Here is a 46510-nt window from a genome sequence, read left to right as displayed (position 1 = left end):
CCCTCCGGCGTCAAAGGAGCGTTAGCGTGAGTCACGAAGACCTCCGTGGATGACGTGAGTGTGGTAACCCACATCGTCGCGGAGGTCTTCGCTAACTCAACCGTTCACAACGTCCCGAGGAACTACACCTAGCGGCTCGGGCTACTCGACCACCCAGGGGGCGGCTCGGGCTACTCGACCGGCCAGGGGCGCTCAGTCGAAGATGGGGTCGCGGGTACGGCTGCGCTTCAGCTCGAAGAACCCGTCCGTCCCGGCGACGAGGAGGCACCCGTCCCACAGGCGCCCAGCGGCCTCGCCCTTGGGCGCCGGCGAGACGACGGGCCCGAAGAAGGCGACACCGTTGACCGCGACGACCGGCGTGCCGACGTCGGTGCCGACGAGCGTGATCGCGCGCTCGTGCGACGCCCGCAGCGCCTCGTCGTACGCGTCGGTGTCGGCAGCCTCGATCAGCTCGGGCTCCAGCCCCACCTCGGCCAGCGCCTCGGCGAGCACGGTCTTGTCGAGCGTGCGCCCACCGGGGTGCACGCGCGTGCCGATGGCGGTGTAGAGGTCGCGCAGGACCTGCTCGCCGTGCTTCTGCGCGGCGGCCGTCGCCACCCGGACGGGGCCCCATCCGCGCTCGAGCATCTCTCGGTACCGCTCCGGAAGGTCCTCGGCGTCTTCGTTGAGGACCGACAGGCTCATGACGTGGAATCGGACCTCAACGTCCCGGACCTGCTCCACCTCCAGCAGCCAGCGCGACGTCATCCAGGCCCAGGGGCACAGCGGATCGAACCACATGTCAACAGCGTCGGACATGCTCACCTCTCGTCAGGCGCCGGCGGAGCCGACGGACCGGCAGTTGTTCAGGTCACAACAACGGACGACCCGCGTGCATTTCCTCCACCAACGAGAACGCCACCGGCTGGAGATCTCCACCGTTGCGTCGCGCCACCTCGCGCTGCCGCTGGTACGAGGCGCCGTCGCGCAGGATGGTCTCGATGCCGGCGAGCTCCTCCGTGCAGCCGAGCCGAGCCGCCACCGGCTCCAGCAGCCGCAGCAGCCGGCGTACGTCGGTCGTCACGAGGTCCTCGCCGCCCTTCGCGTCGAGGATGAGGATGGCCTCCATGCCGTAGCGCGCCGAGCGCCACTTGTTCTCCTGGAGGAACCACTGTGGCAGGTCGGGCAGGTCGCGCCCGGCGTCCAGCTCCGACGAGAAGTGCTCGACGAGGCACTGCGTGAGCGCCGCGATCGCCAGGAGCTCGCTGAGCGTGGGCGTCCCGTCGCAGATCCGCACCTCGAGCGTGCCGAAGCGCGGGGAGGGCCGGATGTCCCACCGCACCTCCGAGAAGTCGTCGATGACGCCGGTGTGGAGCATGTCGTCGGTGTAGCGCTCGAGGTCGGCCCACTCCTCCAGCCGGAACGGCAGCCCGGCGGTCGGCAGCTGCTGGAACATCAGCGCACGGTTCGACGCGTACCCGGTGTCCTTGCCACCCCAGAACGGCGACGACGCGGACAGCGCCTGCAGATGCCCGAAGTACGCCAGGACCGCCCGCATGATCGGCAGCACCTTCGCACGGTCCTCGATGCCGACGTGGACGTGGACGCCGTAGATGAGCATCTGGCGGCCCCACCACTGCGTACGGTCGATGAGCGTGTTGTAGCGCTCCTTGTCGGTGACCTTCTGGTGGTCCCACTGCGCGAAGGGGTGGGTCCCTGCGCACATCAGCTCGACGCGCAGCGGACCGGTGACGTCGCGCACCTCGTCGAGGCTGCGCCTCAGGTCGCGTCCTGCGGCACCGACCTGCTCGTGGACACCGGTGACGATCTCCACGGTGTTGAGGAGCAGCTCTTGGTGGACGTGGGGGTGGGGGGCGCCGTCGGGTCCCGCGAGCGCGTCGAGCACCGTACGGGCGACCTGTCGGAGGTCTCCCGTGTCGGCGTCGACGAGTGCGAGCTCCCACTCGATGCCGACGGTGGAGCGCCGAGACTGCGCGAAGGGCAGGGCCATGACTCCATGGTGCCCGAGCCGAAGCCCGGGTAACCGGGGTCACGCCCGCTGTGACGGCTCCCACGGCGCGGGCCGTACGACGGCGACCCACGCCGCGAACGCCAGCAGCGAGATCCCCACGGCGATGTCGACCACCACGTGGGTCTGTCGCCACCACACCATGTCGGTGGCGCCTTCGACGGTGTAGTGGCCGATGCCGATCAGCCCGCTGAAGGAGTAGAACACCAGGCCGACGACGCAGGCCGCGCGACGGTGGCGGAAGAACGCGATCACGCCGAGGACGCCGCAGAGGGTGAAGACGAACCACGACGCCGCGATCAGTCCCGCGGAAGGGGCCGGAAGCTCGCCCGGCCCGGGCTGCGGGTAGGCGTCGTAGTTGGCGACGTTGTCGACGTAGTGGATCACCGACACCACGAACGCCACACCCACGAGCCAGAGGAGGACCGTCGTGCCGCGCGGGCGATTGCGCGTAGTGGTGTCGACGGTCATGCCGTCGACGCTAGTGCGCGGCGGGGTCACTCACACGCTGTAGTCGAGGACGAACCCGTACCCGGAGTCGCTGTGCCCCCCGAGCTCGATCCGCGCCTCGCCTCGCAGCGTCTCGAGCGCGCCGGTCCCCATCCCCTCCACGACCTCGACAGTGTCGCTGACGTCCATCTCGTCGTGCGCCCCGCGGTGCAGGAAGACGCAGGTCCCCTCGGCGCCGCCGATCGACCCTGTGAAGCGCTCCAACGCGACGACCGGCGCCTCGCCCGCCTTGTACGTCATCAGGTAGTGGACGACGCCCTCGCCCTCGATGTCTCCGGTGTAGTGGTAGCGAACCGTGGCACGCGTGATGCCGCGGTCGGGGTAGTACGTCCCGTTCCGCTCGTTGCCGGTCCCGTCGATGTCCTCGACGACCGACTCGTCCCATGCCGCCACGGTGAACGTGGTCTCTGCCTTCTTGTCATAGCTCATGTCCCCGACGCTAAGGGCGTCACGCGGAGCGGGTCTTGGAGGAACGCGACAGGCCTAGGGTGGAGGGGTGAGTGCGAGGGCCACGCCGGAGCCGCGGGGGTATCCCGAGGCGATCGTCGGGCGCGCCGAGCCGTTCGGGGTCCGCCGGATCGAGACCGAGTCGCCCGGCGTCGACTACCTCTGGCGGGTGCGGTGGGCGGTCGAGGAGCCGTACGAGCAGCACGTCGTCCCGCAGCCCCGCCTGCACCTCGCCGCCGAAGAGGGACGCCTGCTCGTGCACGGCGTCACGCGGCGTCCGTTCTCGCGCCGCCTCGTCGGCCGCGGGCACGTGCTCGGAGCGTCGTTCGTGCCCGGCGGTTTCCACGGCTACCTCCGGGCGCCCGTCGGTGGGTTGTCGGACGCCGTGCGCCCGGCTGCGGAGGTGCTGGGCGTCGACGACCGCCCGTACGCCGCGCGCGTCCTCGCGCCCGACGCGAGCGACGACGCGATGGTGGCGGCGCTGACGGAGTTCCTCGGGGTGGTCGGGTACAAGGCCGATCCGCGCGCGGACGAGATCACCGCGCTGGTCACCGAGGCCGAGCGCGACCGCTCGATGGTCCGCGCCGACGCGCTGGCCGAGCGGGCGGGTGTCAGCCTGCGGACGCTGCAGCGGGAGTTCGCCACGTACGTCGGCATCGGCCCGAAGTGGGTGCTGCAGCGGTTCCGTCTGCTCGACGCGGCCGCGGCCGCGCGGTCGGGCGACGCCGTCGACTGGGCCGAGCTCGCAACCGCGCTGGGGTTCAGCGACCAGGCGCACCTCGTACGACGGTTCACCGAGGTCGTCGGCACTCCTCCGGCCACGTACGCCCGCGAGGTGGGCGCGCCAGCAGGACCCCGCCGACGATCATCGTGAGCGCGCGGCCTGGTCCACCAGCGCGTCGACCTCGGCCAGGGCGTCCGCGCGCGAGGCGTGGTGGGCGTCGAGGAGATCCGCCAGCAAGGGGTCGACCCGCGCGTTGGTCAGCTCGGTGTGGACGAAGCGCGTGTCGGCCACACCGAAGTGCCCGGCGAAGAAGTCACGCAGGTAGCGCTCGTGGTGGTCGTACGGCGCACGAGGCGCCCCTTCGAGTACGAGCCGCCGCGCGCGCCGACCACCACGAACGTCGTGCCGGCGAGCGACATCCGCGGGAAGGTCACCTGGTCGATCCACGCCTTGAGGGACGCGGAAACCCCGAAGTTGTACATCGGCGCCCCGACGAGCACGACGTCGGCCGCCAGCAGCTCCGACAGCAGCGGCTCGACGACGGCCCACGCCTCGCGTTCAGCGGCCGTCCGCACAGCCTTGCGGTAGTCGGCCGGCTCGGTGATCTGCTCCGCGAGGAGCGTGTCGCAGATCGTCGTCCACGCTTCACCGACGGGTGGTACCGGCTGGCGGGCGAGGTCGCGGTGGACGTAGAGACCGCGAGGATGGGCCTCCCGCCACCGTGCGGCGAAGCGGGCCCCGAGCTCGCGTGAGAACGAGCGGGTGCGCGCGCTGGAGTCGAGGTGGAGCAAGGTTGACATGACGCCTCCTCTGGAACCGGACGCGGTGTCCGGTTGATCGCGTGACCGCTCTAACTGGACACGTCGTCCAGATATTCCGTACGGTCGAGCCGTGGACCTGCCCCGTGCCGACGCGCCGCCCGCCGAGCGTGCCGACGCCGCGCGCAACCGCCAGCGGATCCTGCGTGCCGCCGCCCGCCTGTACGCCGAGCGCGGCGCCGCGAACGTGAGCATGAACGACATCGCGCGCGAGGCGGGCGTCGGGCGCGGCACGCTGTACCGTCGCTACCCCGACCGCGCGTCCATCGCCGTCGCCCTGCTCGACGAGCACGAGCGCGACCTCCAGGAACGCCTGCTCCACGGGCCCCCTCCCCTGGGCCCGGGTGCCCCGCCGGCCGAGCGGCTCGCGGCGTTCTACGACGCGATGACCGACCTGCTCGAGGCGCACGCTCACCTCGCGCTCGGCGCCGAGGTCGGGCAGTCACGCTTCGCCACCGGCGCGTACGGGTTCTGGCGCGCGCACGTCCGGATGCTCGCGGTGGAGGCGGGGGCGGACGACCCGGACGCGCTCGTCGACCTCCTCCTCGCGCCGGTCGCTCCGGAGGTCTTCGTCCGCCAGCGCGAGCTCGGCGTGTCCGTCGCGCGGATCGCCACCGCGCTCGGCCACCTGGCACGCGGGGCGCTGAACGGGGATCACCTCGCGTGACAGGATGGGACGCATGCCAGGAACCAACCTCACGCGCAACGAAGCGCAGGAGCGGGCTGCGCTCCTCGACGTCCACCACTACGCCGTCGACCTCGACCTGACGCTCTCCGACACCGAGTTCGGGTCGACCACGGTCGTCAGGTTCACGAGCAAGCAGGCCGGAGCGTCGACCTTCGCCGACCTGGTCGACGCGCGGGAGCCCAAGATCTGGCTCAACGGCACCGAGCTGGCCGCGTCCGCGTACGAGGACAACCGCATCGCGCTCACCGACCTGCTCGAGGGCGAGAACGAGCTCCGGGTCGAGACCCGTCTCCCCTACTCGCGCACGGGCGAGGGCCTGCACCGCTTCGTCGACCCCGCGGACGACCGCGTGTACCTCTACACGCAGTTCGAGGTGCCCGACGCCCGCCGCGTCTACGCGACGTTCGAGCAGCCCGACCTGAAGGCGACCTTCACCTTCACGGTCGACGCCCCGACCGGCTGGACCGTCGTGTCGAACTCCCCGACGCCCGAGCCGACCTCCGTCCGCCACGGCGTCGACCGCTGGGCGTTCGCGGAGACCAAGCGGATGTCGACCTACATCACGGCCCTGATCGCCGGCGAGTACGACACCATCACCGACACCTACAAGGGCGAGTACGGCCGGATCCCGCTCGGCATCCAGGTGCGCAAGAGCCTGCGCGAGCACGTCGACGCCGACGAGATCTTCGAGATCACCAAGCAGGGCTTCGCGTTCTTCGAGGGCGCCTTCGAGATGGGCTACCCGTTCGGCAAGTACGACCAGGCTTTCGTGCCGGAGTACAACATGGGCGCGATGGAGAACGCCGGCGCGGTGACGTTCCGCGACGAGTACATCTTCCGCAGCCGCCAGACCCACGCCGCGTACGAGTCGCGTGCCAACACGATCCTCCACGAGATGGCGCACATGTGGTTCGGCGACCTCGTGACGATGAAGTGGTGGGACGACCTGTGGCTCAACGAGTCGTTCGCCGAGTTCGCCTCCCACCACGCCGAGGTCAACGCCACGAAGTACACCGGCGCCTGGACCGGCTTCACCAACCAGCGCAAGAACTGGGCGTACCGCCAGGACCAGCTGCCCTCCACGCACCCGATCGCCGCCGACAACTACGACCTCCACGCGGTCGAGGCCAACTTCGACGGCATCACGTACGCCAAGGGCGCCTCGACCCTCAAGCAGCTCGTCGCCTGGGTGGGTGAGAAGGACTTCTTCGCCGGCCTGCGGTCGTACTTCTCGAAGTACGCCTACGGCAACACCGAGCTGAAGGACCTGCTGGCCGAGCTGGAGTCCGCCTCCGGACGCGAGCTGACGACGTGGGCGCAGGAGTGGCTCCAGACGTCGGGCGTGAACACGCTGCGCCCGCGGTTCGTCGTCGACGCCAGCGGCGGCTTCACCTCCTTCGCGGTCGAGCAGACGGCGATCGAGGAGTACCCGACGCTGCGCCGCCACCGCATCGCCATCGGCCTGTACGACCGGACCGACGCCGGCCTCGTGCGTCGTGGCCGGGTGGAGACCGACATCGAGGGCGCGCTCACCGAGATCGACGCGCTCATCGGTCAGAAGCAGCCCGACCTGGTGCTGCTCAACGACGACGACCTGACGTACGCCAAGATCCGGCTCGACGAGCGCTCGCTCGAGACGCTCACGACCTCGATCGCCGACATCGACGACTCCCTGGCACGCGCGCTGTGCTGGGGTGCGGCGTGGGACATGCTGCGCGACGCGGAGCTCCCGGCGCGCCAGTTCGTGCCGATCGTGCTCGCGGGCGTCGGCACCGAGTCCGACCTGACCGCGGTGCAGACCCTGCTGCGGCAGGGCGGTTCGGCGATCGCGCTGTTCTCGGCGCCCGACAACCGTGACGCCCTCGCCGCGCAGTGGGAGCAGGGCGTGCGCGCGCTGCTGGAGGCGGCCGCGCCGGGATCGGACCACCAGCTCGCGTTCGTCCGCGCGTACGCGGGCGCCGCGGAGTCCGACGACGCGATCGCCTACTTGCGCGGCCTGCTCGACGGCTCGGTGACGCTCGAGGGCCTGACGGTCGACACCGACCTGCGGTGGACGCTCGTCGCGGGGCTCGCCCGCGCCGGCGCGTTCGGCGATGCGGAGATCGACGCCGAGCTTGCGCGGGACAACACGATCTCGGGCCAGGAGAAGGCTGCCGGCGCGCGCGCCGCTCGCCCGGACGCCGCCGCGAAGGAGAACGCGTGGGAGTCCGTCGTCGTCCGCGACGACCTCCCGAACGAGACCCAGCGCAGCATCGCCCGCGCCTTCCAGCAGCCGGGCCAGGCCGAGCTGCTCCAGCCGTACGTCGAGCGCTACCTCGACACGGCACGCACCGTCATCGAGAAGGGGGTGTGGCGCGCGTCGGAGATCCTGGAGAGCTTCTTCCCGCGGGCGAACCCCAGCGCTGAGAACCTCGCGACGATCGACGCGTGGCTGTCCGATCAGAAGGACCTCGACGCGACGACGCGCCGGTACGTGAGCGAGGGTCGCTCGGACCTCGCCCGGGCGCTGGCCGCGCAGGAGCGCGACGCCTCCGCCTGACGCCCGTACGACCCCGTCCGCGACCCGTGCCCGAGGCACCGGGTCGCGGACGGGGTCGTGTCGTCAGGCCTCGATGTCGACGTCCTTGGTCTCGCGTCCCACGAGGAGCGCAGTCAGGGTGAGGCCGCCCATCACGGTGAGGTAGACGCCGACCCAGAACGGGCTGCCGTCGCCGAGGCCCCAGAGCCAGACCGCGATGAACGGGGCGACGGCCGCGCCGAGGATCGAGCTCACGTTGTACGAGACGCCCGAGCCGGTGTAGCGGACGCTCGTCGGGAAGAGCTCCGGCAGCAGCGCCCCCATCGGGCCGAACGTGAAGCCCATCAGGGTGAATCCGAGGATGAGCCAGGCGACGACCCCGATCGTGCCGGCGTCGAGCAGCGGCACCCACACCAGTCCGAAGGCCATGATCGCCGCGGTCACCACGATCAAGGTGCGCCGGCGTCCGTACCGGTCGGCGAGCGGTCCCGACACGAGCGTGAAGACGCCGAAGAACACGACGCCCAGGATCATGAGCAGCACGAACGTCGTGTAGTCGTACCCGAGGCCCGGGACCTCCGCGTCGGTCGCCGCACGTCCGTAGCTGAGCGAGAACGTCGTCATCAGGTAGAAGAGCACGTACGTCGCGAGCATGAAGAACGTGCCCAGCACGAGCTCGCGCCAGTGGTCGCGGACGACCGCGGCCAGCGGCATCTTCTGCACCTGGCCCTTCTCGACCGTCTTGGAGAACGCCGGGCTCTCGACCAGCCGCAGACGGACCCACAGGCCGACGGCGACCATCACGATCGAGAACAGGAACGGGATCCGCCAGCCCCACGACAGGAACGTCTCCGACGGTCGCGTCGGATCGCCCGACGGCATCAGGAACGTGATGACGAGGAACAGACCGTTGGCGATGATGAACCCGATCGGCGCCCCCAGCTGCGGGAAGGTGCCGTACCAGGCTCGCTTGCCCGAGGGCGCGTTCTCGGTCGCCACGAGCGCGGCGCCGCTCCACTCGCCGCCGATCGCGAAGCCCTGCGCGAGCCGCATCAGCACGAGAAGCAGGGGCGCGACCCAGCCGATCACCGCGTACGTGGGGAGCAGGCCGATGGCGAACGTCGCGATGCCCATCGTCAGCAGGGCGGCGACCAGCGTCGTCTTGCGGCCACGCTTGTCGCCGAGGTGTCCGAAGAAGACGGCGCCGAGCGGACGCGCGACCATCGCGGCGCCGAACACGGCGAACGAGGCCAGCAGCGCCGTCGTCTCGTTCCCGGCGGGGAAGAACAGGTGCGGGAAGACCAGGACGGCGGCCGTCGCGTAGACGTAGAAGTCGTAGAACTCGATCGTCGTCCCGACGAGGCTCGCGAGGATGACGCGCGAGCGGGGGTTCACCGGGGCGTCAGCCGCCGGTGCGGGATCGAGGGCAGGGATCGTGCGAGACAAGGGAGGACTCCGAGACAGGGCTGAACGGGACGACCGGTGACGCGGGCGACGGCAGGGGTGGCCTCGGAGGCAGACGACCGGGGGGCGCTCGTGGCGCATCGCAGACGGTACGCCTGTGACCGAGCCCACGGTCCACCCAGGTGGGCCCTGCGACCCTCCTACGGTCAGCGGGCGGGGCCGCGCAGACCGGCGGCGACCAGCGCCTTCTGGATCGTCCGGTCCCGCTCGAGCGGGTCGGGGATGAACCGGATGTCGCGCAGTCCCTGGGCCTGCGCGGCCGACTCGAAGACGAAGTGGCCGTACCCGAGGATCCGGCCCAGGAGCGAGCGTTCGACCGTGATGTCGAGGATTCGCGCCATCGGCATGGTCGCGACCTTGACCTCGAAGACGCCGCGGATCTTGAGCACGCGGTGGTTGGTGATGACGAAGACGTCGAGGTGCTGCTCCGCGGCGCGGTACATGCCGAAGCCGATGATGCCGACCCCGACGAGCGCGAGCACGCCCGCGACCGACATCGGCATCAGCGGGAACAGCGCGATCAGCAGCGCACCACCCAGCACGATCGCGTACGGGGCGACGAAGACCACCCAGTGGTGGCGGACGACGTCCTTGACGCGCTCGCCGTCATCGAGCAGCAGGTGCTTGCCGATGTTGCGGTCCGGGACCAGCCTCAGCGCCCTGCGCAGCACCGTCGACCCCCGTCAGAACAACAAGTTCTGGAGGAAGGTCGCGACCTGGTCGAAGGCGTTGACGATGCCGTCGAAGGCAAGCTCGACGACGTCCGCCGAACCCGTGGGATTCGTGAGCAGGAAGTAGACCACGAAGATCACCAGGATGACGATGATCGCCTTTTTCACCAGGGCTGCCTTTCTCGGGGGCAGAACGCTTGGGGGCACGCTCTCGGACGTTTATAGCGGATACCGGAGTGCACCATCGCGAGGCGCGCCGTGATCCGGGTCACACGGTGTCGAGAAGGCGCCGAGAAGCGGTGAATGGGTCGGTTTTTCCCGCGACGACGTCAGCCGCAAGGGCCTCGATCCGGTGGTCGCCGCGCATCGACGCGAACCGGGCGCGAAGCTCCGTCGTCGCGAGCGTCTCGATCTCGTCGCGGGTGCGCCGGAGGCGTCGGCGCGCGAGCTCGCCGCTCGAGCGCAGGTGCGAGAAGTGGGCGTCGAGCGCGGCGAGGACCTCGCCGATCCCCTCCTCACGGTAGGCGACGGTGAGGACGATCGGCGGCTTCCACCCCGCGTCGGGCCGGTCGGTCAGCGACAGCATGGCGCGCAGCTCGCGCCGGACCTGCCGAGCGCCGTCACGGTCCGCCTTGTTGACGACGTAGACGTCCCCGATCTCGAGGATCCCGGCCTTGGCCGCCTGGATGCCGTCCCCCATCCCCGGCGCGAGCAGGACCACCGTGGTGTCGGCGAGCCCGGCGACCTCGATCTCGGACTGCCCGACGCCGACCGTCTCCACGAGGATCACGTCGCATCCGGCGGCGTCCAGGACCCGCAGCGCCTGCGGCGCGGCCCAGGCGAGACCCCCCAGGTGGCCACGGGTCGCCATCGAGCGGATGAAGACCCCCGGATCGCCTGCGTGGTCCTGCATGCGGATCCGGTCCCCGAGGAGCGCACCGCCGGAGAAGGGCGACGACGGGTCGACCGCGAGGACGCCGACCTTGCGGCCCTGCGCCCGCAGGGCCGCGACGAGCGCACCGGTCGTCGTCGACTTGCCCACGCCCGGTGAGCCGGTGAGACCGATGATCTGCGCGCGACCCACGTGCGGAGCGAGGGCGGCGCTGACCTCGGGGAGCAGGGGCGACGCGTCCTCCACCAGGGAGATGAGCCGCGCGACCGCACGAGCGTCGCCGGCGGTGGCTCGTTCGACGAGCTCACCGACGGCGACAGCACGGCGTGCCATCAGGTTCGCGTCCGCTTCCCGCGGCGCACCGTACCGAGCGTCACTGCTGCGGGACGCGCACGATCAGGGCGTCACCCTGACCGCCGCCACCGCACAGCGCGGCCGCGCCGACGCCGCCTCCGCGACGCGCCAGCTCGAGGGCGAGGTGCAGGACGATCCGCGCGCCGCTCATGCCGATGGGGTGGCCGAGCGAGATCGCGCCACCGTTGACGTTGATGCGGTCCTCGTCGACGCCGAGGGCGCGCTGGCTGGCGATGCCGACCGCGGCGAAGGCCTCGTTGACCTCGATGAGGTCGAGGTCGGTGGGCGCGATGCCCTCCTTCTCGCACGCCTTGGCGATGGCGTTGGCAGGCTGGAGCTGGAGCGTGGAGTCAGGTCCGGCGACGGTCGCCGCGGCGCCGATCTCGGCGATCCACGTCAGCCCGAGCTCCTCGGCCTTCTCCTTGGCCATGACGACGACCGCGCAGGCGCCGTCGGAGATCTGCGAGGCGGTGCCGGCGGTGATGGTCCCCTCCTTGGCGAAGGCAGGACGCAGCTTGCCGAGCGACTCGACGGTCGTGTCGGCGCGGACGCCCTCGTCGGCGGCGACGGTCACCGTCTCACGGCGGCCGGCGATCTCGACCGGCACGATCTCGTCGTCGAAGATCCCGTTCTTCTGCGCGGCGGCAGCGAGCTGGTGCGAGCGGGCGCCGAACGCGTCCTGCTCCTCACGGGTGAGCGCGTCGACCTCGGCGTTGCGGCCCTCGGTGAGCTTGCCCATCGCCTGGTCCGTGAGCGAGTCCCACAGGCCGTCGTACTCCATGTGGTCGAGCATCGTCGTCGCGCCGTACTTCGTGCCCTCGCGCGAGCCCTTGAGCAGGTGCGGGGCCTGGGTCATCGACTCCTGGCCGCCGGCCACGACGACGTCGAACTCGCCGGCGCGGATGAGCTGGTCGGCCATCGCGATCGCGTTGATGCCCGACAGGCACACCTTGTTGATCGTGATCGCCGGGACGTCGAGCGGGATGCCGCCCTTGTACGCCGCCTGGCGAGCCGGCACCTGCCCGGCGCCCGCGCCGAGGACCTGGCCCATGATCACGTACTCGACCTGCTCACCGGAGATCCCGGCCTTCTCGAGGGCGCCCTTGATGGCGACGCCGCCCAGGTCGGCAGCCGACTGGGTCTTGAGGCCGCCCAGGAGCCGACCGATCGGGGTGCGTGCCCCCGCGACGATGACGGACTGACGAGACATGGGATCTCCTTACGAGGTGCGAGCGCGTGCCTGCGACCGAGACGAGTGCTCTGGTGGGGTGCACGATACCCGCCCGTAACATCGGCAACCCCCTCGGTGAGGAAGGTCACAGGCTGGACGGCCGGGCGCCGTACAGGGCTCTCGTGTCCTATCGTGCCCCGCATGGTTCCCGATCACCTCCTCATCGCCATCGACCACGTCGGCATCGCTGTGCCGGACCTCGACGAGGCGCTCGAGTTCTACGCCAACGTCTTCGGCCTGCACTCCGTCCACGAGGAGATCAACGAGGAGCAGGGGGTGCGCGAGGCGATGCTGGCCGTCGGTGACACCGACCAGCGCATCCAGCTCCTGGCGCCGCTCTCCGACGAGTCGACCATCGCGAAGTTCCTCACCCGCAACGGTCCCGGCATCCAGCAGCTGGCCTACCGGGTGACCGACATCGAGGCGGCCGCCCAGACCCTGCGCGATCGTGGGATGCGGCTGCTCTACGACCAGCCGCGCCGCGGCACCTCCGACAGCCGGGTGAACTTCGTCCACCCGAAGGACGCCGGCGGCGTCCTCGTCGAGCTCGTCGAGCCCGCCTCCTGACGCCGAGAGACCCCGAGACCCCTCGCGAGAGACCTCTGCACGCCTCGCGAGAGACCTCCTTGAAGGGAGGTCTCTCGCCGAGCGTGCAGAGGTCTCTCGCGGGTGGGCCGGGGGTCTCTCGCGAGGGGTCAGGCCCAGCGGAGGGTGACCGGCTGGCCGGGTCGTGCTTGCGCGGCTCGGTCGACGTCGGCGTCGACGACGACCCCGACCACGGGATAGCCGCCGGTGACCGGGTGATCGGCGAGGAACACCACCGGCTGACCGCTCGGCGGCACCTGCACCGCCCCTCGATAGGCGCCCTCGGACGGCATCGCCGCGTGCGGGTCGCGCAGCCCGAGCACGCGGCCGTCCAGCCGCATCCCGACCCGGTCGCTCGCCGCGGCGACCGTCCACGGCGCCGCCACGAGGGCGTCGGGGTCGTGGACCAGCACGTCACGCGGCCCTCGCACCACCCGCAGCACGATCTCGTCGTACGACGGGGGCGGCACGGCATCGACCCGCGGGTAGTCCTGCGGCGGGGACCCGACCGGGAGGATCACACCCGGCACCAGCGGTTCGGGGCCGATGCCGGCGAGGACGTCGCGGCTGCGCGAGCCCAGCACCGGCTCGACGTCGACTCCCCCTCGGACCGCCACGTACGAGCGCAGCCCGCTGGTCGGGGTGCCGAGCCGCAGGGACTCCCCCGCCCGCACCCGGACCGGCGCGTACGCACCTGCGGCGCGGCGGCCCACGCTGATCGGCACCGGGGCGCCGGTCACGGCCACCCACACGTCCCGCCCGCGTGCGGCCAGCTCCAGCCCTCCGAGCGTGACCTCGATCCCGGCCGCGCCCTCGGGGTTTCCGAGCAGCCGGTTCGCCAGCCGCAGCGCGCCACGGTCGGCCGCACCCGAGCGACCGACGCCGATCGCGGCGTGCCCCGGCCGTCCGAGGTCTTCGACGAGCGCGAGCGGTCCGCTGCGCAGCACCTCCAGCCCGACGGTCACGACGTCTCCTCGACGAACCGCACGACCGCGCCGGGCCTCAGCAGCGCCGGCGGATCGCGCCGCAGGTCCCACATCGGCGCGGCGGTCGTCCCGATCAGCTGCCATCCGCCCGGCGACGGGCGGGGATAGACGCCGGTGTACTCCCCCGCCAGTCCGACGGCGCCCGCCGGCACCGAGGTGCGGGCGCTGCGGCGACGTGGCACGTAGAGGCGAGCGTCTCCACCGGTGAGGTAGCCGAAACCGGGCGCGAACCCGCCGAACGCCACCCGCCACACGCTGGAGGTGTGCAGACGGACGACCTCGGCCTCGCTGAGCCCGGTCAGCCGCGCGACGTCCCGCAGGTCGGGACCGTCGTAGCGCACCGGGATCTCGACCTCCGCGCTCGCGGCCGGTCCCCGGCCCACGTCACCGGCCGTCACGCGCAGTCGACGCAGCGCACCGGCGAGCGCGGTGATGTCGGCGTCCTCGGAGGCGACGACCAGGACCGACGACGCCGCAGGGACGACGTCGGCGACCTCGTCGAGCGCGGCGCCGCGTACGGCCGCCTCCCACGCGACCACCTCGGTGGCGCCCGCGAGGTCGATCATCAGCGCCCGGTCGCCGTACGGCACGATCCTGGCCGGCTCGGCACCCTGCGGCTCAGACGAAAGCATCGAGCGTCACGCCGACCGACTCGAGCTCCTCACGCACGCGGCGCGCGAGCGCGACGGTGCCGGGCGTGTCTCCGTGGACGCAGACCGAGTCGGCGTTGATCTCGACCACCGTCCCGTCGACCGCCTCGACCTGGCCCTCGAGCACCATCCGGACGACTCGGCGCGCCACGACGTCCGGGTCGTCCAGGACCGCCCCGCGGTCCGAGCGGCTCACGAGCGTCGCCTCAGGGGTGTACGCCCGGTCGGCGAAGGCTTCGCGCACCGTCCGCAGCCCCAGTCGCGCTCCCCACTCCAGGAGCCGGGACCCGGGCAGTCCGAGCAGCGGGAGGCCGGGGTCGTACGCACGCACCGCCTCCGCGACCGCGCGGGCCTGCGCGTCGTGGTGCACGGTGGCGTTGTAGAGGGCGCCGTGAGGCTTCACGTAGCGCACCCGGGTGCCGGAGGCGCGCGCGAGGCCGTCGAGCGCCCCGATCTGGTAGAGCACGTCGTCGGCCAGCTCCTCCGGGTCCATGTCGATGAAGCGGCGGCCGAACCCCGCCAGGTCGCGGTAGCTGACCTGGGCGCCGACGGCGACGGCGTTCTCGGCGGCGTGCTCGCAGCTGCGGCGGAGGGTGCGGGCGTCACCGGCATGGAATCCGCAGGCGATGTTGGCGCTGGTGACGACCTGCAGGATCGCGGTGTCGTCGCCGAGCTCCCAGCGTCCGAAGGACTCGCCGACGTCGCTGTTGAGGTCGAGTGTGGTCACGGAACTCCCTGGACGAGGACGGGCGCGCCCCACGCTACTCCTGGGGCACAGCAGCGGTGCAGCGCGATAATGGCGCGAGAAGCGCCCTCACGGCCACCCGCCCGCGGGCCCCAGCCGACGCCGCCACCACCACGCAGAGCGACGTAGGTCACGTTTTGACGCCTCGGCCGATTACCGCTGAGTAATATCCGCGTAACGCAACCGCGCCGCAATCCTGGAGGACGACGTGCAGCACATTCTGGACGCCATCATGGCGGGTGACACCTCGAGCGAGGACTTCGCGAACATCGCCATCCCCGAGAGCTACCGCGGGATCACGGTGCACAAGGACGAGGTCGACATGTTCGAGGGCCTCGCGACCCGTGACAAGGACCCTCGCAAGAGCCTGCACGTCGACGACGTCCCCGTGCCGGAGCTGGCTCCGGGCGAGGCCCTGGTCGCCGTCATGGCGAGCTCCATCAACTACAACACGGTGTGGACGTCGATCTTCGAGCCCGTGGCGACGTTCGGCTTCCTCGAGCGCTACGGACGCCTCTCGGAGTACACGAAGCGCCACGACCTCCCGTACCACGTGGTCGGCTCCGACCTCGCCGGCGTCGTCCTGCGCACCGGGCCGGGAGTCAACGCCTGGAAGCCCGGCCAGGAGGTCGTCGCGCACTGCCTGTCGGTGGAGCTGGAGAGCCCCGACGGCCACAACGACACGATGATGGACCCCGAGCAGCGCATCTGGGGCTTCGAGACCAACTTCGGCGGCCTCGCCGAGCTGGCCATCGTCAAGGCCAACCAGCTCATGCCGAAGCCGAACCACCTCTCCTGGGAGGAGGCAGCCAGCCCGGGCCTGGTCAACTCCACGGCCTACCGCCAGCTCGTCTCCAAGAACGGCGCGGCGATGAAGCAGGGCGACACGGTCCTCATCTGGGGCGCCTCCGGCGGACTGGGCTCGTACGCCACGCAGTTCGCGCTCAACGGCGGCGCCACGCCGGTCTGCGTCGTCTCGTCGCCGGAGAAGGCCGAGATCGTCCGCTCCATGGGCGCCGAGCTCGTCATCGACCGCTCCGCCGAGGGCTACAAGTTCTGGAAGAACGAGCACGAGCAGGACCCGCGGGAGTGGAAGCGCTTCGGCTCGAAGATCCGCGAGCTGACCGGCGGCGACGACCCCGACATCGTGTTCGAGCACCCGGGCCGCGAGACGTTCGGTGCGAGCGTCTACGTGGCGCGCAAGGGAGGCACGATCGTGACCTGCGCCTCCACGTCGGGCTACATGCACCAGTACGACAACCGCTACCTCTGGATGAACCTCAAGAACATCCTGAGCTCGCACTTCGCGAACTACCGCGAGGCGTGGGAGGCCAACCGCCTCATCGACAAGGGCATGATCCACCCGACCGTCTCGAAGGTCTACAACCTCGACGAGACGGGCCAGGCGGCCCTCGACGTGCACCGCAACGCCCACCAGGGCAAGGTCGGTGTGCTGTGCCTCTCGCCGGAGGAAGGGCTCGGTGTCCGTGACGCGGAGAAGCGTGCCCGCCACCTCGACCAGATCAACCGGTTCCGCGGCGTCTGAACGGCCTGAACGAAGGGTGGCGACGGGCTGAGTTCGGTGGGGAGGTCGCGATAGGCTTCTCGAAGCGACTTCCCCCCGAACTACGAACCGAAGGCACCTCATGTCAGACCCATACGGCAGCTACTCCGACGGCGACTCCCTCTCTCGCACCCCAGGCGACCCGGCGACGGGGGCCGGCTTCCCGCTCGTGCGGCGAGGAGGCTACGACAAGGACGCCGTCGACGCCTACCTCGCGCAGCACCGCGACGACCTCGCGCGGGCCAACGCCGCCACCGCGGCGGCCGAGAAGAAGCTGAGCGCGCTCGAGAGCGAGGTGGCGGACCTCCGCACCCAGCTCACCGAGAACAACAAGCCGAGCTACGCGGGCCTCGGCGGCCGCGCCGCCGAGCTGTTGTCGCTCGCGGAGCAGCAGTCGGCCGAGATGCTCGACCGCGCGCGCCGCGAGGCCGAGGACGTGCGGCGTGTGGCCGAGTCCGAGGCCGCCGCGATCAAGGCCGCCGCGGCCAAGGAGGCCGACGACCTCCGCGCCGTGCAGCTCGCCGACGTCGAGGAGACCCGCGAGCGTCTCCTCGCCGAGGCCGAGAGCGAGCGTGCGCTGGCGCTGGCCGAGTCCGAGGACGTCCTCGCCAAGGCCAAGCGTGAGGCCGAGCAGATCGAGCTGGCCGCGAACCAGTCCGCGAGCTCCGCACGCCTGTCGGCGACCCGCGAGGCCGAGCAGATCCGCGCTGCCGCGGACCGCGAGCTCACCGAGGCGCGCCGTGTGCTCGCGCTCGAGAAGGAGCGGATGGCCAAGGAGGCCGCCGAGTCGCACGCCGTGGCGACCGAGCAGACCACCAAGATGATCACCGACGCCGAGTCGCGTGCGGCCGCTGCCGAGGCCCGTGCGCGCGAGGCGATCGCCGCCGCGACCAAGCGTCGCGAGGAGACCAAGGCCGAGTCCGAGCGCATGGTGGCGCGAGCCCGTCGTGAGGCCGAGCAGATCATGCACACCGCCCGGACCCAGTCCGAGCACTCGCTGGCGCAGGCCCGCGCCGACGCCGAGAAGCAGATCTCCGAGGTCCGCCACGAGCTCGACTCGCTGGTCGCCAAGCGCGACGCGGTCAAGGGGCAGCTGTCCAAGCTCCGCGAGGTCATCGGCTCGTTCGCCGGTCTCGACTCGCTCGACCAGGACCCGGAGAAGTCCATCTCCGAGGCACCCCGTGCCGAGGTGGAGGCCGTCGTCGAGGAGGCAGTCGCGGTGGTCGACAAGGCCGCGACCGTCGTCGACGCCCCTCTGACGTCCTCCGACGAGGAGACCACGATCGAGCGCCCGGCGCGCGAGCGTGCAGTGCGTCGTGCGAACCTCGGTGGCCCGGCGGCCGCCGACCTCGCCGAGGACGAGGACTCTCAGGCCTCCTGAGCGCCTTCTGAGGAGCGGGCCGACTCGAACGCCGCGACCGTACGGTCTGCGTACGCCGAGGCGTCGGCCCGCTCCATCGGACCTTCCCACGTCCGCGGGAGCGGGGTCGTGGCGCGCGGGTTGAGGCGCGCCACGATCTCGTCCAGCACCCGCTCGGTGTCTCCGACCCACAGGTGCTTCGCGCCGTCGACGCCGATCACCTCGGCCTGCGGCACCCGCGAGAACCGCTCGCGCGCCTCCTCCGGACGTAGGTAGTCGTCCAGCTCAGGCACCAGCGCCGTCAAGGGCTTGCCGTCGGCCGCCCACGCGTCGAGGTCGGCCGGCTCGGAGAACCGCAGCGGCGGCGACAGCAGGATCGCCCCCTCGACCTCGGCGTCCAGCCCGTACTTCAGCGTGAGGTCCGTCCCGAACGACCATCCGACGAGCCAGATCGCGGGCAGATCCTCGAAGTCGGCGAACTCGATCGCCGCGGCGACGTCGTACCGCTCCCCCACCGCGTTGTCGAAGGCGCCCTCGCTGGTCCCCTGGACGCTCGTGGTCCCGCGGGTGTTGAAACGCAGCACCGCGATGTCGGCCAGCGCCGGCAGCCGGTACGAGGCCTTGCGGAACAGGTGGCTGTCCATCATGCCGCCGTGCGTGGGCAGCGGGTGGAGGCAGATCATCGTCGCCACGGGCTCACGCGACTCCGGAAGGGCCAGCTCGCCGACGAGCGCGAGCCCGTCGGCGGTGTGCAGCGTGATCGGCGTACGCCGGGCCGGGAGGACGGAGTTGCCGCGGATCACCTGTGCGTTCACGTCCTCCAGCCTACGTTTCCGAACTGCAACGTCCCGTGCGGGGCCGCGCTGTTCCCACTAGCCTCCAAGTGCTGACGTGCGTACGGGGGTGCGCATCGCGGGTGACACCGGGAGCGTGGCTGTGACGCTGCATGCTGACCACGAGACGAGGCCGATCGACGACGGCGCGTCTCTCGTGCGTCGACGGCTGTTGAGTGCGCTGGACCGTGCGGCCAGACGACCGATCACTCTGGTTGCCGCGCCGACGGGGTACGGCAAGACCACCCTCCTCCACCACTGGCTGCAGGAGCACCCTGAAGCGCTATCCCTGGAGGGCAGCCGGCCGCGGGCGTGGCAGCAGGCTGCGCAGGCGCTGCGTGCGGGACGTCCTGTGGTGGTGGACGACGGGCACCTCGCCGGATGGGGACCGGCCTTCGAGGCGGCCTGCACGGTCGCCGACTCCTCGGCTCCTCTGGTCGTCGCCTCCCGCGTCGACCCGCTCCTCGCCCTCCATCGTGAACGTCTCGCCGGTCGGGTCTCCGAGATCCGCGCCGACCAGCTCGCGTTCTCCGTCGGCGAGCTCACCAGGGTCGTCGCCTCCGCGGGACGGCGACTGGACCAGGCCGAGGCCGCGGCGATGCACCGCGACACCGACGGCTGGCCGGCGGGAGTCCGGCTCAGCGCGGCGCGCTCGTCTCACGATCTCGCGGACGACGGCGCCTACTCGCCCAGCGGCAGCTACCTGCTGTCGCACGTGGTCGCGAACCTCGACCCGTCGCTCCGTGCGTTCCTCCTCGACACGGCGGTCCCGGAGGAGTTCGACGTCTCGCTGGCGCACCGCCTGTCGGGACGCACTGATGCCAGCGACCTGCTCCGCGAGCTCGCGTACGCGGTCGGCTTCGTCGCACGCAACGACAAGACGGGCCTGTTCCGCTACCACCCGATGCTGCGACACCTTCTCCTCAGCGAGCTCGAGCGCGAGCCGGTCAGCCGCCTGCGAGCCCTCCACGACACCGCCGGCCGGTGGACGTTCGCGCGTGACCTCCTCGACGCGTCAGCCGGGCACGCGGTCCGCGCGCACGACGACGACCTGGCTTCAGACGTCGCGATCGCGCTCGCCTGCCGCAGCCTCGGCGACGGCGACTGGAGCGCCCTCGACGCGCTGACCGACCGCCTTCCGGTGGTCTTCGCCCGAGACGACGAGCGAGGGCGCCTGCTGCTCGCGCTGCGTGCCATCCGTGACGACGACATCGAGGGGGCGGTGGCCGCGCTGGGGCACACCGCGCGGCGGACGAGCCTGGACGTGTCGACGCACGAGCGTGTCGTGACCCTCACGGCGCTGTGCCGTGGGTGGCTGGCACTCGCCGAGGGCGACACCGAGGCGGCGCGCGAGTGGATCGCGGGCGCGGACCCGGTCGTCGACCTCGGCGCCGGGTCGCCCACGGCCGGCCTGCGCTGCGGTTGGGTACTCGTGCACAGCGCGCTCGCGCTCGCTGACGGGAGGCTCGAGGCGCTCGACGACCTCGAGCGCGGCGCGGCCCGCCTCGCGGCGCACGCCCCCGTCGCGGCCGTCACCGCCGCTGAGATCCAGATGTGGCGCGCGTTCGCGACCGGCCGTCTCGCCGACGCCGAGCAGGCCGTCACGACGATCGAGCAGCACACCGGTGGCCAGCCCCTCATGTCTGTCGTCGTGGTCCGCCGGTGGATCGAGCGGGAGCGCGCACAACCCGCGTCCACCGTGCCGGAGCCCGCCCGACCGGACGACCACCCCAACATGCTGCCGCCGCCGCTGCTCGACGCGCTGCTCGTCCAGCTGACTCAGGACCCGCCGTCCACGTACGAGGCGGCCGCGCGGTGCGAGCGCGCCACCAGCTGGCTCCTCGCTCGCCGCGCGCTCCTCGACACGGTGACCTCGCTCCTGGTCAGCGGCGAGACCGCGCGCGCCACACGTACGGTCGAGACGACGTGCCTGGCCCACCCGGCGCTCGACCCCTCCCCCTACCTCTTGTGGATCGCGCTGACCGACGCGCTGTGCACCGGTGACCGCGAAGCCGGTGCGCCGCTCACCGAGCTGATCGACCTCGGCCTCGACGTCCCCGAGGACCTCCGCGTCCGGATCTTGCTCGCCGCGGCGGCCCTGGAGCTCGCCGCCGGCGACCTCACAGCGGCGTCCGCGCGGTTGCGCCCCGCTCTCGAGAGCACGACGCGACATGGTTGGCGACGCCCCTGGGTCGCGCTCGGCACGGCTGCCTTCGATCTTCTGCGTGCCGAACGCGGACGCGTCGGGCCGTACGGCGACCTGGTGACGCGCCTGCTCGTCGAGCTCCGCCAGGACCACGACGTCAGTGTCGACCTCGTCGTCGCGCTCTCGGCCCGCGAGCTCGAGATCCTGCAGTACCTGCCGACCTCGCTGGACCAGGTGGAGCTCTGTGCCTCGCTCTTCATCTCACGCAACACCCTCAAGACACATCTGCGCGCGATCTATCGCAAGCTCGGCGTGGAGTCGCGACGTGAAGCGGTCTTGAAGGCGCAGCGCATCGGACTCCTGTGACCGCAGATCTCGCCCCCAACGGGTGAGCCGCGGCGCCCGGGCGCAACTCCAGAATGTGGACATGGACACCGAGGACGAGGGGACGCCGTACGTCGTCGTCGTCACCGGTGCGCTGACCGATGCGGTCACCCGCGCCACCACCGCCCGAGGGCTGAGCGTCACCGAGGAGCGCGGGCGTCTCCTCCTCCGGGGGCGCTTCGACGGGCTCGCCGAGCTCAACGACCTGCTCTTCGCTCTGGACGACCTGGGGCTCTCGCTCGTCTCGGTACGCCAGGCGGACTGAGACGAGCGCCTCATCTCACTCCGTAAGGGTGAGTCGGGGCGCCCCGTGCTGTCCTAGCGTCGAGTCGTGCCCGATGACCGAGACCCCGCGGCGCGGCCCGCGATCCCTCGCGAGCCGCTCCTCATCCTCACGTGCGCCGGTGCGCTCGCCGCAGCCCTCGGTCTGCGGGCGTTCTCCGGCATCATCGCTCCGCTCATCCTCGCCCTGGTGCTCGTCGTGGCCGTCCAGCCGATCCGCGACTACGCGGTGAGGCGGGGCATCCCTGAGTGGCTCGCGACCGGGACCACGCTGCTCGCGGTCTACGCGATCGTCGCGGGCTTCGGGATGGCGCTGCTCGTCGCGGCCGGCAGGTTCGCGACGCTGCTCGGCGAGTACGAACCGCAGTTCCAACAGTTCGTCGACGACGTCGGCGACCTTCTCGAGTCGTGGGGCATCGGGAGCGCGCAGGTCCACGAGATGATCAGTGCCGTCGACCTGGGGAGCCTTGTCGGGATTGCGACCGACCTCATCGGCGGGGTGGCGGGCGCCTTCTCGAGCATCTTCTTCATCGTGGTGCTGCTCTTCTTCGTCGCCACCGACGCCGGCGCGTTCGCGTCCAAGCTGCGGATGGTGCCGGCGAGCGGGTCGCGGACGGCGGAGGCGTTCGGGCGGTTCGCCCGCGGGACGCGCTCGTACCTGGTGGTCTCGACGCTCTTCGGCCTCGTCGTCGCACTCGTCGACGTCGTCGCGCTCTACGCCCTGGACATCCGCGATCCGTGGCTGTGGGGCATCCTCGCGTTCCTGACCAACTACATCCCCAACATCGGCTTCATCATCGGCATCATCCCGCCGACGATCATCGCTCTCCTCGACCACGGGTGGGGCACGGCGATCGCCGTCATCGTCGTGTACTGCGCGGTCAACTTCGTCCTGCAGACCCTCGTCCAGCCCCGCGTGGTCGGCAACACGGTCGGGTTGTCCGGGTCGCTCACCTTCCTCTCGCTCGTCTTCTGGGCGACCCTCTTCGGCGGGATCGGCGCGATCCTCGCGATCCCGCTCACCCTCTTCGTCAAGGCCGTCTTCGTCGACGTCAGCCCGGATCGCGGATGGATAGGTCCGCTCCTGTCCAGTCATCCGGCGCCGAAGTCTGCGGAAGGGAGCACCCCATGAGCGAGAACGAGGTCGAGCGGCTCCGCGCCGAGGTGGCCGCGCTGAGGCAGCAGCTGGCCGCCGAGCAGACGGGCGCCGCGCCCCCACCTCCCTCCGCGCGCGACGGCCGGTCCGGTTGGTGGCGAACGCCGCTGGTGGCGGTCCTCGTCCTCCTCGGCGCTCTGCTCGCCCCCCTGTCGGTCGTCGCCACGTGGGCGCACGACGAGATCGGCGACACAGACCGCTACGTCGAGACCGTCGCGCCCCTGGCCTCGGAGCCGGCGGTGCAGAACGCTCTCACGACGCTCGTGACCGACGTGATCGTCACGCAGCTCAAGGTCGACGAGGTGACGCGAGAGGCGCTCGACGCGCTCGCGCAGCAGGCCTTCGTCCCGCCGCGTGCCGCACCGCTGCTGCCGGCGCTCGCGTCCCCCCTGACGGACGCGGTAGAGAATTTCGTGCGTGACACGGTCGCGCGCGTCGTCCGCTCGGACACGTTCGAGGAGGCCTGGGTCACGGCCAACCGCGAGGCGCACGACCAGGCGGTGGCCGTGCTCACCGGCTCGAGCAGCAGCCAGATCCAGGTGAGCGACAACGCCGTGAGCGTCAACGTCGCGTCGTTCGTCGAGGCTGCCAAGCAGCTCCTCGTCGACCGCGGGTTCGCGCTTGCCGAGCGCATCCCGGAGGTCGACGCCACGTTCGTGCTCTTCCAGTCCGACGACATCGGGAAGGCGCAGACGTGGTTCAGCTGGCTCGAGACCGCCTCGCGCGTGCTCCCGATCCTCGCCCTCGCCCTGCTCGCCACCGCGGTGCTGGTGGCCCACGACCGGCGGCGAGCACTGCTCGCGGTCGGGGTCTGCGTGGCCCTGGCGATGGTGCTCCTGGGGCTGGTGCTCAACATCGTCCGTCCGCTCTACCTCGACGCCGTCCCGACCGACGTCCTGCCGACCGACGCCGCAGCCGCGATCTACGACCAGCTCGTCCTCTTCCTCCGTACGGCACTGCGGGCGGTGCTCGTCGTGGCACTGGCCGTCGCCGCGACTGCCTTCCTGCTCGCGCCGACCGGTGCCGGCGCAGCCCTGCGTACGGGTGTCGTCGGTGCGGCGGGGCGGATGCGTGAGCGGTCGGGCATCGCGCGCGGACCGGTGTCGACGTTCGTGGCCACCTACCGCACCTTCGCCCGCGTGTCGGTGGTGGCGCTCGGCGTGCTCGCCTATGTCGCCCTCGACCATCCGAGCGGAGGAGACGCCCTGGTGATCGTGGTCCTCGTGGTGGTGGGGCTCGTGGTGGTCGAGCTGGTCGCCGGGCCCCGTCAGCCGGACCCCGGCTCCCCTGTCTCGTAGCCGTCGTCGTCGGCGGGCGTCACCTCGATCAGGTCGACACCGAGCTCCTCCAGCGCCTGCAGCGCCCCGAGGAGCTCGGCCCGGTCGCGGAACGCACCACGCAGCGCCACCGTCCCTCCCGGCTCGACGCGCAGCCGCAACGCCTGCAACGACGCGACGAGCGCCTCGCTCAGCTCCGCCCGCACGACGATCTCGTACGAGGTGGGTCGGCCGGGCGAGGCGCTCGTCACGAGCACTCCTTCCGGGGTGCCGCGCGCTGGGTACCCCTCAGCTGTCGAAGTCGGGTGTGTAGTTGGCCAGTGCCCAGATCAGGAACACGTTGAACGCGATGATGATGATTCCCCAGATCGGGTAGTACGGGAGCCACAGGAAGTTCGCGATGATCGAGAGGATCGCCAGGCCGATGCCGGCCCCGCGCGCGAAGGCGTTGCCGGACATGATCGCGAATGCGATCACGATGAAGAGCACGCCGAGCACCAGGTGGATCCAGCCCCAGGTCGTGACGTTGAACGCGTAGACGTAGTTCTCGGTACGGACGAGCACGTCGTCCTTCGCGATGGCGGCGATCCCCTGGAACACCTGGACGAAGCCGATGATCGCGAGCATGGCGGCCGCGAAGATCGTGAGTCCCTGTGCCCACGGGTTGCTGGTGCGAGTGCCGGTACGGCTGGACATGCGGTCTCCTTCATCAGTGCGGCGGCCACCCCGCCGCATACCGCCAGGGTGGCCCGCTCCCCGCCGCGCCGGCATCACACCAGCGGGGTGATTCAGCCGCCGAGGATCTTCGCCTTCTGCGCCGCGAACTCCTCTGCGGTCAGGATCCCCTGCTGCTGCAGCGCCGCGAGCCGCTCCAGCTGGCTGACGACGTCGGTGCCCGCCGCCGGTGCCGGCTGTGCAGGGGCGTACTGCTGTGCCGCGGCCGCCTGCTGCGCTGCGGCCTGCATCGCCGCCTGCTGTTGCTGCTGCTCGTACGCCTGGGCCTGCGCTTCCTGCTGATAGCGCTCGTCCTGGCGGCGCTGCATCCGGTTGTTCACCGCGCCCGCGGTCCCGGCCACCACAGCCGTCCTCGCCGCGAGGCCGATCAGGCCCGGGCGGCCTCCCCGTCCGCCGATCATGCCTGTCTCCTCTCTTCGGATCCCCACGCCGCGACGACGGCGTCGAGGTCGGAACGGTCGATGCGTTCGTGCGCGAGCACGACGCCCCCGACGGCGTCGAGCGCCGCGGAGAAGCGTGCAGCCCACACGTTCTCCCAGACGACGAGCACCGCGGACGCGCCGGCGGGCACGGCCTCGGCGATCGCGAGGATGTCCTCCTCGCCCAGCAGTCCGGGGACGTCGACGTCGAGGCCAAGCACCTCGCGGACCGCGTCGCCGTCGTCGACGTCGACCACCGTCACGTCCCCGTCCTCGCCACGGGAGACGATCACGGCGTCGAGCAGGCGTACGGCGCCGCTCGCGACGGCCTCGGCGACGACCGTGGCCACGCTGCCGTCGGGCTCAGCCCCTTCCAGGAATCCCAGCACGGCGATGTCGACCGGGCCGGCCGGTGTGACGGTGTCCGCCATCGGATGTCCCCTCTCTGGACGTCTGTGCTCCTACTGTGCGGTCCGCTGCCGCGCGCCGGATCACCCCTCGCGGGTGAAGTGGTGCGTGCCGGCTACTTCTCCTCGGTCAGGCGCTCCCGCAGCACCGCCCGCCGCGCCGCGTCGACGCCCAGCACGTCGGTGAAGTACGTCTCCAGGTCGCCGTACGAGGTGCGCACCTGGGCGAGGCTCGTCTCGAGGTACGACGCCCTGACGCCGAGGAGCGGACGGAGCAGCTCGGGGTCTCCGCCGTGCGCCGCGAACGTGTCGAACACCGGCTGGAGCGCGGGGAGCAGCTGCTCGTTGGTCAGCAGGTACTCGCGACGCACGTCCTCCTCCGGCACCCCGAGCATGAGCAGGGTCGTCGCCGCCGCCCATCCCGTACGGTCCTTGCCCGTCGTGCAGTGGAACAGCACCGGGCCACGCCCTGGCGCGAGGAGCTCGGCGAAGAACCGCCGGTACGCCGCGCACGCGCTCGGGAGCGTGACGAGCTGCTGGTACGCCTGGCGCAGCATCGCCTCGGCCTTCCCGTCCTCGAGGACCGCTGCCACGCGGTGTGGTTCCTCGAGGACGGTCACCATGTCGGAGGGTGCCGCTTCGGTGTCGTCAGCGAGGACGTCCAACACGATCTCCTCGGCGCCCGGCAGAGCGACGTCGGGCCGCTGGGTGCGCTCGGCCTCGGTCCTCAGGTCGAAGACCGTCGTCACCCCGAGGCGGGTCAGCTCCTCGAGGTCCGGGCCGCTCAGCCGGCTGAGGTCGGTCGAGCGGAAGAGCATGCCGTCTCGGACGCGGCGCCCGTCGGTCGTCACCCATCCACCGAGGCTGCGCAGGTTCGGCAGCGTCGGGAGCGGGATGGGTGCGCCGGGGTGCGTGGCGGGACTGGTCATGGACCCTCCTGGTCGTGGACGTGGTGCGGGACGAGGCGGCCCGCCGACGACATCATGCGCACGGTGAGTCCCCGCTCGCTCATCCAGCGCGAGAGCTCGTAGCCGACGACGGCGGTCCCGACCAGGACGTACGCCACGATGACCAGCCACGCGACGATCGCGAACGCGACACCGATCACGCCGTAGCGCTGCGCATCGACGGCGATGAGGTGCGGGACGTAGAGGTGGGTCCACCAGCCGGCGGCGACCTGGACGAGCGTCGTCAGGACCGCGGCGGGCAGCAGGTCGGCGACGGTGGCACGGCCGGTGAGCTCGATCCGCAGCAGGATCATCCACAGCGGGACCGACAGGACGACCTGCACCGGGACGCCCGCCGGTCCGAGCAGGTGGCCCACCCACCCCACCCCGACGAACATCACCAGCATGAAGAACACGCCTAGCAGCCCTGCCGAGGCGGCCTTCACCCGCGGCGCCGCGTCGCGCGACCAGGCCAGCTCGTACATCCGCTGGAGCGAGCGCGAGAACGACCCGATCGACAGGAGGAGGATCAGGAAGCTGCCGAGCGAGAACCCGCCGGCGACGTCCGGCGGCGAGGCGAAGAGGAGGCTCACCGCCTCCTCGGCGCTGCCGGTCAGCCCGAAGTAGTCGATGAACAGCTCGTCGACCTGCTGGTCCCCCGACGCCGACAACCAGCTCGACCCGACGACGAGCAGCGGGATGAGGGCGATGAACGCCTGGCCGGCGAGGGTGATCGCCCGGTTGCGGCCGTCGATCTCGTACATCTGGCGTACGCAGCGGCCGAGGAAGGACGCGTCGAACCACGCCCTGGCGGCAGCGACTCTCCTGCGCCAGACCCTGGTGTCGACACCCCGTACCACTGGCCAAGTGTCGCCGTGGCGCGAGTGCCCTGCCTCACCCGTCCGGGGTGAGGCAGGGCCGTGTCAACGGCGACGGCGCCAGCAGGGGGTGTGCCAGTGCCGACGCTCCTCGAGCCCGGAGGAGCTCAGGAGCGAGGGCTCCAGCGGCCAGACGACGACGTGCGGCGTGGCCGGACGGATCGTCTGGGCGCAGCCGGGACAGGTGTAGGTCTTCGTCGACGTCGCACCGGTGATCGTCCGGACGACCCAGTCGCCGTCGCTGCGCTCCTCGACGCGCTGGTGACCACCGTTCAACGGCGGTGGGGCGCCCCGCGGACCACGGGGTGTGCGACGTCGGCGGGACATGCCACCAGCGTACGGGGGCCCCTCAGCGGCGGGCGTAGTCGCGGAAGCCGCGGCCGGTCTTGCGCCCGAGGTAGCCGGCGGTCACCAGGTGCTCCAGCAGCGGTGCCGGCGCCCACGCAGGCTCGCGGAACTCGCGGAAGAGCGTCTGCTCGATCGCCAGCGAGACGTCGTTGCCGACGACGTCGAGCAGCTCGAACGGACCCATCGGCAGGCGGCAGCCGAGCTTCATCGCGACGTCGATGTCGTCGGCCGTCGCATAGTGCGCCTCCAGCATCTTGACGGCGTCGTTGAGGTACGGGAAGAGCAGCGCGTTGACGATGAAGCCGGCGCGGTCGCCGCACGAGACGGCGTGCTTGCCGATGTCGGCGCACAGGGCGCTCACCGTCTCGGTGACGTCGTCGGCCGTCGCCACCGTGGAGACGACCTCGACGAGCTTCATCACCGGGGCAGGGTTGAAGAAGTGCATGCCGATGACGTCGGCCGGACGCTCGGTGACCGACGCGCAGGCGATGACCGGCAGCGACGAAGTGGTAGTCGCGAGGATCGCGCCAGGCTTGCAGATGCGGTCCAGGTCCTTGAACAGCTCGACCTTGACGTCGAGGTCCTCGGCGATCGCCTCGACCACGATGTCGACGTCGGCCAGCGCCTCACGCTCGGTGCTGCCGGTCAGCCGGGCGAGCACCTCGGCCTTCTTCTCCTCGGTGGTCCGTCCACGCGAGATCGCCTTGTCCAGCGACTTGGTGATGGCCGCCCGGACGCCGTCGAGCTTGTCCTCGGAGCGCCCGACGAAGACGACGTCGTAGCCCGCCTTGGCGAAGACCTCCACGATTCCCGAGGCCATCGTGCCGGTGCCGACGACACCGACCGTGCTGATCGGGCGACGCAGCTGTGGGGCGGCGTCCGCGGAGGGGGTCGAGGCGTCGGGCACGACCTCCGACGAGTACTCCCCGGCGTACGTGTAGAAGCCGCGCCCGGACTTCCGGCCGAGGAGGCCCGCGGTGACCATCTGCTTGAGGATCGGCGCCGGCGCGTGGACGCGCTTGCGGTCCTGGAGGTACATCGTCTCGAGGATCTCGTACGCGGTGTCGAGGCCGATGAGGTCGAGCAGCGCGAGCGGTCCCATCGGGTAGCCGCAGCCGAGCCGCATGGCGGCATCGATGTCCTCGCGCGTGGCGTACTGCGCCTCGTACATCGACGCCGCGTGGTTGAGGTAGGCGAACAGCAGCGCGTTGGCGATGAAGCCCGCCTTGTCGCCGACGGTCACCGGGCTCTTGCCGAGGCGCTGCGCGAGCGCGACCGCGTCCTCGACGACGTCGGGCGCGGAGACGACCGTCCGGACGACCTCGACGAAGTCCTGGACCGGGGCGGGGTTGAAGAAGTGCAGTCCGACGACGCGGCTCGGGAGCTTCGTGGCCGACGCGATCTCGGTCACCGAGAGCGCGGACGTGTTGGACGCGAGGATCACGTCGTCGCGGACGATCTTGTCGAGCTGCTGGAAGACGTCGATCTTGACGTCGAGCTGCTCGACGACCGCCTCGATGACCAGGTCGACGTCAGCGAGGGCCGCGAGGTCGGTGGTGTAGGTGATGCGACCGAGCAGCGCCGTACGGTCGTCCTCGGCGAGCTTGCCGCGGTCGGCCGCACGCTGCGTCGAGTGCTCGATGGTGCCGCGACCGTGGTCGAGCGCGGCGTCGTCGCGGTCCACCCCGACGACGATGATGCCGTTGCGGGCCAGCACCTCTGCGATGCCGGCACCCATGGTGCCGAGCCCGACGACTCCGACTGTGTTGATCTCGCGCGCCACGGAGGTCTCCTGTGATTCGGGGAGGACGTAAGTTACCGGCAGGTTACTACCGGGTAGGCGGAGTCTGACAGGCTTCGGCACCTCCGCGCCGTGACCCGCGTCACGGGCCGCCGCGCGGTTTCCTGCCGACGACCGGCGCTGCACCTAGCATGGCCGGATGCGCCGCCTCGACGAAGCCCCCCGCCGCGTCCCCGCGATCGCCCTCGCCCTTCTCCTCGCGCTCGCCGGCTGCGGCGACGGCGACCCGGCCACCAGCTCGGCCGAGCGGACTCCTTCCGCGTCGCCGCAGCCGACGACCACCTCGCCCGCACCGACGGCCACCACCGAGTCGGCCACCGAGCCTGTACCCGAGACGAGCGACGCTCCCACCACGCCGGCGCCTCCCCCGCCCTCTGAGACCGCGTCCGCCCCCAGCGCGGCGGAGCTCTCGGCCGCGAAGGCAGGACGGGGACCGGTCGGCGTCTGGCGCAACCGCGAGATGCAGTGGGTGCTGCGGATCAAGAAGAGCGGTCGGTTCGTCGACGACTTCGCCGGAGTCAAGAACATCCGCTCGGGCAGCTGGCGCCTCAAGGGGAAGCGGGTCGTCCTCAAGGGTGACGACGGGATCATCACCCGCGGAAGGCTCCGCGCCAAGACGTTGACGATCAAGGGGACCGTGCTCGTCCGCGTGCGCTGAGGTCTCACGACGACGCCCCTGTAAGTTGTCGGGGTGCGACTCGTCATTGCCCGCTGCCAGGTGGACTACGCCGGGCGGCTCACCGCCCACCTCCCGATGGCCACCCGCCTCATCCTCGTCAAGTCGGACGGGTCGGTCTCGATCCACTCCGACGACCGTGCGTACAAGCCCCTCAACTGGATGAGCCCGCCGGCGACGCTGCGCGAGACCACGACGGAGGACGGCACGATCGAGTGGACGGTCTCGGCCGCCAAGACCGACGACACTCTGCGGATCCTCATCGACGAGCTCGTCCACGACTCCAGCCACGACCTCGGCATCGACCCCGGTCTGCAGAAGGACGGGGTGGAGAAGCACCTCCAGGAGCTGCTCGCCGAGCACCCCACGACCCTCGGCACCGGGATGTCGCTGGTGCGACGCGAGTTCATGACCGCGATCGGCCCCGTGGACCTGCTCTGCAAGGACGCCGACGGTAGCTCGGTCGCGGTCGAGGTGAAGCGGCGCGGGGAGATCGACGGCGTCGAGCAGCTCACCCGCTATCTGGAGCTGATGAACCGCGACCCGCTGCTCGCCCCTGTCCGCGGGATCTTCGCCGCGCAGGAGATCAAGCCGCAGGCGCGTACGCTCGCGACCGACCGCGGGATCGAGTGCCGCGTCGTCGACTACGACGCGCTGCGCGGGATCGACGACCCGAGCCTGCGCCTGTTCTGAGCGCGCGGGCGGGGCGCGGCGCTCCTAGGCTCGCCGCATGGCCGCCGACGCCGTAAAGGCCCCAGACGCCGCAGGTCTGACCAGCGCCGAGGTCGCCGAGCGTCGTGCCGCCGGGTTGGCCAACGAGGCGCCTCGCGGCACCGGGCGCAGCGTCCCCGAGATCATCCGGGCGAACGTCCTCACCCGGATCAACGCGATCCTGCTCGTGCTCTGGCTCGTCGTCATGAGCACGGGGTATGTCGTCGACGGCCTCTTCGGCCTCATGATCATCGCCAACAGCGGGATCGGCATCGTCCAGGAGCTGCGCGCCAAGCGCACGCTCGACCGCCTCTCCATCCTCGGCACGGCGAAGCCTCGCGTCCGCCGCGACGGGCAGGTCGTCGAGGTCGAGCAGCACGAGGTCGTCCGCGACGACGTCATCGAGCTCGCGCGAGGCGACCAGCTCATCGTCGACGGCACGCTCGTCGACGCCCACGACCTCGAGATCGACGAGTCGCTGCTGACCGGAGAGTCCGACCCGGTCACGAAGGTGCCCGGCGACGCGGTCCTCTCGGGCAGCTTCGTGGTCGCGGGCCGCGGCGCGATGGTGGCCACCGGGGTCGGAGGCCAGGCCCACGCCGCACAGCTGACGCAGGAGGCGTCGCGGTTCACGCTGGTCAGCTCCGAGCTGCGCGACGGGATCAACCGGATCCTCAAGGTCATCACGTTCCTGATGGTCCCGGTCGCGCTCCTGACCATCCTCAACCAGCTCCTGCGCAGCAACGAAGGGTGGCAGGACTCCGTCCGGCGGATGGTGGCGGCGCTGGTCCCGATGGTCCCGGAAGGACTCGTCCTGCTGACGTCGGTGGCGTTCTTCGTCGGGGTCGTCCGCCTCGGACAGCGCCAGTGCCTCGTGCAGGAGCTCCCGGCGATCGAAGGGCTGGCGCGTGTCGACGTGGTCTGCACCGACAAGACCGGCACGCTGACCGAGAACGGGATGCGTCTGAGCACCGTCACCCCGGTCGAGGGCGTGGACCCTGCCTGGGTCGACCGTGCCCTCGCCGCCGTCGCCTCGGCAGAACCCGACCCGAACGCGAGCGCCGCCGCGATCGCAGAAGGCCTTCCCGCTCCCCCACCCTGGCGAACGAACGCCGTCGAGCCGTTCTCGTCGGCCCGCAAGTGGAGCGGCGCCTCGTACGAGGAGACCGACGGCGGGCCGCTCCACCTCGTGCTCGGTGCCAGCGACGTCCTGCTGCCGCCAGGGTCGCCGGTGCGCTCCGACGCCGAGCGGATCGGCGCCGGCGGGCTGCGGGTCCTGCTGCTCGGCAGCAGCGCTCGCTCGGTCGACGCCGACGACGCGCCCGGCGCCGTGACACCGCTGGCGCTGGTCGTCCTCGAGCAGCGGGTCCGCCCCGACGCCCGCGCGACGCTGGAGTACTTCGCGGACCAAGGCGTCGACGTCAAGGTGATCTCCGGGGACAATGCGGTCTCCGTCGGCGCCGTCGCCGAGGCGGTCGGCCTGGCGCCGGGGTCGCGGCCGCTCGACGCGCGCGACCTGCCTGCCGGGGAGCCCGCGCTCGGCGACGTCGTCGAGGCGACCTCGGCGTTCGGTCGGGTGACCCCCGACCAGAAGCGGACGATGGTGCACGCGCTCCAGGAACGCGGCCGCACCGTCGCGATGACCGGCGACGGTGTCAACGACGTGCTGGCGCTCAAGGACGCCGACATCGGCGTGGCCATGGGCTCGGGCAGCCCTGCCGCGCGGGGAGTCGCCCAGCTGGTGCTCCTCGACGACGCGTTCGCCACGCTGCCGTCGGTGGTCGCTGAGGGGCGCCGCGTCATCGGGAACATCGAGCGGGTGGCGACGCTGTTCCTCGCCAAGACCTGCTACTCGCTCGTCCTCGCCACCGTGGTCGCCGTCGCCGGTCTGTCCTACCCCCTGCTCCCACGGCACCTGACGATCGTCGGCTGGTTCACGATCGGCGTGCCGGCGTTCGTCCTGTCGCTGGCGCCGAACAACGCGCGGGCACGTCCCGGCTTCGTCCGGCGGGTCTTGCGGCTCGCAGTGCCCTCCGGTCTGCTCATCGGCCTGTGCGCATTCGCCACGTACCTGCTCGTCCGCGACCCCAGCCCCACCGAGGCGCAGCTGGAGCAGTCGGGCACCGCGGTGCTGGTCACCATGATCTGTCTCGCGCTCTGGCTGCTCGCCATCGTGGCGCGCCCCCTGGTCGCCTGGAAGATCGCCCTGCTCGTCTCGATGGCTGCGTTGTACGTCGTGCTGTTCGCGGTGCCGTTCTCGCGCGGCTTCTTCGCCCTCGACCTCAGCCACCCGTGGCAGATCGTGACCGGGCTCGTCGTCGCAGCGGCCGGCATCGTGCTCCTCGAGCTCGCGTGGTCGGTGGAGGCGAAGTTCACCCAGGACGACGAGCACCCGCGCCGGGCACTGGCGGACCCGGGTCCGTCCGCTCCGGCACACAAGGTCGCGTGAACCCTGTAGCGGCCCGTGCCTGGCAGCCTTCGATCGGGTATGCAGGAGGCATGATCCGCATCAGGGTGATCCAGGGCGACATCACGACCGTCCGGGCGGATGCCGTCGTGAACGCCGCCAACAGCACGCTCCTCGGCGGCGGGGGCGTCGACGGTGCCATCCACCGCGCAGGGGGGCCCGAGATCCTCGAGGCCTGTCGCGGGCTGCGCGCCACGAGTCATCGCGAAGGTCTGCCGACCGGCGACGCGGTCGCCACCACGGGTGGGAGGCTTCCCGCCCGCTGGGTCATCCACACGGTCGGTCCGGTCTGGTCGAGCCAGGAGGACCGCACGCACCTCCTCCGGTCGGCGTACGCCCGCAGCCTCGCCGTCGCCGACGAGCTCCAGGCCCGTGTGGTCGCCTTTCCGCTCATCTCCGCCGGGGCCTACGGCTGGCCGCTCGACGACGCGGTGGCCGTCGCCGTCACGAGCATCCGCGAGGCGTCGACCGACGTCGAGGACGCAATCCTCGTGGCGTACGGCGAAGCCGCCGACCGCTTGCTGCGTGCGGCGGTCGACTGACGGTCACCGCTGCGCGTCGGGGCCCTGGTCGCGCACGCGTCGCACCTCGGCCAGCGAGTCGCGCAGCTCCTGGAGCCAGCTGTCCACGTGCTGCTCGACCAGCCGTACGCACCACCCGAGGGCGTCGCTTCGGCTGCGGGCGACACCCCCGGCGACGAGCGTGTCGAGCACCTGGCGCTCCGGCTGCCTGAGCCGGGTCATGACCGGGGAGGCGAGGTGGGTGAAGAGCGCGCGCCGTCCCTCGCACTCCACTCCCCACGACACCGTGCGTCCGAACCGGTGCTGCGCCTCGCGCGCCACCTCGATCCGCGCCTCGCGGGTACGCGAACGGAACTCGCGGACCCGTCCCTCGATCGCGCCGCTCCGCTCGGCGTCCGAAGCGCCCTCCGGGAGGTCGGGCACAGGGATCCGCCCGATCACGACGATCTCCTCACGGTCGACGGCCACGCTCACCAGATCCTCGAACAACCCCTGCGGAAGGCGCCCCGCGAACCAGCCGCGCACTTCGTCGACCTCTGCTTCGGTAATCATGTAATCCGTCTTACGCCGATTTGTCCGAATCAGCAAGAGCCAGTCGCACCCCGTCTGCTCGACGCCCGGCATTTTCGACCCGGACCGAGGTGCCGACCGCTACCGTCCTCCCCATGTGGACCTATCGCGGTGACGAGCCGACCGTCGTGCAGTGGCTGGAGGCCATCCGGGTCGGTCACGAGGGCCACCGGGTCGCGGCCGAGGCGGTGCGTCGCCGCCATCGCGCGCTCGGCGCGACGGCAGTGCTCCTGGCGACGCTCGCCGCCGGCGCGAGCCTGACGAGCCTGCTGGCCGACGACGGCGCATGGTTCACGGTCGCGGCGGGCGCACTCGCCGTGGCGACAGCGGCCACCGCCCTCCTCCACTCCTTCCTCGACGACGCCGACGTCATCGCCTCGCACGAGCGTGCGCGTGCGGAGTACGGGGACGTCCGCCGGCAGCTGGAGCAGGCCATCCTCTCCGAGCGCATCACCGACGACCGCCTCTCCGAGATCCGCGCCGACTGGCTGCGGGTCGAAGAGGCCGCGCCGAGCCTGTCCGGCCGCGCGTCGCGACGCGCAGCGTCGCGGGTGGCCGGACTGTCCAGCATCGTGACGGCGCCGGCCGCGCCCCGCGAGCCCGAGCTGGACGAGCCCTTGAAGGAGCTCACCGCCAACTAGGCGCGACGGGTCACAACGCGTCCAGGAGGTCGGCGACCTCCTCCGCGCACCCCCAGGAGAGCGTCACCCCGGCACCACCGTGGCCGTAGCAGTGGACGACGGGGCTCGCACCGTCACGGCGCTCGACCTCGAGTCGTACGGACGGCCGCGCGGGCCGTAGCCCCACGCGGACGCCGAGGACGGGCGCGCCTCTCAGCGCGGGGACCAGCGCAGACGCACGGGCGAGGATCGCCTCGGTGTCCACCGCCCGGGCGCCGAGATCCCAGACCCCTGCCTCGCTCGTCCCACCGACCACCACGTCGTCCCCGCGCGGGACCACGTACGTCACCGTGTCGACCCGGTCGGCCAGCAGCACGTCGTCGACCCCCTCGATCGGGGGAAGGCGGAGCACCTGGCCGCGTACCGGGGTGGTGGAGCCGTCGTCGCTCAGCAACCGGCTGCCCAGCCCCGACGCGTTCACGACCGCGTCCGCGCCGGGCGGAAGGGTCGCGAGTGCCATGCGGGTCACGGTCGCCCCGGCGTCGGCGAGGCGACGCTCGAGGTACGTGAGGTAGCGCGGCATGTGCGCGACGGGAGCGGCGAACGTCCACCCATCCGTGTAGCCGTCCGGCACGACGTCGAGCCGCTGCAGGGAGGGGACGGCTCCACGCCACCACGGATCGGCAGCGGGCTCCGGGGTGAGCTCGCGTACGGTCCGGACCGCCACTCCCGGCTGTCCGTCCGCCCCGGTCGAGGCGTACGACGCCAGCTCGGTGAAGACCTCGTACGACCGGCGGGCCCATCCGAGGACCCGCTCCGCGGGGTAGGCGAGATACGGGTACCAGCACGCCGCCGCGACGGCCGACGTGGTCTCTTGTGGCAGGTCACGCGCGAGCACGTCGACGTGGTGGCCGCGCTCGGCGGCGACCACGGCGCACGTCAGGCCGGTGACGCCGGCCCCCACCACCAGAACCCGCACCGGCCGGCCTCCCGCTCAGGCCCCGGCGACCGGCGGGGCGGTCGGGTCGGCCGCCTCGCCCTTCTCCTCGCGGGCGACCCAGTGCTCGATCGCCTCGAGGTCGTCCGCGGAGCGCGTCACGACGGCGAGGAGGTCGCCCATCTTGGAGACCTCCTCGACCTGCTCCTTGATGAACCACTGCATGAACTGGTCGGACGCGAAGTCGTTCTCCTCGCGCGCGACGCGGGTCAGCTCGTTGATCTGGGCGGTGACCCGCTTCTCCTGGGAGAGTGCCAGCGCGACCGGGGCGACGACGTCCTCGAAGTCGTTCACCGGGTCTGCCACACCGGGGATGCGCACCTGCACGTCGGCGTCCAGCAGGTACTGGACCATCATCATCGCGTGGTCGCGCTCCTCCAGCGCCTGCTGGAAGAACAGTGCCGCCATGCGCGGCATCGTGAGAGCGTCGTAGTAGCACGCGATCGCGACGTACTGCTGGTGTGCGGCGAACTCGTGCCCCACCTGCTCGCTGAGCAGTGCCGCGAACTTGTCGGATGCCATCCCTGTCTCACTCCTCCCTGCGGGGGTCGCCCGCGTTGTCCGTACCCCCGACGCTAGTCGCGGGTACGGACGACCACCAGCAAGGAGTGGCTAGCCTCAGCCCAGGTCGTTGGCGCGGCGGATGACGTCGACGATGTCGTCCATGATCTGGGTCATCCCGTAGTCCTTCGGCGTGTAGACCGCCGCGACACCGGCATCGAGGAGGCGGCGCGCGTCGGACTCAGGGATGATGCCGCCGACGACGACCGGCACGTCGCCGATCCCGGCCTCGCGCAGGAGGGCGAGGACGTCGGGGACGAGCTCCATGTGGGAACCGGACAGGATGGACAGGCCGATGCAGTCGACGTCCTCGTCGACCGCTGCTGCCACGATCTGCGTGGGCGTCAGGCGGATGCCCTGGTAGACGACCTCGAACCCGGCGTCGCGCGCACGGACCGCGATCTGCTCGGCACCGTTGGAGTGGCCGTCGAGGCCCGGCTTGCCGACGAGCAGGCGCAGGCGACCGCCGAGCTCCTCGCCCGTGGCCTTGACCCGCTCGCGCACGGCAGCGAGCTCGGCTCCCGCCTCGGCCACACCGACCACCCCTGTCACCCCCGTCGGCGCCCGGAACTCGCCGAACACCTCGCGCAGCGCGCCTGCCCATTCTCCCGTGGTCACGCCGACGCGCGCACACGCCAGCGTCGCGGTCATGAGGTTCGCGTCGGTCTTCGCGTCCGCGCGCAGACGCTCGAGCGCCTCGGCGACCTCGGTCTCGTCACGCTGCCCCCGCCACGCGACGACGCGCTCGATGGCGCTCGCCTCGGCCAGCGGGTCGGCGGTCTGGATCGCGGCGTCGAGGTCCGCGGTCAGCGGCGACTCCTCGGTCTCGCCGTAGGCGTTGACGCCGACCACCAGCTGGTCGCCTGCCTCGATCTGCGCCCGGCGCGCCGCGTGGGACGCGACGAGCGCCTGCTTCATGTAGCCCGACTCGACCGCGGCGACGGCACCGCCCATCGCCTGCACGCGGTCGATCTCCTCCTTGGCGCCCGCCACCAGCTCGGCGACCTTGGCCTCGATGACGTGGCTGCCGTCGAAGATGTCGCCGTACTCCAGCAGGTCGGACTCGTACGCGAGGACCTGCTGGAGACGCAGGGACCACTGCTGGTCCCACGGTCGCGGCAGGCCGAGCGCCTCGTTCCACGCCGGGAGCTGGATGGCGCGGGCCCGGGCGTTCTTGCTCAGGGTCACACCGAGCATCTCCAGGACGATCCGCTGGACGTTGTTCTCGGGCTGCGCCTCGGTCAGGCCGAGCGAGTTGACCTGGACCCCGTAGCGGAAGCGCCGCATCTTCGGGTCCTGCACGCCGTAGCGCTCGCGGGTGATCTCGTCCCAGAGCTGCCCGAAGGCGCGCATCTTGCACGTCTCCTCGACGAACCGGACGCCGGCGTTGACGAAGAACGAGATGCGTCCGACGACCTTCTCGAACTCCTCCTGCGGGACCTGGCCCGCGTCGCGCACCGCGTCGAGGATCGTGATCGCCGTCGAGAGGGCGTAGGCCAGCTCCTGGACGGGGGTCGCGCCCGCCTCCTGCAGGTGGTAGCTGCAGATGTTCAGCGGGTTCCACTTGGGCATGTTGACGACCGTGTAGGCGATCATGTCGGTCGTCAGGCGGATCGAGGCCGCAGGCGGGAAGACGTACGTCCCCCGCGAGAGGTACTCCTTGATGATGTCGTTCTGCGTGGTCCCCGCCAGCTGACCGACCCACTCCTGCGGGTCCTCGCCGGCGTCGCGGGCCTGTTCCTCGGCGACGACCTGGTACATCGCCAGGAGCCACATCGCCGTGGCGTTGATCGTCATCGAGGTGTTCATCGTGTTGAGCGGGATGCCCTCGAAGAGACGGCGCATCTCACCCAGGTCGGGGACGGGGACGCCGACCTTGCCGACCTCGCCACGGCTGAGCTCGTGGTCAGGGTCGTAGCCGGTCTGCGTCGGGAGGTCGAAGGCGACGGACAGACCCGTCTGCCCCTTCGCGAGGTTGCGGCGGTACAGCGCGTTGGAGTCAGACGCCGAGGAGTGCCCGGCGTAGGTGCGCATCACCCAGGGGCGATCGCGGTGGGTCTTGTCGGCCATGCGGCTTAGGTTAGACGCTTGTGAACGGTCGGTAACACCGACGTGATCGGAGTCACGGGGGTCCCAAACGGCGCCTGCGGGTGCACACTGACGGTATGGGCAACGGAGGGGCGCTCGTCGGGTACGCGTTCGTACCCGTCGTCAGCCTGCTCGCGGTGGCAGGCCTCGCCCTCATCCTCAAGTGGGCCCACTCCCCCGGCAAGCGGATCCGGCTCCCCTCGTACGGGATGCTCGTGCCCGTCGCGCGCTGCAAGGACCAACGGGGCGCCGAGGTCACCGCGGCCCGGCTGCGCAGCGAAGGCATCCGCGCCACGGTCACGCACGACGTCCGCGGCTGGCTCGTGCTCGCATGGTCGGCCCAGGCCGACGTGGCCCGCGCCTGGGTCGCCGCGCGCCGGCCCCGCGCCTGACGGCGCCGACTAGGGTGTCGCCATGGTCAACCTCACCCGCATCTACACCCGGACCGGCGACGACGGCACCACCCGTCTGGTCGACATGAGCAAGACGTCGAAGCTCGACCTCCGGCTCCAGGCGTACGCCGACACCGACGAGCTCAACAGCCACCTCGGGTACGCCCGGTCGCTGGGGACGCTCGACGACGACGTCGACACGGTCCTCGCGCGGGTGCAGAACGACCTGTTCGACGTGGGCGCCGACCTCGGCGCGCCCGTCGTCGAGAACCCCGAGTACCCCCAGCTGCGGGTCGAGGAGTCGTACGTCGCACGCCTCGAGGAGTGGTGCGACCGCTACAACGCGGAGATCGAGCCGCTGCGGTCGTTCATCCTGCCCGGCGGCTCCCCAGCGGCGTCGGTCCTGCACATCGCGCGCACGGTCTGCCGGCGCGCGGAGCGCAGCGCGTGGGCGGCGATGGAGGAGCACGGCGACACGATGAACGTGCTGACGGCGAAGTACCTCAACCGCCTGTCGGACCTGCTCTTCATCCTGGCCCGCTACGCCAACCGCGAGACGGGCGACGTCTTGTGGGTGCCGGGCGGCGAGCGCTGAGCGTCGGCCGCGGACGTCAGATGACGTTGTTGACCTCGCGGCCGGGAGGCGAGGACTCCAGCCAGGCGAGCAGGCCGGTCAGCGCCTGAGGGCTGAGGGCCAGCTGGAGCTCCCTCTCGCCGTCGATCGAGCACTGGACGATCGTGTTGCCGGCGTGCAGGGCGTACGTCTCGGACCCGACGGGCTTGCGCCGCCCCAGGACCTCGACGTGGCCGCGCTCCAGGCGCAGCACGGGGCGCGGAGAGAACGAGAAGGTGCGGAACCACTCGAGGTGGCTGTCGCCGTAGCGACCGATCCCGAGCGTCCAACCGCGCGGGTCACCCTCCTCGCGCGGTGCCTCGCGCTTGCGGTTCACGCTGAGGTCGAAGGTGCTGCCGCCGCGGGCGAGGATGCGGCGACGTGCGGCGAGGCCCAGGACGGCGAGGATGACCAGGGCCAGAAGCACGCCGAGGGAGTCGAGCACCCACAGCCAGATCGGCATGTGTGCCCTCCTCCCTCGACGCGCGAACGGTAGATCTCTTGAGGAGAAACCTTAGGACGCGATCTCGACGGCGCGAATCCGGGCCTCCAGACGGCGAACCGTCTCGAGGGCCTCCTCGTCGTCGTTGCCCTCGGCCTTGACCCGCGCGAGGTCGTTCTTCGCGCGCTCCAGGTCGATGTCGTGCGACATGACGGCGCTCTCGGCCAGGATCGACACGCGATCGGCGGCCACCGAGAGGAAGCCCGAGTCGACAGCGGCGACCCAGGTCTCCTTGGTGTCCGTGTCGATCTCGACGACGCCGTCGGCGAGCACCGACATCACCGGGGCGTGCCCCGGCAGGATGCCGATGTCACCGTCGAGCGTGCGCGCGAGCAGCGAGGTGGCCTCGCCGGACCAGAGCAGCCGGTCGGCGCTCACGAGCTCGACGTGCAGTGTGCCTGCCATCAGAGGACTCCTTCTCTCCCGATCAGGAGTTCTTCTGGATCTCGGCCCACTTCTTCTCGACGTCGTCCAGACCGCCGCACATGAAGAACGCCTGCTCGGCCACGTGGTCGTACTCGCCGTCCGAGATGCGCTTGAACGCGTCCACGGTCTCGTCGAGCGGGACCGTCGAGCCCTCGATGCCGGTGAACTGCTTCGCGACGTAGGTGTTCTGCGAGAGGAAGCGCTGGATGCGACGGGCGCGGGACACGACCGTCTTGTCCTCCTCCGACAGCTCGTCGACACCGAGGATCGCGATGATGTCCTGCAGCTCCTTGTTGCGCTGGAGGATCTGCTTGACGCGGGTCGCGACCTGGTAGTGCTCGCTCGAGATGTAGCGCGGGTCGAGGATCCGCGACGTCGAGGTCAGCGGGTCCACGGCCGGGTAGATGCCCTGCGACGCGATCTCACGGCTGAGCTCGGTCGTGGCGTCCAGGTGCGCGAACGTCGTCGCCGGCGCCGGGTCGGTGTAGTCGTCGGCCGGGACGTAGATCGCCTGCATCGACGTGATCGAGTGACCACGCGTCGAGGTGATCCGCTCCTGGAGCACGCCCATCTCGTCGGCCAGGGTCGGCTGGTAGCCCACCGCGGACGGCATGCGGCCGAGCAGCGTGGAGACCTCCGAGCCGGCCTGGGTGAACCGGAAGATGTTGTCGATGAAGAGGAGCACGTCCTGCTTCTGGACGTCGCGGAAGTACTCCGCCATCGTCAGCGCCGACAGGGCGACACGCAGACGCGCGCCCGGCGGCTCGTCCATCTGGCCGAAGACCAGTGCGGTCTGTCCGAGAACGCCCGACTCGTCCATCTCGACGATGAGGTCGTTGCCCTCACGCGTACGCTCGCCGACACCGGCGAACACCGACACACCACCGTGGTCGCGGGCAACACGGGCGATCATCTCCTGGATGAGCACCGTCTTACCGACGCCGGCGCCGCCGAAGAGGCCGATCTTGCCGCCGAGGACGTACGGGGTGAGCAGGTCGATGACCTTGATGCCGGTCTGGAACATCTCGGTCTTCGGCTCGAGCGAGTCGAAGGACGGAGCCTTGCGGTGGATGCCCCAGCGCTCCTTGATTTCGAGCACCTCGCCCTCTTCGAGGTTGAGGCACTCGCCGATCGTGTTGAAGACGTGCCCGAGGGTCACGTCCCCGACCGGAACCGAGATCGGCTTGCCGGTGTCGCGCACCTCCGCGCCGCGGACCAGGCCGTCGGTCGGCTGCATGGAGATCGCACGCACCATGCCGTCGCCGATGTGCTGGGCGACCTCGAGGGTGAGGGGACGACCCTCGGTGTCGAGCGCGGTGTGGACCTGCAGCGCGTTGTAGATTTCCGGCATCTGGTCCGTCGGGAACTCGACGTCGATGACCGGACCGATGACGCGGGCGATACGGCCCGTCGTCGTGGTCTCGTTGACAGTGGCAGTCATGTTTCACTCACTCCCGGCGGTCGCGTCGGCGAGGGCGTTCGCGCCACCGACGATCTCACTGATTTCCTGGGTAATGCCAGCCTGACGGGCCTGGTTGGCGATTCGGGTGTACTTCTGGATCAGGTCCTCGGCATTGTCGGTCGCGTTCTTCATCGCCTGCTGGCGAGCCGCGAGCTCCGATGCCGCCGCCTGGAGGAGGCAGAAGTAGAGCCGGTGGTTGACGTACTTCGGCAGGAGCGCGTCGAGGACCTCCGAGGCCGACGGCTCGAACTCGTAGAGCGGGTAGACGTCGCCCTGCTCGGGCGCCTCCGTCCCCTCGACGACCTCGAGCGGCAGCAGACGGATGACCTCAGGCGTCTGGCTGATCATCGACTTGAAGCGCGTGAACACGACGTGCAGCTCATCGACCGCGCGCTCCGGGTCGCCGGTCTCCGGGTCGTCCGGGTCGACGAGGAACGCCGCGGTCAGGACGTCGCCGATCTCGCGTGCGTTCGCGTACTCCGGACGGTCGGAGAAGCCGTTCCACGCCTGCACCACCGGGCGCTGACGGAAGCGGAAGTACGCCTCTGCCTTGCGCCCCGTGACGTAGGTGTCGACCTCCTTGCCCTCGGCGTGGAGCTTCTCGACGAGACGCTCCGACTCCTTGAGGACCGCCGACGAGTACGAGCCCGCGAGACCGCGGTCGCTGGAGATCACCAGCACCGCGGCACGCTTCGGCTCGGGGTTCTCGGTGAGCAGCTTGTGATCGACGTGACCGAAGGTCGCCAAGGCCGATACCGCGCGCGTGAGCTCGCGGGCGTACGGCGTCGCCGCCGCAGCCTGCTGCTGCGCCTTGACGATGCGCGACGCAGCGATGAGCTCCATGGCGCGCGTGATCTTCTTCATCGACTGCGTCGACTTGATCTTCGCGCGGTACTCGCGCAGTGAGGTGGCCATGAGCGGTCAGCCTCGCTTCTGCGCGACGATCTGCTCCTGCGCGACGTCCTCGTCGGCGAGAGCCTCGTGCTCTTCCTTGCCCGGCTTGATCGAACGGCCGTCGCTGGTCTCGAACTGGTCCGCGAACGACTCGTACGCGGACTCGAGCGAGGAGGCCGAGTCGTCGTCGAACTTGCCGGTCTCGCGGATCGTGTCGAGGATGCCCGACTCGCTGCGACGCAGGTAGTCGAGGAACTCCGACTCGAAGCGCGAGACGTCCTCGACCGGGACCGGGTCGAGCTTGCCGGTCGTACCGGCCCACAGCGACACGACCTGCTCCTCGACCGGGAACGGCTCGTACTGGCCCTGCCGGAACAGCGCCATCAGCCGCTCGCCGCGCGCCAGCTGCTGCTTGGAGGCGGCGTCGAGGTCCGAGGCGAACATCGCGAAGGCCTCCATCGCGCGGTACTGCGCGAGCTCGACCTTGATCGAGCCGGTGACGGCCTTCATCGACTTCAGCATCGCCGCGCTGCCGACGCGGGACACCGAGATGCCGACGTCGACCGCGGGGCGCTGGTTGGAGTTGAACAGGTCCGACTGCAGGAAGATCTGGCCGTCGGTGATCGAGATGACGTTGGTCGGGATGTAGGCCGACACGTCGTTCGCCTTCGTCTCGACGATCGGGAGACCCGTCATCGAGCCCGCACCCAGGTCGTCGGAGAGCTTGGCGCAGCGCTCCAGGAGCCGGCTGTGGAGGTAGAAGACGTCGCCCGGGTACGCCTCACGGCCCGGCGGGCGGCGCAGCAGCAGCGACACGGCGCGGTAGGCCTCGGCCTGCTTGCTGAGATCGTCGAAGATGATGAGGACGTGCTTGCCGTCGTACATCCAGTTCTGGCCGATGGCAGAGCCGGTGTACGGGGCGAGGTACTTGAAGCCCGCCGAGTCCGACGCCGGGGCGGCGACGATCGTCGTGTACTCCAGCGCGCCGGCCTCCTCGAGCGCCGAGCGCACCGAGGCGATCGTCGAGCCCTTCTGACCGATCGCGACGTAGATGCAGCGCACCTGCTGGCTGGGGTCTCCCGACTCCCACGCCTGCTTCTGGTTGATGATCGTGTCGATCGCGATCGCGGTCTTGCCGGTCTGGCGGTCGCCGATGATCAGCTGACGCTGGCCGCGGCCGATCGGCGTCATCGAGTCGATGGCCTTGATGCCGGTCATCAGGGGCTCGTGGACGCTCTTGCGCTGGACCACGGTAGGCGCCTGGAGCTCGAGCGCGCGGCGCCCGCTGGTCTCGACCTCACCGAGGCCGTCGATCGGGTTGCCGAGCGGGTCGACGACACGTCCGAGGTAGCCGTCGCCGACGGCGACCGAGAGGACCTCGCCCGTGCGCTTGACCGGCTGGCCCTCCTCGATGCCGGCGAAGTCACCCAGGATGACGACGCCGATCTCGCGGGAGTCGAGGTTCAGGGCGAGCCCGAGGGTCCCGTCCTCGAACTCGAGCAGCTCGTTGGCCATCGCGGACGGCAGGCCCTGGACGCGGGCGATCCCGTCCATCGCCTCTGCGACGACGCCGATCTCCTCGGTCGTCGCCTGCGGCTTGTAGTCGCTGACGAACTGCTGGAGCGCGTCGCGAATCTCGTCGGGACGGATCGTGAGCTCCGCCATGTCAGTGCCTACCTTCTTCTCGATCGTGCTGGGGAAGTACTGGGTCCAGAGTTGTGCGGGCCATCGTCAGCCCACGAGTCCGCGACGGGCGTCAGCAAGCCGGGTCGACACCGTGGAGTCGATCCGCTCGCCGGCGATGTCGACGGCGATGCCGCCGATCACCGACGGGTCGACGGTGACATCCACGTACACCTCTCGACCGTACTTGCGGGCCAAGGCTCCGGCCAAACGCTGCTTCTCGTCGGCGTCGAGCTCGTAGGCCGCCGTCACGAGCGCCTGGAGTCGGCCTGCGCGGACGATGGCGTCCTCCGCGTAGCCGGCGAGGGTCTGCTCGAACCCGTGGTTGCGGCCGGTCACCGCCTGGCGGGCCAGGGCGAGGGTGACCTCGTCGGCCTTGCCTTCGAGCAGCCGCGCGACGAGCGCCTGACGGCCCTCGAGGGACGACGCCTTGTCGTTGACCGTCTGCCGGAGCTCGGGGTCGGAGACGACGACCCGCGAGAACTCCATGAGCGTGTCGGCAACCGTGTCGAGGCCTCCGTCGTGCTCCGCACGGCTGAGCACCGTCTGCACGCCCGCCTGCTCGAGGGCGTCGGCGACGTCACGCGCGGCACCCCACCGGCCCTGCGCGGCCGTCGAGACGATGTCGAGCGCCGGGGCGCCGATCTTGCCGGCGAACAGGCTGCGGACGAGACCGTCCTTGGCCTCGGCCTCGGTCGCCGGGTCGGAGAGCACCCGGCGCAGCACCGGGTTGGCGTCGAGCGCGCCGACGACCGCGAACACGTCCTCGCCTACGGCGACACCCTCAGCACCGCCGGCGGCAGCGCCGCGGGCGGCGTCGAGGACCTGGGCGAGCGAAGCCGCCGAGACGCCCCGCATCAGTTCGCCGATCCGTTCGAGGAGCCCTCGAGGTCGACGATGAAGCGCTCGACGGTGCGACGCTGACGCGCCTCGTCCTCCAGCGACTCACCGACGATCCGCGACGCGAGCTCGGTCGAGAGCTCGCCCACCTGACGGCGCAGCGACTGCACCGCCTGAGCACGCTCGGCCTCGATCTGCTGGTGCGCGGCCGTGACGATGCGCTGCGCCTCGTCCTGGGCCTGGGCGCGCATCTCGGCGACGATCTGAGCGCCCTGCTCGCGCGCCTCCTCGCGGATGCGCGCGGCCTCGTGGCGAGCCTCGGAGAGCTGGGCGTTGTACTGCTCCAGCGCTGCCTTGGCCTCCTCCTGAGCCGCAGCCGCCTCCTTCATCCCGCCCTCGATCGCGGCGGTGCGCTCGGCGTACGCCTTCTCGAAGTTGGGCACGACGAACTTCTTGATCAGGAAGACCAAGATGAGGAAGACGACGACGCCGAGAACGATCTCGTCGACGTGCGGGACGAGGGGGTTGAGCTCCCCCCCGGCCGCCAGGATGGTGCTACTCATGGGCTGACCTCGTCATCAGGGATGGTCGGTGGAACGCGGAGGCGTGCGTCAGAGGACGAACGCGAGCGCGATGCCGATGATCGCCAGCGCCTCGGC

Annotated in this window: 52 protein-coding genes (1 of these 52 cut by a window edge); 17 read left to right on the top strand and 35 right to left on the bottom strand. The window is 70.8% G+C overall.

The features are described from left to right. Window positions 1-192: 192 nt before the first annotated feature. The 4 genes from NYZ95_RS16605 to NYZ95_RS16590 are packed head-to-tail and all read right to left on the bottom strand — an operon-like array spanning window position 193 to window position 2947. Window positions 193-798 carry a mycothiol-dependent nitroreductase Rv2466c family protein gene (locus tag NYZ95_RS16605; RefSeq protein WP_262852437.1) on the bottom strand — a complete coding sequence of 202 codons (606 nt, stop codon included), beginning with the start codon at window positions 796-798 and terminating at the stop codon, window positions 193-195. 52 nt (window positions 799-850) lie between these two features. Beyond that, window positions 851-1990: a glutamate--cysteine ligase gene (locus NYZ95_RS16600; RefSeq protein ID WP_262852436.1), complete on the bottom strand. Its 1140-nt coding sequence runs from the start codon at window positions 1988-1990 to the stop codon at window positions 851-853. Window positions 1991-2029: 39 nt separating this feature from the next. Continuing rightward, the gene (locus NYZ95_RS16595; RefSeq protein ID WP_262852435.1) at window positions 2030-2479 is read right to left on the bottom strand and encodes a hypothetical protein; all 450 of its coding nucleotides are present in this window, start codon (window positions 2477-2479) and stop codon (window positions 2030-2032) included. A 30-nt stretch (window positions 2480-2509) separates the two neighbouring features. After that, the gene (locus tag NYZ95_RS16590; RefSeq protein ID WP_262852434.1) at window positions 2510-2947 is read right to left on the bottom strand and encodes a DUF3224 domain-containing protein; all 438 of its coding nucleotides are present in this window, start codon (window positions 2945-2947) and stop codon (window positions 2510-2512) included. A 67-nt stretch (window positions 2948-3014) separates the two neighbouring features. Between NYZ95_RS16590 and NYZ95_RS20500 the strand changes: the two genes are divergently transcribed. Next, window positions 3015-3839 carry a helix-turn-helix domain-containing protein gene (locus NYZ95_RS20500; protein WP_262852433.1) on the top strand — a complete coding sequence of 275 codons (825 nt, stop codon included), beginning with the start codon at window positions 3015-3017 and terminating at the stop codon, window positions 3837-3839. Here the strand turns inward: NYZ95_RS20500 and NYZ95_RS16580 are convergent. Further along, a complete protein-coding gene (locus tag NYZ95_RS16580) occupies window positions 3831-3980 on the bottom strand; it encodes a hypothetical protein (RefSeq protein ID WP_262852432.1) in 150 nt (49 codons plus the stop codon). The genes NYZ95_RS20500 and NYZ95_RS16580 overlap by 9 nt on opposite strands. Continuing rightward, entirely contained in the window at window positions 3947-4489 is a 543-nt protein-coding gene (locus tag NYZ95_RS16575) for an FMN-dependent NADH-azoreductase (protein ID WP_262852431.1), read from the bottom strand. The genes NYZ95_RS16580 and NYZ95_RS16575 overlap by 34 nt, the downstream gene beginning before the upstream one ends. Window positions 4490-4580: 91 nt before the next feature. Here NYZ95_RS16575 and NYZ95_RS16570 point away from each other — a divergent pair, with 91 nt between their 5' ends. Next, on the top strand, window positions 4581-5174 hold the full coding sequence (locus tag NYZ95_RS16570; RefSeq protein WP_262852430.1) for a TetR/AcrR family transcriptional regulator: 594 nt from the start codon (window positions 4581-4583) through the stop codon (window positions 5172-5174). Between the two features lie 13 nt (window positions 5175-5187). After that, window positions 5188-7734, top strand: a complete 2547-nt coding sequence (gene pepN / locus NYZ95_RS16565) for an aminopeptidase N (protein ID WP_262852429.1) — start codon at window positions 5188-5190, stop codon at window positions 7732-7734. A 63-nt stretch (window positions 7735-7797) separates the two neighbouring features. Here pepN and NYZ95_RS16560 read toward each other — a convergent pair whose 3' ends face one another. From NYZ95_RS16560 to NYZ95_RS16540, 5 genes are all read right to left on the bottom strand, one after another. Continuing rightward, entirely contained in the window at window positions 7798-9159 is a 1362-nt protein-coding gene (locus NYZ95_RS16560) for an MFS transporter (protein ID WP_262852428.1), read from the bottom strand. 164 nt (window positions 9160-9323) lie between these two features. After that, window positions 9324-9848, bottom strand: a complete 525-nt coding sequence (locus NYZ95_RS16555) for a PH domain-containing protein (RefSeq protein WP_262852427.1) — start codon at window positions 9846-9848, stop codon at window positions 9324-9326. Between the two features lie 12 nt (window positions 9849-9860). Further along, entirely contained in the window at window positions 9861-10016 is a 156-nt protein-coding gene (locus tag NYZ95_RS16550) for a hypothetical protein (protein ID WP_262852426.1), read from the bottom strand. 100 nt (window positions 10017-10116) lie between these two features. Continuing rightward, a complete protein-coding gene (meaB, locus tag NYZ95_RS16545; RefSeq protein ID WP_262852425.1) occupies window positions 10117-11073 on the bottom strand; it encodes a methylmalonyl Co-A mutase-associated GTPase MeaB in 957 nt (318 codons plus the stop codon). A gap of 40 nt (window positions 11074-11113) precedes the next feature. Further along, entirely contained in the window at window positions 11114-12304 is a 1191-nt protein-coding gene (locus NYZ95_RS16540) for an acetyl-CoA C-acetyltransferase (RefSeq protein ID WP_262852424.1), read from the bottom strand. 162 nt (window positions 12305-12466) lie between these two features. On the opposite strand from NYZ95_RS16540, the gene mce reads away from it, so the two are divergent. Next, window positions 12467-12892, top strand: coding sequence for a methylmalonyl-CoA epimerase (gene mce, locus NYZ95_RS16535; protein ID WP_262852423.1), 426 nt, complete (start codon window positions 12467-12469; stop codon window positions 12890-12892). A 128-nt stretch (window positions 12893-13020) separates the two neighbouring features. Here the strand turns inward: mce and NYZ95_RS16530 are convergent, their stop codons facing one another. From NYZ95_RS16530 to NYZ95_RS16520, 3 genes are read right to left on the bottom strand one after another with little or no spacing between them, the layout of a single operon-like run. Continuing rightward, window positions 13021-13875: a 5-oxoprolinase subunit C family protein gene (locus NYZ95_RS16530; protein ID WP_262852422.1), complete on the bottom strand. Its 855-nt coding sequence runs from the start codon at window positions 13873-13875 to the stop codon at window positions 13021-13023. Next, the gene (pxpB, locus tag NYZ95_RS16525; RefSeq protein ID WP_262852421.1) at window positions 13872-14528 is read right to left on the bottom strand and encodes a 5-oxoprolinase subunit PxpB; all 657 of its coding nucleotides are present in this window, start codon (window positions 14526-14528) and stop codon (window positions 13872-13874) included. Before pxpB ends, NYZ95_RS16530 begins: the two co-directional genes overlap by 4 nt. After that, window positions 14515-15273 (bottom strand): LamB/YcsF family protein, encoded by a 759-nt coding sequence (locus tag NYZ95_RS16520; RefSeq protein WP_262852420.1) that lies wholly within the window; start codon window positions 15271-15273, stop codon window positions 14515-14517. The genes pxpB and NYZ95_RS16520 overlap by 14 nt, the downstream gene beginning before the upstream one ends. A gap of 226 nt (window positions 15274-15499) precedes the next feature. Between NYZ95_RS16520 and ccrA the strand changes: the two genes are divergently transcribed. Both ccrA and NYZ95_RS16510 read left to right on the top strand, forming a co-directional pair. Then, window positions 15500-16837, top strand: coding sequence for a crotonyl-CoA carboxylase/reductase (gene ccrA / locus NYZ95_RS16515; RefSeq protein WP_262852419.1), 1338 nt, complete (start codon window positions 15500-15502; stop codon window positions 16835-16837). A gap of 100 nt (window positions 16838-16937) precedes the next feature. Beyond that, window positions 16938-18236 carry a coiled-coil domain-containing protein gene (locus NYZ95_RS16510; RefSeq protein WP_262852418.1) on the top strand — a complete coding sequence of 433 codons (1299 nt, stop codon included), beginning with the start codon at window positions 16938-16940 and terminating at the stop codon, window positions 18234-18236. Here NYZ95_RS16510 and NYZ95_RS16505 read toward each other — a convergent pair. Next, a complete protein-coding gene (locus NYZ95_RS16505; protein WP_262852417.1) occupies window positions 18224-19030 on the bottom strand; it encodes an alpha/beta hydrolase in 807 nt (268 codons plus the stop codon). The genes NYZ95_RS16510 and NYZ95_RS16505 overlap by 13 nt on opposite strands. A gap of 121 nt (window positions 19031-19151) precedes the next feature. On the opposite strand from NYZ95_RS16505, the gene NYZ95_RS16500 reads away from it, so the two are divergent. From NYZ95_RS16500 to NYZ95_RS16485, 4 genes are all read left to right on the top strand, one after another. Continuing rightward, on the top strand, window positions 19152-21560 hold the full coding sequence (locus NYZ95_RS16500; protein ID WP_262852416.1) for a winged helix-turn-helix domain-containing protein: 2409 nt from the start codon (window positions 19152-19154) through the stop codon (window positions 21558-21560). A 61-nt stretch (window positions 21561-21621) separates the two neighbouring features. Continuing rightward, window positions 21622-21843: a DUF8691 family protein gene (locus tag NYZ95_RS16495; RefSeq protein WP_262852415.1), complete on the top strand. Its 222-nt coding sequence runs from the start codon at window positions 21622-21624 to the stop codon at window positions 21841-21843. Window positions 21844-21909: 66 nt separating this feature from the next. Then, complete coding sequence (locus NYZ95_RS16490) at window positions 21910-22992, top strand: AI-2E family transporter (RefSeq protein ID WP_262852414.1); 1083 nt, start codon at window positions 21910-21912, stop codon at window positions 22990-22992. Continuing rightward, window positions 22989-24314, top strand: coding sequence for a hypothetical protein (locus NYZ95_RS16485; protein ID WP_262852413.1), 1326 nt, complete (start codon window positions 22989-22991; stop codon window positions 24312-24314). The genes NYZ95_RS16490 and NYZ95_RS16485 overlap by 4 nt, the downstream gene beginning before the upstream one ends. Here the strand turns inward: NYZ95_RS16485 and NYZ95_RS16480 are convergent. The 8 genes from NYZ95_RS16480 to NYZ95_RS16445 all read right to left on the bottom strand — a co-directional run bounded on the left by NYZ95_RS16480 (window position 24284) and on the right by NYZ95_RS16445 (window position 29810). Continuing rightward, window positions 24284-24544 carry a DUF8691 family protein gene (locus NYZ95_RS16480; protein WP_262852412.1) on the bottom strand — a complete coding sequence of 87 codons (261 nt, stop codon included), beginning with the start codon at window positions 24542-24544 and terminating at the stop codon, window positions 24284-24286. The genes NYZ95_RS16485 and NYZ95_RS16480 overlap by 31 nt on opposite strands. Before the next feature lie 37 nt (window positions 24545-24581). Next, window positions 24582-24989, bottom strand: a complete 408-nt coding sequence (locus tag NYZ95_RS16475; protein WP_262852411.1) for a DUF7144 family membrane protein — start codon at window positions 24987-24989, stop codon at window positions 24582-24584. 92 nt (window positions 24990-25081) lie between these two features. Further along, window positions 25082-25429, bottom strand: a complete 348-nt coding sequence (locus NYZ95_RS16470; RefSeq protein WP_262852410.1) for an SHOCT domain-containing protein — start codon at window positions 25427-25429, stop codon at window positions 25082-25084. After that, window positions 25426-25878 (bottom strand): DUF6325 family protein, encoded by a 453-nt coding sequence (locus NYZ95_RS16465; RefSeq protein ID WP_262852409.1) that lies wholly within the window; start codon window positions 25876-25878, stop codon window positions 25426-25428. Before NYZ95_RS16465 ends, NYZ95_RS16470 begins: the two co-directional genes overlap by 4 nt. A gap of 92 nt (window positions 25879-25970) precedes the next feature. Beyond that, window positions 25971-26783 carry a tyrosine-protein phosphatase gene (locus tag NYZ95_RS16460; protein WP_262852408.1) on the bottom strand — a complete coding sequence of 271 codons (813 nt, stop codon included), beginning with the start codon at window positions 26781-26783 and terminating at the stop codon, window positions 25971-25973. Then, a complete protein-coding gene (locus NYZ95_RS16455) occupies window positions 26780-27661 on the bottom strand; it encodes a YhjD/YihY/BrkB family envelope integrity protein (protein WP_262852407.1) in 882 nt (293 codons plus the stop codon). Before NYZ95_RS16455 ends, NYZ95_RS16460 begins: the two co-directional genes overlap by 4 nt. Window positions 27662-27724: 63 nt before the next feature. Beyond that, entirely contained in the window at window positions 27725-28006 is a 282-nt protein-coding gene (locus NYZ95_RS16450; RefSeq protein ID WP_262852406.1) for an Rv1322 family protein, read from the bottom strand. A 22-nt stretch (window positions 28007-28028) separates the two neighbouring features. Further along, window positions 28029-29810 (bottom strand): 3-hydroxyacyl-CoA dehydrogenase family protein, encoded by a 1782-nt coding sequence (locus tag NYZ95_RS16445; RefSeq protein ID WP_262852405.1) that lies wholly within the window; start codon window positions 29808-29810, stop codon window positions 28029-28031. Window positions 29811-29967: 157 nt separating this feature from the next. Between NYZ95_RS16445 and NYZ95_RS16440 the strand changes: the two genes are divergently transcribed. The 4 genes from NYZ95_RS16440 to NYZ95_RS16425 are packed head-to-tail and all read left to right on the top strand — an operon-like array spanning window position 29968 to window position 34224. Continuing rightward, entirely contained in the window at window positions 29968-30486 is a 519-nt protein-coding gene (locus tag NYZ95_RS16440) for a hypothetical protein (RefSeq protein WP_262852404.1), read from the top strand. 33 nt (window positions 30487-30519) lie between these two features. After that, window positions 30520-31197 (top strand): endonuclease NucS, encoded by a 678-nt coding sequence (nucS, locus tag NYZ95_RS16435; RefSeq protein ID WP_262852403.1) that lies wholly within the window; start codon window positions 30520-30522, stop codon window positions 31195-31197. A 37-nt stretch (window positions 31198-31234) separates the two neighbouring features. Next, entirely contained in the window at window positions 31235-33664 is a 2430-nt protein-coding gene (locus NYZ95_RS16430) for an HAD-IC family P-type ATPase (RefSeq protein WP_262852402.1), read from the top strand. Between the two features lie 50 nt (window positions 33665-33714). Beyond that, window positions 33715-34224 carry an O-acetyl-ADP-ribose deacetylase gene (locus NYZ95_RS16425; RefSeq protein ID WP_262852401.1) on the top strand — a complete coding sequence of 170 codons (510 nt, stop codon included), beginning with the start codon at window positions 33715-33717 and terminating at the stop codon, window positions 34222-34224. Window positions 34225-34227: 3 nt separating this feature from the next. On the opposite strand, the gene abmR is transcribed toward NYZ95_RS16425, so the two are convergent. Further along, the gene (gene abmR, locus NYZ95_RS16420; protein ID WP_279307808.1) at window positions 34228-34755 is read right to left on the bottom strand and encodes an ATP-binding transcription factor AbmR; all 528 of its coding nucleotides are present in this window, start codon (window positions 34753-34755) and stop codon (window positions 34228-34230) included. A 113-nt stretch (window positions 34756-34868) separates the two neighbouring features. On the opposite strand from abmR, the gene NYZ95_RS16415 reads away from it, so the two are divergent. Then, window positions 34869-35414 (top strand): SLATT domain-containing protein, encoded by a 546-nt coding sequence (locus tag NYZ95_RS16415; RefSeq protein WP_262852400.1) that lies wholly within the window; start codon window positions 34869-34871, stop codon window positions 35412-35414. Window positions 35415-35424: 10 nt separating this feature from the next. On the opposite strand, the gene NYZ95_RS16410 is transcribed toward NYZ95_RS16415, so the two are convergent. The 3 genes from NYZ95_RS16410 to NYZ95_RS16400 form a co-directional block, all read right to left on the bottom strand. Then, the gene (locus tag NYZ95_RS16410) at window positions 35425-36372 is read right to left on the bottom strand and encodes an FAD-dependent oxidoreductase (RefSeq protein WP_262852399.1); all 948 of its coding nucleotides are present in this window, start codon (window positions 36370-36372) and stop codon (window positions 35425-35427) included. A gap of 15 nt (window positions 36373-36387) precedes the next feature. Next, the gene (locus NYZ95_RS16405) at window positions 36388-36912 is read right to left on the bottom strand and encodes a ferritin (RefSeq protein WP_262852398.1); all 525 of its coding nucleotides are present in this window, start codon (window positions 36910-36912) and stop codon (window positions 36388-36390) included. A gap of 96 nt (window positions 36913-37008) precedes the next feature. After that, window positions 37009-39021, bottom strand: a complete 2013-nt coding sequence (locus tag NYZ95_RS16400; protein ID WP_262852397.1) for a methylmalonyl-CoA mutase family protein — start codon at window positions 39019-39021, stop codon at window positions 37009-37011. 95 nt (window positions 39022-39116) lie between these two features. On the opposite strand from NYZ95_RS16400, the gene NYZ95_RS16395 reads away from it, so the two are divergent. Both NYZ95_RS16395 and NYZ95_RS16390 read left to right on the top strand, forming a co-directional pair. Next, window positions 39117-39431, top strand: coding sequence for a hypothetical protein (locus NYZ95_RS16395; RefSeq protein ID WP_262852396.1), 315 nt, complete (start codon window positions 39117-39119; stop codon window positions 39429-39431). Window positions 39432-39453: 22 nt separating this feature from the next. After that, on the top strand, window positions 39454-40026 hold the full coding sequence (locus NYZ95_RS16390) for a cob(I)yrinic acid a,c-diamide adenosyltransferase (RefSeq protein ID WP_262852395.1): 573 nt from the start codon (window positions 39454-39456) through the stop codon (window positions 40024-40026). 16 nt (window positions 40027-40042) lie between these two features. Here NYZ95_RS16390 and NYZ95_RS16385 read toward each other — a convergent pair whose 3' ends face one another. The 8 genes from NYZ95_RS16385 to atpE form a co-directional block, all read right to left on the bottom strand. Next, the gene (locus NYZ95_RS16385; RefSeq protein WP_262852394.1) at window positions 40043-40507 is read right to left on the bottom strand and encodes a DUF2550 domain-containing protein; all 465 of its coding nucleotides are present in this window, start codon (window positions 40505-40507) and stop codon (window positions 40043-40045) included. Between the two features lie 51 nt (window positions 40508-40558). Continuing rightward, on the bottom strand, window positions 40559-40951 hold the full coding sequence (locus NYZ95_RS16380) for a F0F1 ATP synthase subunit epsilon (protein ID WP_262852393.1): 393 nt from the start codon (window positions 40949-40951) through the stop codon (window positions 40559-40561). Window positions 40952-40973: 22 nt separating this feature from the next. Beyond that, the gene (gene atpD / locus NYZ95_RS16375; protein WP_262852392.1) at window positions 40974-42413 is read right to left on the bottom strand and encodes a F0F1 ATP synthase subunit beta; all 1440 of its coding nucleotides are present in this window, start codon (window positions 42411-42413) and stop codon (window positions 40974-40976) included. 3 nt (window positions 42414-42416) lie between these two features. Next, on the bottom strand, window positions 42417-43349 hold the full coding sequence (locus tag NYZ95_RS16370; RefSeq protein WP_262852391.1) for a F0F1 ATP synthase subunit gamma: 933 nt from the start codon (window positions 43347-43349) through the stop codon (window positions 42417-42419). 6 nt (window positions 43350-43355) lie between these two features. Beyond that, entirely contained in the window at window positions 43356-44993 is a 1638-nt protein-coding gene (gene atpA / locus NYZ95_RS16365; RefSeq protein ID WP_262852390.1) for a F0F1 ATP synthase subunit alpha, read from the bottom strand. A gap of 66 nt (window positions 44994-45059) precedes the next feature. Then, the gene (locus NYZ95_RS16360) at window positions 45060-45869 is read right to left on the bottom strand and encodes a F0F1 ATP synthase subunit delta (RefSeq protein WP_262852389.1); all 810 of its coding nucleotides are present in this window, start codon (window positions 45867-45869) and stop codon (window positions 45060-45062) included. Then, complete coding sequence (locus tag NYZ95_RS16355) at window positions 45869-46414, bottom strand: F0F1 ATP synthase subunit B (protein WP_262852388.1); 546 nt, start codon at window positions 46412-46414, stop codon at window positions 45869-45871. Before NYZ95_RS16355 ends, NYZ95_RS16360 begins: the two co-directional genes overlap by 1 nt. A 48-nt stretch (window positions 46415-46462) precedes the next feature. Continuing rightward, window positions 46463-46510 carry the end of an ATP synthase F0 subunit C gene (gene atpE / locus NYZ95_RS16350; RefSeq protein WP_179428207.1) on the bottom strand. The gene runs 138 nt beyond the window's last position, so the window shows 48 of its 186 coding nt (coding positions 139-186); its start codon lies beyond the right edge, outside the window; its stop codon occupies window positions 46463-46465.

This window comes from Mumia quercus (assembly GCF_025506335.1).
Taxonomy (GTDB): Bacteria; Actinomycetota; Actinomycetes; order Propionibacteriales; family Nocardioidaceae; genus Mumia; species Mumia quercus.
Note: the sequence above shows the minus strand (reverse complement) of the source record. Positions and strands in the feature narration are given on the sequence as shown.

Coding starts and splice junctions, on each gene's coding strand:
- NYZ95_RS16605 (WP_262852437.1), bottom strand. CDS start 798: ATGTCCGACGCTGTTGACATGTGGTTCGATCCGCTGTGCCCCTGGGCC.
- NYZ95_RS16600 (WP_262852436.1), bottom strand. CDS start 1,990: ATGGCCCTGCCCTTCGCGCAGTCTCGGCGCTCCACCGTCGGCATCGAG.
- NYZ95_RS16595 (WP_262852435.1), bottom strand. CDS start 2,479: ATGACCGTCGACACCACTACGCGCAATCGCCCGCGCGGCACGACGGTC.
- NYZ95_RS16590 (WP_262852434.1), bottom strand. CDS start 2,947: ATGAGCTATGACAAGAAGGCAGAGACCACGTTCACCGTGGCGGCATGG.
- NYZ95_RS16575 (WP_262852431.1), bottom strand. CDS start 4,489: ATGTCAACCTTGCTCCACCTCGACTCCAGCGCGCGCACCCGCTCGTTC.
- pepN (WP_262852429.1), top strand. CDS start 5,188: ATGCCAGGAACCAACCTCACGCGCAACGAAGCGCAGGAGCGGGCTGCG.
- meaB (WP_262852425.1), bottom strand. CDS start 11,073: ATGGCACGCCGTGCTGTCGCCGTCGGTGAGCTCGTCGAACGAGCCACC.
- NYZ95_RS16540 (WP_262852424.1), bottom strand. CDS start 12,304: ATGTCTCGTCAGTCCGTCATCGTCGCGGGGGCACGCACCCCGATCGGT.
- mce (WP_262852423.1), top strand. CDS start 12,467: ATGGTTCCCGATCACCTCCTCATCGCCATCGACCACGTCGGCATCGCT.
- pxpB (WP_262852421.1), bottom strand. CDS start 14,528: ATGCTTTCGTCTGAGCCGCAGGGTGCCGAGCCGGCCAGGATCGTGCCG.
- NYZ95_RS16510 (WP_262852418.1), top strand. CDS start 16,938: ATGTCAGACCCATACGGCAGCTACTCCGACGGCGACTCCCTCTCTCGC.
- NYZ95_RS16495 (WP_262852415.1), top strand. CDS start 21,622: ATGGACACCGAGGACGAGGGGACGCCGTACGTCGTCGTCGTCACCGGT.
- NYZ95_RS16485 (WP_262852413.1), top strand. CDS start 22,989: ATGAGCGAGAACGAGGTCGAGCGGCTCCGCGCCGAGGTGGCCGCGCTG.
- NYZ95_RS16475 (WP_262852411.1), bottom strand. CDS start 24,989: ATGTCCAGCCGTACCGGCACTCGCACCAGCAACCCGTGGGCACAGGGA.
- NYZ95_RS16470 (WP_262852410.1), bottom strand. CDS start 25,429: ATGATCGGCGGACGGGGAGGCCGCCCGGGCCTGATCGGCCTCGCGGCG.
- NYZ95_RS16465 (WP_262852409.1), bottom strand. CDS start 25,878: ATGGCGGACACCGTCACACCGGCCGGCCCGGTCGACATCGCCGTGCTG.
- NYZ95_RS16460 (WP_262852408.1), bottom strand. CDS start 26,783: ATGACCAGTCCCGCCACGCACCCCGGCGCACCCATCCCGCTCCCGACG.
- NYZ95_RS16450 (WP_262852406.1), bottom strand. CDS start 28,006: ATGTCCCGCCGACGTCGCACACCCCGTGGTCCGCGGGGCGCCCCACCG.
- NYZ95_RS16440 (WP_262852404.1), top strand. CDS start 29,968: ATGCGCCGCCTCGACGAAGCCCCCCGCCGCGTCCCCGCGATCGCCCTC.
- NYZ95_RS16430 (WP_262852402.1), top strand. CDS start 31,235: ATGGCCGCCGACGCCGTAAAGGCCCCAGACGCCGCAGGTCTGACCAGC.
- NYZ95_RS16425 (WP_262852401.1), top strand. CDS start 33,715: ATGATCCGCATCAGGGTGATCCAGGGCGACATCACGACCGTCCGGGCG.
- abmR (WP_279307808.1), bottom strand. CDS start 34,755: ATGATTACCGAAGCAGAGGTCGACGAAGTGCGCGGCTGGTTCGCGGGG.
- NYZ95_RS16415 (WP_262852400.1), top strand. CDS start 34,869: ATGTGGACCTATCGCGGTGACGAGCCGACCGTCGTGCAGTGGCTGGAG.
- NYZ95_RS16405 (WP_262852398.1), bottom strand. CDS start 36,912: ATGGCATCCGACAAGTTCGCGGCACTGCTCAGCGAGCAGGTGGGGCAC.
- NYZ95_RS16400 (WP_262852397.1), bottom strand. CDS start 39,021: ATGGCCGACAAGACCCACCGCGATCGCCCCTGGGTGATGCGCACCTAC.
- NYZ95_RS16395 (WP_262852396.1), top strand. CDS start 39,117: ATGGGCAACGGAGGGGCGCTCGTCGGGTACGCGTTCGTACCCGTCGTC.
- NYZ95_RS16390 (WP_262852395.1), top strand. CDS start 39,454: ATGGTCAACCTCACCCGCATCTACACCCGGACCGGCGACGACGGCACC.
- NYZ95_RS16385 (WP_262852394.1), bottom strand. CDS start 40,507: ATGCCGATCTGGCTGTGGGTGCTCGACTCCCTCGGCGTGCTTCTGGCC.
- NYZ95_RS16380 (WP_262852393.1), bottom strand. CDS start 40,951: ATGGCAGGCACACTGCACGTCGAGCTCGTGAGCGCCGACCGGCTGCTC.
- atpD (WP_262852392.1), bottom strand. CDS start 42,413: ATGACTGCCACTGTCAACGAGACCACGACGACGGGCCGTATCGCCCGC.
- NYZ95_RS16370 (WP_262852391.1), bottom strand. CDS start 43,349: ATGGCCACCTCACTGCGCGAGTACCGCGCGAAGATCAAGTCGACGCAG.
- atpA (WP_262852390.1), bottom strand. CDS start 44,993: ATGGCGGAGCTCACGATCCGTCCCGACGAGATTCGCGACGCGCTCCAG.
- NYZ95_RS16360 (WP_262852389.1), bottom strand. CDS start 45,869: ATGCGGGGCGTCTCGGCGGCTTCGCTCGCCCAGGTCCTCGACGCCGCC.
- NYZ95_RS16355 (WP_262852388.1), bottom strand. CDS start 46,414: ATGAGTAGCACCATCCTGGCGGCCGGGGGGGAGCTCAACCCCCTCGTC.